The following is a 57671-nucleotide window of genomic DNA, read 5'->3' as shown; positions in this document are numbered from 1 at the left end:
ACCGAGAGGGCCACGTCACCGACTGGAACACGGGCGCGGAGCGCATCCTCGGCTGGAGTGCAGGCGCGATGCGCGGCAAGTCCATCGCGCGCCTGTTCACCGCCGAGGACCGGGCGGCGGGCCGCCCCGAAGCCGAGATGCGCGCGGCCCTGGACCACGGCCGGGCCGAGGATGACGGCTGGCACATGCGCGCCGATGGCAGCCGCCTCTGGGCGTCGGGCGAGATGATGCCGCTGCGCGACGGGGCTGGCGCCTATCTCGGCTACGTGAAGGTCCTGCGCGACCGCACGGACCTGCACGCCACCGGGCTGGCCCTGCGGGCGGCCGAGGGCCGCTTGGTCCGGGCACAGGAGGCCGGCGGGATCGGCCTGTTCTCCGTGGCCGTCGATGACGGAATCGTGGAGCCGACCCCCCATTTCTGCCGCCTCTTCGGCCTGCCGGAGCGCGAGACCTACCCGGCCGCGGCGCTCGAAGCGCTGATCGTCCCGGAGGACCGGCCCCGCGTCGCGACCGCTGGAAGTTTCGAGGACGGCGCGATCCTCCGGGATGTCGAGTACCGCATCCGGCGGCCGGATACCGGGGAGATCCGCTGGATCGCGCGTCGGGGCGACCTTGAGCGCGACGCCGACGGGCGACCCGTCCGGTTCTCCGGCGTGGCGCGCGACATCACCGAGCAGCGGCAGGCCCAAGAGGCCGTCCGGGCCGGCGAGGAGCGCTACCGGACTCTGTTCGAGGCCATCGACGACGGCTTCTGCATCATCGCGTTCTTCGACGGTCCGCACGGCCCGCTGAGCGACTACGTCCACGTCGAGGCCAACCCCGGCTACGAGCGCCACACCGGGATCCCCGACATCGTGGGGCGGACGCTGCGCGACCTCGTCCCGGCGGAGGATGCGGAAGCTTGGCTCACGCTCTACGGCGGCGTGCTCCGCACCGGCACCGCGATCCGGTTCGAGCGCTACTTCGCGCTGGTGGACCGCACCATCGAGGTCTCGGCGGCCCGGATCGAGCCGGCAGGCCGGCGCCAGGTCTCGGTGCTCTTCCGGGACATCACCGCCCGTCGGAAGGCCGAGGACGCGCTGCGCGCCAGCGAGGCCATCGCCCGGACCAACGTCGAACGCGTGCAGCTCGCCCTGGCGGCCGGAGCGATCATCGGCACGTGGCTCTGGGACCTGCCCAGCGACCGCTTCACCGTGGACGAGGCGTTCGCCAAGAGTTTCGGCCTCGACTCCGCCCTCGGGCGCGACGGCCTGACCCTGGCGCAGGTGGTGGAGACCGTCCACCCGGACGACCAGGCGGGGCTCGCCGCGGCGATGCAGGCGGCGATCGCGCGGGGCGGGACCTACGCGCACCAGTACCGGGTCCGCCGCGCCGACGGGCACTATTACTGGCTGGAGGCGAACGGCCGGGTCGACCACGGGCCGGACGGGACACCCCTGAGCTTCCCCGGCGTCCTCATCGACGTGGAGGAGCGCCGCGCCGTCGAGGCCGAGCGGGACCGGGTCACCGCCATGCTGCGCGCGCTCAACGAGACCCTGGAGCAGCGCGTCGCGGAACGGACCGCCGAGTTGATGCGGGCCGAGGAGGCCCTGCGGCAATCGCAGAAGATGGAGGCGGTCGGCCAGCTCACCGGCGGTCTCGCCCACGACTTCAACAACATGCTGGCCGGGGTCGTCGGCTCGCTCGAGCTGATGCAGACCCGGATGCTGCAGGGCCGGGTCGGGGACCTCGACCGCTACATCACCGCGGCGCAGGGCGCGGCCAAGCGCGCCGCCGCCCTCACCCACCGCCTGCTCGCCTTCTCGCGCCGCCAGACCCTCGATCCGAAGCCGACCGACGCGAACCGGCTGGTCGAGGGCATGATGGAACTCGTGCGCCGCACGGTCGGTCCCGCGGTGGCGATCGAGACGGTGGGGGCCGGCGGCCTGTGGCCCACCCTGGTCGACCCGAGCCAGCTGGAGAACGCGCTGCTCAACCTGTGCATCAACGCCCGGGACGCCATGCCGGCGGGCGGGCGCATCGTCATCGAGACGGCCAACCGCTGGCTCGACCATCGCGCCGCGCAGGAGCGCGACCTGGAGCCGGGCCAGTACGTGTCGCTCTGCGTCTCGGACAACGGTACCGGCATGACCCCCGACGTGGTCGCGAAGGCCTTCGACCCTTTCTTCACCACCAAGCCCATCGGCGAGGGCACGGGGCTCGGCCTGTCGATGATCTACGGCTTCGCCAAGCAGTCGGGCGGGCAGGTCCGGATCTACTCGGAATACGGCCACGGCACGATGGTCTGCCTGTACCTGCCGCGTCACCTCGGCGAGGCGGAGGGCGAGGCGGCTCTGCCGGACCTCGCCCACGCGCCGCGGGCCGAGCAGGGCGAGACGGTCCTGGTGGTGGACGACGAGCCGACCGTGCGGATGCTGGTGACCGAGGTTCTGGAAGACCTCGGCTACGCGGCGATCGAGGCGGCGGACGGCGCCTCGGGCCTCAAGGTGCTGCAGTCGGACGTGCGCATCGACATGCTGATCACCGATGTCGGCCTGCCCGGCGGCATGAACGGCCGCCAGATGGCCGATGCCGGGCGCGAACGGCGCCCGGACCTCAAGGTCCTGTTCATCACTGGATACGCCGAGAATGCCGCGCTCAACCACGGCCACCTCGGCCCCGGCATGCAGGTGATGACGAAGCCCTTCGCCCTGGAGGCGCTTGCGACCCGCATTCGGGGCATCATCGCGGGCGAGGGGTGAGGGGGCCTGGACTCAAGCGGACGGGTTGGGAAGCATCGCCCGGTTGACAGGTCTGGTAGTCCAGGCTTTCCCCCGCAGAGAAGGAGTGCCGCAGTGCCCCGCATCCTCCAGGGCCGGCAGCGCGCAGAGGACGAGCCGGGCGGCGCGTGCCATCAGGACGGGCCGCCCTAGATCGAGCGTTCGGACACACCGCGTCGGACCGAAACGGAGGCGACAGAGAACCTGCCGTGGACACGCATACCATCCCGACCGAACTTAAGGCCTATTTCGAGACCTCCCACATCGCGCTGGCGCTGGCCTCCGTCGGCGACGACAACCCCCTGCTGCTGGTCAACGCGCCCTTTCGCACCCTGACCGGGTACGAGGACGCGGATGTCGTCGGCCGCAACTGCCGCCTCCTGCAGCGCGATGCCGAGAACCGCGAGGCGCGCGCCAAGATCCACGCCTTCCTCGAGGGCGACCGGCTGGCTTCGGTGCGCACGCCGATCGTGAATTTCCGCAAGGACGGGCGGCCGTTCGTCAATCTGCTGTACATGTCCAAGCTGAAGACGCTGTCGGGCGAGGTGCGCTTTCTTTTCGCATCCCAATTCGACGTCAGCCGCTCGCAACCCGAGTTGCTTTCCGCGTACGATACCGAACTCAGCCGGACCTTGTCCCGGCTGAGTCCGACGCTTGCTGAGAGTGGTATGGTCATCGAGGGGTCCCTGATGACCATCGCCAACACGGTCGCCACCGTCGCGCAGGCCAAGCTCACGCTCGCGGATCTCGATGCACCAGGATTTCCATAACGAGCCCGGAGGCGCCGCCTCCGAGGTTCTGGGCGGCAGCGGGCAGGTGGTGCCGGCTCCCTTCGCCGGGCCGGTGGTGGGGATCGGCGCCTCGGCGGGGGGGCTCGAAGCCCTGCGCGAGATGCTGGCGCGCGCCCGGCCGCCGACGGGCATGGCCTTCGTCATCGTCCAGCACCTCGACCCGAACCACGAGAGCATGCTGGCCCAGCTCCTCGACCGGCAGACCGAGCTGCACGTGCTCCAGTGCGAGGGCGGCGAGCGCATCGCGGGCGACACGGTCTACATCATCCCGCCCGGGCGCGGCCTCGCCATCCAGAACGGCGTCCTCGAACTCACCCAATTCGTGCAGCCGCGAGGGTTGCGGCGGCCGATCGACGACTTCTTCCTGTCGCTCGCCGTCGACCAGCAGGCGAACGCCGCCTGCGTGATCCTGTCGGGCACGGGGGCGGACGGCACGACGGGCCTGCGCGCCGTGAAGGAGCACGGCGGTGTCTGCGTGGCGCAGCAGCCGGACACGGCGCGCTACGACGGCATGCCGCTCTCGGCCGTGGGGACGGGCCTCGTCGACTACGTGCAGCCGCCCGGCGAGATCGTGGATTGCCTCGCGGCCTTCTTCCGCCGCCGCGGCACCGATACCGGCGGCGGCGAGGAATCCGGTCCGGTCGCCGATCATCTGGACGACCTCTGCCGGGTGCTGCGCACGGCCGTCGGTCACGATTTCGCCGGCTACAAGCGGACCACGCTGGTGCGGCGGGTCGAGCGGCGCATGCACGTGCTGGGCCTCGAATCCGCCCGCGCCTATCTCGCCCGCGTCCGCGCCGACAAGGCCGAGTGCGAGGCGCTGTTCCGCGACCTGCTCATCAACGTCACCCGCTTCTTCCGCGACGCCGAGCTGTTCGAGATCCTCCGCGAGCGGGCGATCGAGCCCCTGCTGCGCACCCGCAACCCGGACGAGGACGTCCGGGTCTGGATCCCCGGCTGCTCCAGCGGCGAGGAGGCCTACAGCATCGCCATGCTATTCGCCGACGCGGCCCGCCGCCTCGACCTGCCGCCGGCGGTCCAGATCTTCGCCACCGACATCGACGAGCGCATGCTCCAGATCGCCCGGGAGGCGAACTACCCGGCCGCAGCGCTCGCCGACATCCCGGCGCATCTGCGCGAGCGCTACATCGTGCCCCACGCCGAGCGATTCACCATCGCGGCCGAGATCCGCGACCTGATCCGCTTCTCCAGCCACAGCCTGGTCAAGGACCCGCCCTTCTCCCGGGTGGACCTGCTCTCCTGCCGCAACCTGCTGATCTATTTCGACGATCGGCTCCAGCAATCGGTGGTGCCGCTGTTCCACTACGCGGTGCGGCCCGGCGGCTACCTGTTCCTCGGCCCCTCGGAGAGCGTCAGCCGCTTCGAGCAGCTCTTTCCCGCCATCGACCAGCACGCCCGCCTGTTCGAGCGGCCGCCGGGCGCGCCGCACTACCCGATCGACCTGCCCGGCAGCGCCCGGCGGAGCGAGCCGAGGCAGGGCGGCCGCGGGGAGCGCCGGGGCGAGCCGTCGATCGCCGACGAGACCGTGGCGGTGCGGCGCGTGGTCGAGCGCTACGCCCCGCCCAGCATGGTGCTGAACGAGGACGGCGGCATCATCGCTGCCTACGGGCGCCTGAGCCGCTACTTCGACTTCCCGGTCACGCGGACCGGTGGCACCAGCGCCATCACGCTGGCGCGGCCGGGCCTGCGCGACGTGATCGGGCCCCTGCTCCGCCAGACCCGGGACGCGCGCAAGCGGGTCGTCGTCCGGGACGTGGAGATCCGCTCGGATTACGGCACCCAGGCGATCGAGCTGGTCTGCGACCCCCTCCCCGACGGGGCGATGCTGCTGATCCTGCGCGAGACCGGCACGTTCCAGCCGTCGGACGACCTCGACCTCATGGAGATGGACGCCGGCGGCGACCACGTGGAGGCCCTGGAGGAGGAGCTGCTGCGCACGCGCTACAAGCTGCGCTCGGCCGTAGAGGAACTGGAGACGACGAACGAGGAGCTGAAGAGCTCGAACGAAGAAATGATGTCGATGAACGAGGAGCTCCAGTCGACGAACGAGGAGCTCTCCACGGTCAACGACGAGCTGAAGACCAAGGTCGAGCAACTAACAGTTGCCAACGCCGACCTGCGCAACTTCTTCGAATCGACCGACCTCGCCGTCATCGTGCTGGACCGCGAGCTGCGGGTGCGCAGCTACACGGCGGCGGCCTTGACGATCTTCCCGCTTCAGCCGGGGGACCGCGGCCGGCCGCTGGCCGACGTGGCGAGCCGGCTCGCCGGCCAGGACTACCTGCACGACGCGCAGGAGGTCTGCGCCGGCGGCTCGACGATCGTCCGGCGCATCACCACCCGGGACGGTGACCGGACGCTGTCGTTGCGGGTCCTGCCCTATCGCCTGCAGAACGGCAGCGTGGACGGCGCCACCCTGGTGCTCACCGACATCACCGAGGCCCTGTCGCTCGAGCGTCAGCTCGCCGCCGAGCGGGAGCGCCTGGAACTGGCCGTCAAGGCCGGGGGGATCGGCGTCTGGGAGTACAGCCCCGACGCCGGGACCATCCTGGTCGACAGCACCGCCGGCGCGATGTTCGGCCTCGCGCCCGACACCGCCCATCCCACCGCGGCCCTGATCGCCTGCGTCACGCCCGAGGACCGCTCCGGCCTGGAGGCGGCCCTCGCCGAGGCCGCGCACGGGCTGGACGAGTTCGAGGCCCGCATCCGGGTCCGCCCGGCGGAGCACGCGCCCCGGCACATCCGCAGCTACGGGCGCCTGACCCGGAGCGGCGACCGCAAGCGGATCGTCGGCGTCTGCATCGACGTCTCGCCCGAATACGCGCTCGCCGAGACCCGCGACCTGATGCTGCGGGAGATGAACCACCGGGTGAAGAACCTGTTCGCGATCATCGGCGGCATGATCTCGGCCGGCGCCCGGACGCACCGGGAGATCGGGGTCTTCGCCTCCGACATGCGCGACCGCATCTCGGCGCTGGGGCGGGCGCATTCCCTGGCCGATCCCACCGACGGCCAGGGCATGAGCGACCTCGCGGGCCTGATCGGCGCGACGCTCCGGCCCTACCGCGACCACGTCCCGACGGTGATCGAGGGGCCGCTCGTCACCATCAACTGGCGGCACGTGTCGTCGCTGGCGATGATCCTGCACGAATGGGCGACGAACTCGGTGAAGTACGGGGCCCTCGGGGCGGAGGACGGATCGCTGTCGGTGACCTGGGAGCGGACGGACGGGCTCGTCCTCGCATGGCGCGAGCGGATGGCCCGCGTCCCGGAGCCGAGGCCCGGACGGGGTTTCGGGACGATGCTGGTGGAGATGTCCCTGCGCCAGCTCGAAGCGACCGTGACGCGCAGCCACGACGCCGCCGAGTACCGGATCACGCTGCATCTGCCGGAGGCGGCACTCCTGCGGAGCTGACGCGCGTTCAGGGTGCGCACGTCGAAGAGAGTCACCCGTCCTTGCGAGCGCAGCGAAGCAATCCAGGGCAGCGCCATGCTGGCGATGACGCGCGACACTGGATCGCTTCGCTGCGCTGCCAAGGACGGGACGGGGCGCCGGGACGAGCCGGCGCCCCACCCCCTCAGTCGATGACCTCGACGATGCGGTGACCGCGATCGACCAGAACCGGCTGGTCGTTGACGATCGTGTAGCGGTAACCCGGCCGCACCCGGTACTCGGTGGGCACGTCGTAATAGGTCACGCTGTCCTCCGGCAGGACGGTGCCGACCCGGACCGGACCGCCCCAGCTGTACGAGCGCACGCCGCGGTCGCGGACGTAGCTGCGGAAGCGCGGGCGGTCGTCGACGCCCAGGATTCCGCCCACCGTACCGGTCGCCGCGCCGACCGCGCCGCCGACGATGCCGCCGACCGGACCGGCTGCGGCCGAACCGGCCTCGGCTCCTTCGGCCGCGCCGCGCAGGGTTCCCTGCGCCTGGGCCGAGATCGGGAGGGCGAGCACGCCGGCGGTGGCCAGCGCGAGAAGGATCTTGTTCGTCATGAGGATAACTCCTGGAACGTCAGAGGAAGCGGCGAGGCGGTGCCTCAGTTGCAGCCTTCCTTGTGGACGGTCTTGGAGTTGCCCATGCCGTCCTCCTTGTGGACGGTCTTCGAGCCGCAATCGACGCTGCCGGTGGTGACCTCGCGCTTCTCGACGACGGTATCGCGGTGGTCGACGACGGCGGGGCCGTCGCGGCGGATCACCGTGGTGTCCTCGGCGCTCGCCGGCACGGTCGCGCCGCAGAGGGCCGCGAACAGGGCACCCGAGAGAAGAACAGTACGCATTGATAGCCTCCTGAATTTAACTGAAGGCAGCAACGGCAAGATTGGAAAAGCGTTCCACGAATCCCTGCCCGTATAATGCGCATGCGTTCCGCACGAACCCGGGTATTGATTGCGGACAATTGAATGGAATCGCCCCGTTCGGCGCCCCCCGACGCGCCGATCGCTTCAGCCGACCAGGGGCGGAACCCGGGACCACCAGTCGTGCGCCCGCTCATACTGGTGGGCGACGCGCAGCATCAGGGGTTCGCCGAAGGGCCGCGCGGCGATCTGCAGGCTGATCGGCAGCCCGCGCCGGTCGAACCCGCAGGGCAGCGCGATCGCCGGCAGGCCGGTGAGATTGAACGGGTAGGTGAGGCGCCAGGAAGCCGCCAGGACGCTCTCCGGCCGGCCGCCGATCGCCACGCTGGTCTCGTCCGTCCGCCACGCGGTGAGCGGGGCGGTCGGGCCGACGATCACGTCGGCTTCCGCCAGGATCGCCGCCATCTCGGCCATGATCAGCGCCCGCACCTGCTCGGCCCGCAGGTAATCCGGCCCGGTCACCAGCCGGCCCATCTCCACGAGGTCGCGGACATCCCCGGCGAAGCCCGCCACGTGGCCCAGCGCGATGCTGCGGTCGTGGTAGGCCGTCGAGGAGGCGAGCTCGATGGCGTAGATGGCCCCGAGCCCGTGGCGGAGGGCGGGCGCCGTCACGTCCCGGACGGTGCAGCCCTGACGGGCGAAGAACCGGATCGCCTCCTCGATGGCGGCGGACACCGCCCCGTCGACCGCGTCGAAGAAGTGATTGCGGATCACCGCGACCCGCAGGCCCCGGATCGGCCGGTCCAGCCCGGCCGCGTAGTCGGGGACCGGGGCCGCGCGCGAAGCGGCCGGGTCGTCCGGGTCGGGGCCGGCGAGCACCTGCAGCATCAGGGCGGCGTCGGCCACCGTTCGGGTCAGCGGCCCGGCATGGTCGAGGGACCAGGAATGCGGCACGATCCCCGACCGGCCGATCCGCCCGTAGGTCGGCTTGAGGCCGACGACGCCGCACAGGGCGGCGGGAATCCGGATCGAGCCGCCGGTATCCGAGCCGAGGGCGGCCGGACAGAGGCGCGCCGCGACCGCGGCGCCGGAGCCGCCGCTGGAGCCGCCGGGCACCCGGTCGAGGTCCCAGGGGTTGCGCGTCGGCGGCGTGACCATGCCCCAGGCGAATTCGTGCATGCGCACCTTGCCGAGGATCACCGCGCCGGCCGCCCGCAGCGTCGCCACCGCGTGGCTGTCCGCCCGCGGGAAGGTCAGGGCCTCCACCGCGGTGCCCGCCCGGGTCGGCAGGTCGGCCGTCGTGTAATTGTCCTTGATGGCGATCGGGACGCCGTGCAGCGGGCCGCGCGGGCCGCCCCGGGCGATCTCGGCATCGGCCGCGCGCGCGGCGTCGAGGGCTGCGGGCGACAGGTGCACGAAGCTCCCCAGATCGCCGTCGAGGCGCCCGATCCGGTCCAGGCAGGCACCGACGAGATCGGCGCTCGACAAGTCCCGCGCCGCGATCCGCTGCGCCAGCTCCGTGATCGGCAGCTGCCAGGGAGCATCACTCATGGGGCATCACTCACGGGGCGTCACTCATGGGGTACCCGGCGGTAGGGCAAGGTCGGATCGAAGACGACGGGCGGATGGATGTCCGCGAGGTCGAGGGTGCGCAGCCGCGCGATCTCGGCGAGGACCGGCGCGAACTGGGCCAGCAGGTACGCGACCCGCTCGGGCTCCTGGCGCAGGCCGACGACGTCGCGCAGGAGGTCGGGGGCTCCGACGGCCTCCGCGCCCGGCCGCTCGGCGGGCGGTTTGAGGAGCATCGCCACGACGTCGTCCGGAAGGGCGCCGGCCGGACCGTCCTTCCGGGGCATGCCGGCCACGAACGGCACGAGCTGGCGGCGGGCGACCAGGAGGACGCGGCGCAGCTCGGCGACGGGCTCCGCGTGCTCGTCGACCCGCAGGTCGAGGAGCGGGTAATCCTCGCCGGCGACGATCCGGAGCGAAGCCGACTGCTTGCCGCGCTTGTCGCCGCCGGCGGCGTCGCCGGCCTCCAGGGCGCGCATCAGCCGCTCGTCGAGGTCGCAGGCGGCGCCCCCCGCGAAGGCCTCCGCCATGGCGTCGATCACGCCGGGTCCGGCGAGCATGTTGCCCTGGACGGCGTAGCCGGGACCGGTGCGGTGGCCGGCCGCCGGCGTGCAGCCGGCGCCGGTCCAGGCCGCGCCGGTCCCGCGCGCGTCGACGAGGCCGAGCTGGCGCAGGTCGGGCCGGTCGTCGGTGGCGAGGGCCGCCGCCAGCGCCGCGTCGGGATCCTGCCCGCCGGCGAGCCCGTCGAGGATGCGGGCGGCGAGATAGGGGTTCACCCAGGACTGTGTGGTGACGGCGCCGATCCCGGCCCTGATGAACGGGCACAGCCCGCCCACCGCCGGGACGGCGCTCGCCACCGCGACGCCGAGCTGGCCGGTCCGCGGGCAGCGGGCGGCGATCGAGAAGGTGTTGAGTTCTCTCATGGGCTCACGGCTTCCCCCTCCCTGCTCCCGATGCGCCGCCGTCTTTGCGAGCGCAGCGAAGCAATCCAGCAGCGCCCCGTCCGGGAGCGTGGCGCGACCCTGGGTCGCTGCGCTCGCGATGACGGTGGCGGATCCGGGCCGGCCTCACACCGCCAGATGGTCGATGACGCGCGCCTGCGCGTCCGGCGCCCGCGCCGACCCGCTGTCGACGATCTCGCCGAGCTTGAGGACGGCGTAGCGGTCGGCGAGCGCCAGGGCGAAGGCGACGTGCTGCTCCACCACCAGCATGGACACGCCCGAGTCCCGCTCGGCCTGGAGCACGCCGCGCAGGCGCTCGACCATGGAGGGCTGCACGCCCTCCGAGATCTCGTCGATCAGCAGGAGGCGCGGGCGCAGCATCAGGGCGCGCCCGAGGATCAGCATCTTCTGCTCGCCCCCCGAGAGCGTGCCGGCCCGCTGGGCCAGCCGGTCCTTGAGGAAGGGGAAATGGCCGAACAGCCGCTCCAGCGCCTCCGGCAGCATCCGGTCGGAGGGCACCGCGAGGCGCAGGTTGTCGCGGATCGACAGGTCCTGGAACAGCGGCTGCTCCTGCGGCGCGTAGCCGACGCCGAGCGCGTTGAGCTTGGCGGGGGTGAGGCCGGCGAGCGCCTGGCCCGCGACGGTGATGCCGCCGCCGCGCAGGGCCACCATGCCCAGGATGGTCTTGAGCAGCGTGGTCTTGCCCATGCCGTTCTTGCCGAGCAGCGCCACGATCTCCCCCGGCCCGACCGAGAGGGACACGTCCTTCACGATCGAGACGGCGCCGTAACCGCTCGACACCCCGTCGAGGGCGAGGGCGGCCTCCGCCGGCCGTGCTGCCTCCCGTACCGCCGGCCGTGCTGCCTCAACCATGGCCGCCTCCCGCATAGATGGTCCGGACCAGCTCCGAGCCGACGACCGCTTCCACGGTGCCGTCGAGGACGAGCCGGCCCTGGTGCAGCACCACGATCCGCGACGAGATCTCGCGCACGAAGTCGAGGTCGTGCTCGACCAGCACGGCGGCGATCCGTCCCCCGGCGGTGAGCGCCTTGAGGACGGTGCCGATGGTGGTGCGCTCGGCCTTGGTCAGGCCGGCGGTGGGCTCGTCGAGCAGGATCAGCCGCGGCTCCAGCGCCACCACCATGGCGAGTTCCAGCGCCTGCTTCTGGCCGTGGGACAGGAGGCGCGTCGGCTGCGTCAGCTGGCGGTCGAGGCCGGTCATGCGCAGCACGTCGAGGGCCGGCTGCGGCAGGCCCAGCGTCTCCGCCTGCCCGACCGGGCTCAGCCCGTCATGGGACGCCCGGGCGAGCCGCAGGCAATCGGCCACCGACAGGCTCTCGAACACGCTCGCCACCTGGAACTTGCGCCCGACGCCGAGGCCGACGATGCGGTTGGGGGTCAAGCCGGTGATCGGCGTGCCGCCGACCGCGATGGCGCCCTTGAACGGCTCGGTGCCGTCGCTGAGGCAGCGCATCAGCGTGGTCTTGCCGGCGCCGTTGGGCCCGACGAGGCTGACGAGCTCGCCCGCGCGGATCTCGAGGTCGATGCCCTCCAGAACCGTCAGGGCGCCGTAGGCCTTGGCGAGGTTCTCGACCTTGAGGATGGGGGTCGCGGCGGCGGCCTGCTCCGCGGCGGCCACCCGCGCGACGAGGCGCGGCGGCGCCGGCTGCCGCCGGCCCACCGGCAGCGCCCGCCAGAGGCGGCCGACGAGGTCGGCGAGGCCGCCCGGCAGCAGGATGATGATGGCCACGAAGGCGGTGCCCAGGAGGAGCTGCCAGAGGAACGGCAGGTCGCCGGACAGGTTCGCCGCGAGGTAGTCGATCGCGATGGTGCCGAGCACCGGACCGAGCAGCGTGCCGCGGCCGCCGAGCGCGACCCAGATGACCAGCTCGGTGCCGAACAGGAAGCCGGCATTCTCGGGCGCGACCACCCCGGAGGCGTTGGCGAACAGGAAGCCCGCGAGTCCGGCAACGGCGGCGAGCGCGGCGGTCAGGCGGATCTGCAGGCGCCGCGGGTTGAGGCCGAGATAGGCGCAGCGCGCCTCGTTGTCCCGGAGCGCCACGAGGGCGCGGCCGGCATCGGCCCGGACCAGGATCCAGGCCGCCAGCGTGACCGCGATCAGGAACAGGGCCGCGAGGCGGAAATAGCCCTCGATCTCGAACGGCAGCACGTCGAAGCCGACGAGGCCGCTGCTGGAGCCGGTCCATTCGCCGCCCGAATAGATGAGCTGCACCACCACGATCGGGACGACCAGCGAGATCACCGAGGCGTAGAGCGGGGTCGAGCGGTGATAGAAGGACAGCCAGCCGACCGCGAGGCCGAGCAGCGCCGGCACCGCGAGCGCCGCCGCGACCGCCGCGGCGATCCCCAGCGGCGTCGCCCCGTAGGCGGCGAGGATCATCGCGGTGGCGTAGGCGCCGATGCCGAAGAAGGCCGCCTGCCCGAAGGTCAGGATCCCCGCGAAGCCCCAGAGCAGGTCCACCGTGACGGCCAGCACCGCGTAGATCATCGAGCGGGTCAGGACGTTGACCGCGAAGGTGTCGAGGAAGAGCGGCGCGATCCAGAGGACCAGGGCCGCCAGGGCCGCGACCACGACGGGCGCCGCTCGGGTCAGGCGTCGCCGGCGGGGTGCCGCAGCGGCGCGCTCGGCGACGGGCAGGGTCTCAAGCACGGGAGAAACCTTTCGGGCTGATCCGCAGCACGAGGGCTGCGAGCACCGCGACCGCGATGCTGCCCAGGATCGGGCTCACGAAGGTGCTGATCAGGACCTGCGCGGCCCCGAAGACCAGGCAGGCCGCCGCGAGCGCCAGGTACGAGGCGTCGGCGACCATCACCAGCATGAAGGCGCCGATCAGCCAGGAGACGCCCATGTTCGGGTCGACGCTGGTGAGCGGCGTCAGGAGGACGCCCGCGAGGCCCGCGAAGCCGGCGCCGAGCATGAACACGACGAGGCGCACGCGCCCCGTGTCGATGCCGAGGCTGCGCGCCAGGGTCTCGTTCATGATCACCGCCCGGGCCGAGAGGCCGAGCCGGGTCCGCTCGATGGTGAGCGCGAACAGCGTGCCGATCGCCAGCGCGATGCCGAGGGCGACGAGGCGGTAGGCGGAGTAGTCGACGCCGAGGATCTCGACGGTGCCGGCGTAGAGGTTCGGGGTGAGCTGGACGTCGCGGCCGAAGGCCAGGGTGATGAGCTGCCCGACCACGATGCCGAGCCCCCAGGTGGCGAGGATCGCGTCCAGCGGCCGCCGGTAGAGCGGGCGGATGATGAAGTGCTCGGCGAGGCCGCCGAGCGCCGCGCCGATGACGAAGGCCAGCGGCAGCGCCAGCCACGGATTGAGCCCGAGCCGGGCGGTCACCACCGCGCAGTAGGCGCCGACCGTCAGCCACGCCCCGTGGGCGAAGTTGATGATCTTGAGCACGCCGAAGATCGCCAGGAGGCCGATCGCGACGATGAACAGGATCGCGGCGGTGGTCAGGATGTCGAGGGTGAGCAGCATCGGGAGTTCCGGGTGCGCGGGAACGGGGACGGCACGGCAGGTGACGCTGCGCCCCCTCCCCCCTCCGCGGGGGAGGGTGGCCCCTGCGTCAGCAGGGGTCGGGAGAGGGGAGCGACGCTTCAGAAAAGGGCGCGACCTTCATGAAGGCCGGCGTTTCATCCTGCCCCGTCGTTCCCCTCTCCCGACCCCCTTCGGGGGCCACCCTCCCCCGCAGGGGGGGAGGGAGAGAAGCGGATCCCCCAGCCCCCCGCCCCTCACTGCAGCTTCGGGCACTGCGCGCCGGGATCGACGTCCTTGAAGGTGCCGGCGACCTTCACGGTGCCGTCCTTCTGGATCTGGCCGAGATACATCGTCAGCGGCGCGTGGTGCTGCTTGCTCATGGTGATCGTGCCCCGCGGCCCGGTGAAGCTCACGGTCGGGAGCGCCTCCAGCACCTTGGCGGTCTCGGTCCCGCCCGCCTTCTCGACGGCGGCCTTGTAGAGGTAGATCGCCTCGTATTCCGGCACCGAGAGGTCGTTCGGCGTGCGCAGCTCCGCGCCGAACTTCTTCTGCATCGCCGCCAGGAAGGCCTTGTTCTCGGCGCTGTCGATCCCGGTGACGTAGGAGGCCGAGAGGTAGACGCCCTCGGCATCCGCGCCCATGCTCTTGGCGGTGCCCTCGTCGAGCGCGAGGTTGGCGAAGGGCAGCGTCACCCCCGCGCCGCGCAATTGCTTGGTCAGCGTGACGTTCGGCGCGCCGCCCGCCGTCGAGGTGATCAGCGCGTCGGGCTTGGCCTCCTTCAGCTTGGAGATGATCGCCGTCCAGTCGCTGCCGTCCATCGGCAGGTATTCCTCGCCTATGACCTTGCCGCCGGTCTTCTCGACGTAGCTCCTGGCGAAGCCCAGCATGCCGCGGCCGAAGGCGTAGTCGCTGCCGATCAGGAAGTAGGTCTTGGCGCCCTGCGCCTTGAAGGCGTCCACCACCGGCGGCACCTGCTGCTCCGGCACCCAGGCGTCCACGAACAGGTTCTTGTTGCAGGAATGGCCCTCGTAGAACGAGGTGTAGATGTAGGGCACCTTCCCCTTGGTGACGGCGGGCAGCCCGGCGTTGCGGGCCGCGCTCGTCTCCATCGAGATCAGCACGTCGACCTTCTTCTGGTAGATCAGGCTGTCGAAGGCCTTCTGGGCGCCGGCCGCCCCGGAGGCGTCGTCGGCCACCTCGAGGACGAGCTTGCGGCCGAGCACGCCGCCCTTGGCGTTGATCTCCTCCACGGCGAGTTCGGCCGCCTGCACCACCGAGGGGGCGACGACGCTGTTGGCGCCCGACAGGCCGACGGGCACGCCGATGACGATCGGCTTGCCGTCGGCGGCTGGCGCGGCCGTGGCCGCGAGGGCGAGCGCCGCGGCGCCGGCGAGGGACCATTTCACCATGAACGAACTCCTGAGGACGGACTGGGGGACGGGCTTGGGTGACGGACCGGGGCGGGGGCGGATCCCGGCTCAGCCGTAGAGGTCGGTGCGGCGGTCGCGCAGGAGCGAGTTGAACGCGTTGAGGTCCTTGCGGCCGGCCTCGTCGAGGTCGACCAAGGCCGAGAGGGTCTCGGTCCCCTCCCGGCTCGCCGGGCCGGCGAGCGGCCAGCCCTTGGGACCGATGATCAGGCTCTGCCCCTCGAAGGGCTGGCCGCGCTCGATCCCGACCCGGTCGGCGCAGGCGATGAAGATGCCGTTCGAGTGGGCGGCGGCCCGGTGCAGGGTGTTGGCCATGGCGGCCTCGCCCTCGGGCTGGTCGGGCATCGGCACCCAGTTGGTCGGGATGCAGACGATCTCCGCGCCCCCGAGCGCCAGCTGGCGGAAGGTCTCGGGGAACCAGCCGTCGTAGCAGATCGCGACGCCGACCTTGCCGAGGGCGGTGTCGAAGACCGGGAAGCCGAGATCGCCCTTGGCGAAGAACACGTTCTCCTGGTCCCAGAGATGGGCCTTGCGGTAGGTGCCGAGATAGCCCTCCGGACCGACGATCACGGCGGCGTTGTAGAGGGTCTCGCCGGCGGCTTCGGCGATCCCCGCCACGATGTGCACGCCGAGTTCGGCGGCCAGCGCCGCCCAGGCCCGGGTGGTCGGGCCGTCCGGCACCGGTTCGGCCAGCGCGGCGGCCTCCGCGGCGGATTCGAACACGTAGCCGGTGCTGGCGAGTTCCGGCAGCACGATCAGCCGGCTGCCCTCCGCGGCGGCGGCGCGGACGAGATCCGACGCGCGCGCCACATTGGCGGCGACCGCGCCGATCTGCGGCTCGAACTGAATGCACGACACCCGTATCGGCGCGCGTGCGGAGGCGTTCGCTCGGATCATGCTGGTTCCAAAACGCAAAAAGCCCCTGGGCGCGAAGTTCATCCGCGAACCAGAGGCTTCAAAGCCGAGATGTGATGCAGCCTGTTTGCTGCGGGGCAGCCTTGCCCGGTCCGGCAACGATACGCCGGGCCGGACGGACCGCAAGATCATAAATGCGGCATGCTGCTGCGATCAGGTCTTTTCCGCCAGCGCGATGCGCAGGCCGAGACCGCTCATCGCCTCGTGGGCCGACACCACGCCCTCGGCGACGCTCGCCATCGGCACCCGGGCGGCCGTGGCCCGCTCCCGGAGCATCCTGTAGGCGGCTTCCTCGTCGATCCGGTTCAGCTCCACGAGCAGCCGGACCGCCTTCTCGACGGTGCGGCGGCCCTTCATGGTCTCCTCCAGCCGGTTGATCTTGCTGGTGAGCCGGCCCTCGTAGCCGCGCCGGTAGCGGGCCAGGGCGAACTGGGTCAGCACGCCCCGGGGATGGAGGGGCTTGTTGAGCACGCCGTGGGCATTCACGTCGGCGATCGCCTTCAGGGAGGTCGGGCTCTCGTAGGCCACGATGGCGATGACCGCCGGCTCGGTCGCCTCGATGGACGGCAGCAGGTGCATCACCTGCGCGTCGTCGAGCTGGATGAACAGCGTGTCGATCTCCGGCGGCAGGGCGGCGGGGGGCGGCCAGGCGAGCGAGACCGCGCAGCCGAGGCGGCGCAGCTGCTCCAGGAGCGCGGCGCCCTCCTCGTCCCGGGGATGGATGACGAGGGCGCGCGCCCGTCTCAGGTCGTCCAGGATCCTGCGGGCGGGGGCGGTCACGCGGCGAGCCCCTCCTCCAGCCAGTTCGTCTCGAAACGCGACCAGGCCAGGTAGGGATCCGGCCGCACTGGCCGGCGCGCCCGCCAGACGACATCGAACTGCCCGTCCGCGCGGGCGACGCCGATGCCGGGGGTGAGCCAGATGTGCCGCGTCTCGCCGTCGAAGGCGAGCTCGCCCTCCGGTGCCGCGAAGCGCTGCCGCAGGGCCGCCGCGCCGAGGCGCTCGGCATCGAGGGTGCCGGCCTCCGCCAGGGCGCGGGCGAAGAGGTGGACCTGGGCGTAGGCGGTCTCCGACCACATGCTGGTCGGGCGCTCGGCCCCGAACCGGGCCTGGAAGGCCGTCACGAAGCGCCGGTTCTCCTCGGACGCCAGGGCGCCGAAATACGGGGCGGCCAGCACGTGGCCGGCGCAGTGCTCGGGGCCGATCGCCCGGATCTGCCCCTCCGCCATGGTGAGGCTGGCGATCGGGCAGCGGGCGCGGTCGATCCCGGCTTCCGCGTAGGCCCGGTAAAGCCGCTCGGCGCCGCGCCCGACCACGGTGGAGAACACCGCGTCCGGCGCGGCCTGCCGGATCTCGGCCACCATGGCGGCGTGGGCCGCGTCATCCGCGTCGAGGGGCGCGTAGCGTTCGCCGACGATGGTCCCGCCCTTCGCCTCGATCAGGTCGCGCATCACCCGGTTCGACTCCCGCGGGTAGATGTAGTCGGACCCGATCACGAAGATCCGGGGACCGTGCTCCTGCAGGAGGTAGTCGGCCAGGGCGAAGACGTTCTGGTTCAGGGTCGCGCCGGTGTAGATGATGTTCTCCGAGTACTCGAAGCCCTCGTAGATCGACGGGTACCAGAGCAGGCCGTTGTGCCGCTCGACGGTCGAGAGCACCGACTTGCGGCTCGCCGAGAGCGAGCACCCGAACACCACCTCGACCCCGTCCTCGGCGAGCATGCGCCGGGCCAGGTTGCGGTAGGCGTCGTTGTCGCCGGCCGGGTCGTAGCAGACCGGTTCGATCGGGCGCCCGAGGATCCCGCCGGCGGTGTTGATCTCCTCGATGGCGAGCGCCGTGCCGAGGAAGTGCTCGGTCTCGGTGACGCCGCTCACGCCGCTGCGGGAGAACAGGACGCCGACCCGCCACGTCGCCTCATCCTTGGCCGCCATGGTCCCTCCAGGCTCGCCGCAGGCGCCCGGACGGCGACCGCGTCACCCACCGTCCTACCCGACGGACCCGCTCCGGCGGAAGCCGCCGGACGCCGCGGCGCGTCAGCGCCCCCACAGGCGGCACAGCGGTCCGGCTCGAAGGCGGACAGGGTCGCTGTCTGGAACGGGCAAGCGCGTCGTCCGGGCGCGGGGTTGTTCTTGTGCCTCCGGACGGGCATCGAGAGCAGACGCAAGGTGCCGCTCCGCACTCCTGCCACCTCTTTGACCCTTGGCAACACGCGATGGACAGGTCGCCACGGTGAGGTCATCGGGCGATCCCACCCAAACCACCTCATCCTGAGGTGCCCGCGTCAGCGGGCCTCGAAGGAGAGCTCCAGGGATCGCGGTGGCTTCTGGAGGGCTCCTTCGAGGCCTCCGCTGCGCTCCGGCACCTCAGGATGAGGAGGGCGGTTGGATAGCCGGACCCGAGGCTTCCAGGTCTCGTGGCGTGTAATGTGACCCCACCATCGCCGGCATCCCGGCCGAGGCAACAACTGCTGAATCGTCCTTCGCGGCGGAATGCGCGGGACATCGGACTGAGCGCCGGGGTTAGAATCCGGGTGCCGCGCCTCGGCCCCGAGGGGGCGCGTGACGACGGGTCGCGGCGCCGTCCCCGCCCTGGAGGCTGCCCCACCGTTGCTCCCCCTGCGGCGAGCCCCGATCTTCAAAGCCAGGATGTGCCGTCCCGGGCGCATCCGCGCCGGCCCCGGGATGAACCAGCGAGCGACGCCACAGCCCCCCGACCGCGGCCAGCCCGTCGAGGCGCTGGCCGGGACGATCGAGCGCGTCACCTTCCACAGCCCCGAGACCGGCTTCTGCGTGCTCAAGGTCCAGGCCCGCGGCAAGCGCGACCTCGTGCCGGTGATCGGGCACGCGCCGGCCATCGGGGCGGGCGAGTGGATCACCGCCACCGGCATCTGGCACACGGACCGCCAGCACGGCCTGCAGTTCAGGGCCGACACCCTCAAGGTCACGCCGCCGACCGGGATCGCCGGCATCGAGAAGTACCTCGCCTCGGGCCACATGCGCGGCATCGGCCCCGCCATGGCCAAGCGGATCGTCGCGGCCTTCGGGGAAGGCACGTTCGAGATCATCGAGGCCGATCCCGGCCGCCTCACCGAGGTCGGGGGGATCGGGCCCAAGCGCGCCGCCCGCATCGTCGCCGGCTGGGCCGAGCAGAAGGCCGTGCGCGAGATCATGCTGTTCCTGCACGCCCACGGCGTCGGGACCGCCCGGGCTGTGCGGATCTTCAAGACCTACGGCCACGAGGCCATCGCGGTCATGACCGAGGATCCCTACCGGCTGGCCAAGGACATCCGGGGCATCGGCTTCAAGACCGCGGACGCCATCGCGATGAAGCTCGGGCTCACCCGGGAGGCGCCGCAGCGCCTGCGGGCCGGGATCTCGTTCGCCCTGCAGACCGCCACCGATGCCGGTCACTGCGCCCTGCCGGTGGCCGAGCTCGTCACCCTGGCGGTCGAGTTGCTGGGCGTGGAGGCGCCCCTGATCCGCGCGGCGCTGCTCGAGGTCCTGGAGACCGGCGAGGTCGTGCAGGATAGCGTGGGCGACAAGGCCTGCATCTTCCTGGCCGGCCTGCACGCCGCCGAGCGGGCCATCGCCGAGCGGCTGCTGCAAAGGGCGCAGGGCGCGCCGCCCTGGCCGGAGATCGACCTCGACCGGGCGCTCCCCTGGGTGGCGGAGAAGACCGGCAAGACGCTCTCGCCCTCGCAGGGCGAGGCGGTCCGGCGCGTGCTCGGCGCCAAGCTCGCCGTGGTGACCGGCGGCCCGGGGGTGGGCAAGACCTCGACCCTCGACACGATCCTGCGGATCCTGCGGGCGAAGGGCGTGCGGGTGCTGCTCGCCGCCCCCACCGGCCGGGCCGCCAAGCGGATGAGCGAGCAGACAGGGCTGGAGGCCAAGACCCTCCACCGCCTGCTGGAGATCGACCCGAAGCACGGCGGCTTCTCGCGCAACGCGGAGAACCCGCTGGCCTGCGACCTGCTCGTCGTCGACGAGACCTCGATGGTCGACGTGCCGCTGATGAACGCCCTGACCAAGGCGATCCCCGACCACGCGGGCCTGCTGCTGGTCGGCGACGTCGACCAGCTGCCCTCGGTCGGGCCGGGGCAGGTGCTGGCCGACATCATCGCCTCCGGCGCCGTGCCGGTGGCGCGGCTCACGGAGGTTTTTCGGCAGGCGGCCGAGAGCCGGATCGTGGTGAACGCCCACCGGATCAATGCCGGACAGATGCCCGAACCGGCCCCGCGCGGCGCGGAGAGCGACTTCCACCTCATCGAGATCGACGAGCCCGAGACGGCCGTCGGGACCCTGGTCGAGGTGGTGACGCGGCGCATCCCGGCCCGGTTCGGCCTCGATCCGGTGCGCGACGTGCAGGTGCTCACCCCGATGCAGCGCGGGGTGCTCGGCGCGCGCAACCTCAACCACGCCCTCCAGGCGGTGCTGAACCCGGACCCGGCGATCTCGGTGGAGCGGTTCGGCTGGCGCTTCTCCCCCGGCGACCGGGTGATGGAGAGCCAGAACGACTACGACCGGGAGGTGTTCAACGGCGACCTCGGCACCGTGGCGCGCATCGACCCGGAGGACGGCGCGGTGATCGTCGAGTTCGAGGGGCGGGAGGTGATCTATCCCTACGGCGAGCTCGACACGCTGGTGCCGGCCTACGCCACGACGATCCACAAGTCGCAAGGGTCGGAATACCCGGCGGTGGTGATCCCGGTGGCGATGCAGCACTGGACCATGCTGGCGCGCAACCTCCTCTACACGGGCGTGACCCGCGGCAAGCGGCTGGTCGTGCTGCTCGGGCAGCGCAAGGCGGTGGCGGTGGCGGTCCGCGGCGGCACGATGAAGCCGCGCTGGACGAAGCTGCGGGACTGGCTGGGCGGGTGAGGAAAATTAGGCGCGGAAGGCGCCGCTTCTCCCCCTCCCCCCTCTGCGGGGGAGGGTGGCCCCTGCGTCAGCAGGGGTCGGGTCGGGACATAGTCCCGCAAGAGGGGACGCGGCTTCCGGAGAAAGCGCGGCCTTCACGCTGGGCAGGGCCTCATTCTGCACCGTCGCTCCCCTCTCCCGACCTCCTTCGGGGGCCACCCTCCCCCGCAGAGGGGGGAGGGAGGGCGCGTGGTGGATTCAGGCCGCCCATCGCCGCAAGCCGCCGGCCCACCGGCAGCCTTGAACGCCGGTCGCCGCGGCCCCAGCTAGGCCGTGCGAGGCCACGTCCTCCCTCTGCATGCGCGGAGCACAAGCCCGGGACGGCCCGGCCCTTTCAGGAGGGCCGCCATGGCCTGGATCTATCTCGTCGCCGCCGGCCTGCTGGAGGTCGCGTGGTCCTACGCGATGAAGCTGTCGGACGGCTTCACCCGCCCCTGGCCGACCGCCATCATGGTCGCCACCATGGTGGGCAGCGTCGGCCTCCTGGCCCTGTCCATGCGCACCCTTCCCCTCGGCACCGCCTACACGATCTGGACCGGCATCGGCGCGGTCGGCGCCTTCGCGGTGGGGGTGGCGGTCCTCGGCGAGCAGGCCAGTCCGGCCCGGCTGGTCGCCGCCGGCCTGATCGTCGCGGGCCTCGTCACCATGAAGCTCGCCGGCGACGCCTGACGCCTCCGAGCTGAACTATGACGCAGGGATACACTGCGTATTTTCGATCTCACCGGTGGCCAGGCGGTGAGATTGGTAATTTTTCTCCTTCTAAGGTACGCAGGTGAAGGATCAGCGATCGAAGCCCGCCGGACAAAGAGGCTTCACGCGCTCTGCGGAGGACCCATGAACGAGATCGTCAAGCCGGACTCCCTGATCGTCGCCGAGGCCGAGAGCCTGACGGAAACCTTCTTCGGGGGCTGCCCGCACGATTGCCCCGACACCTGCTCGATGCTGTTCGACGTCAAGGACGGCCAGCTCCAGGGCGTGCGCGGCAACCCGGACCACCCGATGACCCGGGGCGGCCTCTGCGTGAAGCTGAAGGACTACGAGAAGCGCCACTACCACCCGGACCGGCTGCTCTACCCGATGAAGCGGATCGGCCCGAAGGGCTCCAAGCAGTTCGAGCGGATCACCTGGGACGAGGCGCTGGACACCATCGTGTCGCGCTGGAAGGCGATCATCGACCAGTACGGGCCGCAGGCCATCGCGCCCTACAGCTACCTGGGCAACCAGGGCCTCGTGCACGGGCTGAACGGCGGCGACGCCTTCTTCAACCGCATGGGCGCCACCGTGACCGAGCGGACCTTCTGCGGCGAGGGCTCCTGCACCGCGTGGCTGCTCACCGTCGGCCCGACGGCCGGCCTCGACCCGGACAGCTACATCCACTCCAAGTACATCGTGATCTGGGCCTGCAACTCGGTCAGCACGAACCTGCACCATTGGGCCATCGTGAAGGACGCCCAGAAGAAGGGCGCCAAGGTCGTGGTGATCGACGCCTACGCGTCGCGCACCGCCAAGGCCGCCGACTGGCACATCGCGCCGAAGCCCGGCACCGACGGCGCCCTCGCCATGGCGCTGATCAATTCGATCATCGCACAGGGCCTCGTCGACCAGGACTACGTCGACAACCACACGGTCGGCTACGAGGAGCTGAAGGAGCGCGCCGCGGACCGCACCCCCGAATGGGCCGCGGAGATCACCGGCGTCTCGGCCGAGGACATCCGCAAGCTCGCCTACGAGATGGCGACCGAGCAGCCGGTGGGCATCCGCATCGGCGTGGCGCTGGAGCGCCATTACGGCGGCGGCCAGACCATCCGGGCGGTCGCCTGCATCCCTGCGCTCACCGGCGCGTGGCGCCATGTCGGCGGCGGCATCACCCAGTTCGGCGTCTGGGAGCACCCGTACAAGTTCGACGTGATCTGCCGGCCCGACCTGATCCCGGAGGGCACCCGGGTCGTCTCGAACCTGCAGATCGGCCGCGCGCTGACCGGCGAGATGCAGCTCGACCCGCCGATCATGTCCATGATGTGCTGGAACTCGAACCCGGTCACGCAGGCGCCCGAGACCGACAAGATCGTCGAAGGCCTGATGCGCGAGGACCTGTTCATGGTCTCGGCCGAGCACTTCATCTCGGACACGGCCTCCTACGCCGACATCCTGCTGCCCGCCACGATGGGCGCCGAAATGGAGGACATGATCCTCTCCTGGGGCCACCTCTACCTGACCTACAACACCAAGTGCGCCGAGGCGCCGGGCGAGGCGATCCCCAACAACGAGATCTTCCGCAGGCTCGCCGCGCGGCTCGGTTTCGAGGAGGAGAACTTCAAGTGGAGCGACGCGGAGTGCCTTGAGCACTACGTCGACTGGAACGCCCCGGCCTGCGAGGGCATCGACCTCGCCTACATGCGCGAGCACGGCTTCGCCCGCCTCAAGGTCGGCACGCCGGACGACCGGGCGCCGCATCGGGAGGGGAACTTCCCGACGCCGACCGGCAAGTGCATGCTCAAAGTCGAGGGCGCCACGAACTTCGTCGCCCCGCCGTTTCGGCAGATGTACGAGGGCTTCCAGCCGGGCGAGGCGCTCGACCCGCTGCCGGACTACCTCGGCCCGCGCGAGTCGCACACGAACGATCCCGAGCTCGCCAAGCGCTACCCGCTCAACATCGTCTCGCCCAAGAGCCACTACTTCCTGAACTCCTGCTACGCCAACATGGAGGACAAGCAGAAGGGCCAGGGCGAGCAGTTCGTGCTGATCAACCAGCACGATGCCGATGTCCGCGGCATCCGGGAGGGCGACCGGGTGAAGGTCGGCAACGACCGCGGCGCCTTCAAGGGCGTGGCGCGGATCACCGACGACGTGAAGGCCGGCATCGTGGTGGCGACGCTGGGCTACTGGCGCCAGCTCAACGAAGGGACGGTGAACAGCATCTCGTCCGGTGCCTTCACCGACATGGGCCACGCGCCGTCGTTCTCCGACAACCTCGTCGAGGTCGCCAGGGCGAATTGAGGCCGGTCACGGGCCGACCCGCCGTGCCGGCCGGCTCACGAACCGGGAGCCGGCCAGCAGGAACCGCCAGGGCGTCTCGGCGCCGCGGGTGATCCCGATCCGCCGGTCGGCCACGACCGCGGCCGACCCGGCGCGGGGCTCGAACCGGAACGGCGCCTGCGCCACGGGCGCCCGGTCCAGCGCGTCGGTGACGCCCAGCGCCTGGCAGAGCCGGCCTGGGCCGGCGCAGAGCAGCCGCGGCGCCTCCGTGCCCCGGCGCGCCGCCATGGTGGGAAGCCCCTCCGTCGGCTCGAGGGCCCGGAGCAGCACCGCGCTGCCGGGCTCGCAGACGAGGTTCAGGCACCAGTGCATGCCGTAGGAGCGGTAGACGTAGGCGTGGGCGGGGGGCCCGAACATGCTGGCGTTGCGCCGGGTCGGCCCGGCGAAGCTGTGGGAGGCCGGATCGGTCCGGTCGTAGGCCTCGGTCTCGACGATGATCCCGCCCGCCGCGCCGACGAACAGCCGGGCGCCGATCAGCTCGGCCGCCACCGCGGCGGCGTGGCGGGCGAAGAAGTATTCCAGCATCGGGCCTCCGGTTTCGGGCGGGCTACCAGATTCCGCAATCCTGCGATCCGCACCGTCGTTCCGGGGCGCCGCAGGCGAGCCCGGAACGATGCGAGCGCGGATCGCGGGGACGATTCCGCGGCCGCCGACGCTGCGTCGGCGTCATCCGGGACGGGGCAACCCGGCCCCCTCCCCTCGGGTTGGCCCCACCACACGGACACGCGCGCCGGGGAGGCGTCGGAACCTGAGCATTTCCGGGACGGTCGATGTCGCCATCGTGGGCGCGGGCGCCGCGGGCCTCGCCGCGGGGCGGCGACTGTCCGCGTGCCGGCCTGATCTGCGGATCCAGGTGCTGGAGGCGCAGGACCGCACCGGCGGGCGAGCGCACACGGTCGTGCCCGACGCCGTCGGCGCGCCCCTCGACCTCGGCTGCGGCTGGCTGCACGGCGCCGAGCGCAATCCGTGGCTCGCCATCGCCGGGGACTTCGGCTTCCACGTGGACCGCACCCCCGCTCCCTGGGACGTGCAGTACCGGGACCTCGGCTTCCCGCCCGCGGACCAGCGCGCCTACGAGGCCGCCTCGGAGGCGTTCCACGCCCGGCAGGCGGCGGCCCAGGGCGATCCCGTGGACCGGCCCCTCGGGGCGCTCCTCGAACCGGACGATCCCTGGAACGGGCTGCTCAATGCCGTCAGCACCTACGTGAGCGGCGCCGAACTCGACGACCTCTCGACCCACGACGCCGCCCGCTACCAGGTCCACGGATCGGACTGGCGGGTGACGGAGGGCTACGGCCGCCTCGTGGCGCGCTACGGCGACGGCCTGCCGGTGGCGCTCGGCACGCCGGTATCGCGGGTCGACCACGGGGCGGCCGGCCCGGTCCGGCTGGAGACCCCGCGCGGGACGCTCCGGGCCGGCGCCGTCGTGGTGACGGTCTCGACCAATGTGCTGGCCGAGGGCGCCATCCGCTTCGATCCGCCCCTGCCCGGCAAGCAGGCGGCCGCGCACGCCCTACCCCTCGGGCTCGCCAACAAGGTCTTTCTCCACCTCGTCAGGCCGGAGGAACTGCCGGCGGACGCCCACCTGATCGGCAACCCGCGCAGCGCCCGGACGGGCGCCTACCACCTGCGCCCCTTCGGCCGGCCGGTGATCGAGGGCTATCTCGGCGGCGCGCTGGCCCGGGACCTGGAGCGCGCGGGAAGCGGGGCCGCCGCCGCCTTCGCCCTCGACGAACTGGTGGCGCTGCTCGGCGCGGATTTCCGCCGCCGGGCCACGCTCCTGACCGCCACGCGCTGGGGGCAGGACAGCGCCGTGCGCGGCTCCTACGCGTATGCGAGGCCCGGCGCCGCGGATCGGCGCGCGGTCCTGGCAGCGCCCGTGGGCGAGCGGCTGTTCTTCGCCGGAGAAGCGACGTCCCCGGACGCCTTCACCACCGTGCGCGGCGCCTACGAATCCGGGCGCCGCGCGGCGGACGAGGTTCTGGCCGCGCTCGGGGAGCAGGCGGTGGGTCCGTCCCGCGGGCCGGCGCGTTGACCGGCGTGCCCCACCTCGTCCAGGCCCGCCTCGTCAACGACCCGTTCTCGGATCCCGGCGTCCATCTCGACTTCCGCCACGCGCGCCGTGCCCTGCTGTTCGATCTCGGCGACGTCGCGTCACTCTCGGCCCGCGAGCTGATGCGGGTGAGCGACGTCTTCGTGTCGCACGCCCACATGGACCATTTCGCCGGCTTCGACCGTCTGCTGCGGATCTGCCTGCATCGCCCGCTGCCCCTGCGCCTCGTCGGGCCGGAGGGGTTCATCGCCCGGGTCGCGCACCGCCTCCACGCCTACACGTGGAACCTGCTCGGGCCGCACACGCCGGATTTCCGCATCCGGGTCGAGGAGTTCGACGGCACCCGCCTCGTGCGCGCGGCGGAGTTCCGCGCCCCGGAGCAGTTCGCCGAGCGCGCGGTCGCGCCGACGGATCCCGGGCCCGGCCGGGTGCTGACCGAGGAGGAGTTCCGGATCGACGCGGTGCGACTCGATCACGGCATCCCGTCGCTTGCCTTCGCGCTGGTCGAGCCGGTGCGGGTGAATGTCTGGCAGGGGGCGCTGGAGCGGCTCGGCCTCGTGCCGGGCCCTTGGCTCGGCGCGGCCAAGCGCGCGGCGCGCCGCGGCCTGCCGCCGGAGACCGCCGTGCCGGTGGCCGAGGGCCGGACCCTGCCCCTGGGCGACCTCGTCGCGGACCTCTTCCGGGTCGGCCCGGGCCAGAAGGTCGCGTACGTCACCGACACGGCGGACACGCCGGACAACGTCGACCGGATCCGCGCCCTGGCGACCGGCGCCGACACGCTGTTCATCGAGGCCGTGTTCCGGGAAGCCGACCGGGCGGCGGCCGCGCGCACCCGGCACCTCACCGCCGCCCGCGCCGGGGCGCTGGCCCGGGACGCGGGGGTGCGGCGCGCCGTGCCGTTCCACCATTCGGCCCGCTACGCCCAGGCGCCGGAGGCGCTGACGCGGGAGTTCTGGGCCGCCTTCGCGGGCGGACACCCGAACCTGGCCGACGCGGACCGGCCTCGCGCCGCCGAGGTGAAATAAATCCGACACGGTCGAAGTCTTGCTGGTACGAGAAGCGCCAAACAGGCGGGCAAGCGGCCGATCCCAGCGGACCTCCCAGCATGATGCGGACCCTATCGATCGCGACGCTGCGCTCCGCCGAGCCGGGCGCGCGGGACCGCGCGGCCGCGCCCGCCACCCGGAGCCCCCTGAGCCTGCGGCGCCTCCGGCTGGGCAGCGGCCTGATCCTGTTCGGCTACGTGCTGACCCACTTGGTCAACCACGCCCTGGGCAACGTCTCCCTCGACGCCATGGAGGACGGCCTCGACGTCGTCACGGTTGTCTGGCTCAACCCGCTGGGCCTGACGCTGCTCTACGGCGCGCTTCTGGTCCATCTCGTGCTCGGGCTCCAGGCGCTCTACGCGGCCCGCTTCTTCCGCTGGCGGCCGTCCGAGACCCTGCAGCTGGTCTCAGGCCTGCTGATCCCGCCGCTGCTCATCAGCCACATCGTCGGGACGCGGGTCTCTTTCGCCACCGAGGGGCTCGAGAAGGGCTACGCGCAGGAACTCTACGCCTTCTGGGTGGCCGCGCCGCCGCTGGGCCTGATGCAGGTCGCCGTCCTGATCGTCGCCTGGATCCACGGCTGCATGGGCCTGCACTTCTGGCTGCGCCTGAAGCCGGCCTTCGGGCGCATGGCGCCCTGGCTGCTGGCGCTCGCCGTCCTGGTGCCGGTCCTGGCGCTGCTGGGCTTCGCGCAGGGCGGCCGGATGATCCTGGCCCTGGCGCAGGATCCGGCGTGGCGGGCCGAGGCCCTCCGGCCCGTCCATGTCGGGCTGCCCGATCAGGTGGCGCGGCTCGCCGCCATCCGGGACGGGATGCTGGGGACTTATGCGGGGCTGGTGGCGGCGGTCGTGGCGGCGCGCGGCGTGCGGACGCTGGCGGAGGTCAAGCGCGGCACGATCCGGCTGAGCTACCCCGACGGCCGGATCGTGCGGGTGCCCCGGGGCACCAGCGTGCTGGAGGCGAGCCGGCGCAACCGGATCCCCCATGCCAGCGTCTGCGGCGGCCGCGGCCGGTGCTCCACCTGCCGGATCCGCGTGACCGACGGCAGCGACGGCGCACCCAGCCCCGGCCGCACCGAGCGCTCGGTCCTGGAGCGCATCGGCGCCGGGCCGGGGGTGCGCCTCGCCTGCCAGTTCCGGCCCGAGACCGACATGGCGGTGGTGCCGCTCCTGCCGCCGCAGCCGCGGGCGCGGCAGGCGGACCTCCTCGACCGGGCCCAATCCGGCGAGGAGCGGTTCATCGTGGCGATGTTCGTCGACCTGCGCGGCTCGACCCGGCTCGCCGAGGAGCGCCTGCCCTACGACACGGTGTTCATCATCAACCGCTTCCTCGGCGCCGTGGGCGACGCCGTGCGCGAGGCGGGCGGCTCGACCAACCAGTTCCTCGGCGACGGGCTGCTCGCCCTGTTCGGCCTGGAGAGCGAGCCCGAGGCGGCGGCCCGGGACGCCCTGCGGGCGGTGGAGCGCATCGCCGAGGCGGTCGACACCCTGAACGACCTGCTGGCGGCCGACCTGGAGCACACCCTCCGGTACGGGATCGGCGTCCATGCCGGCCCGGCCATCGTAGGCGCGATGGGCGACGCCACCGACGCCCGCTTCACGGCGCTCGGCGACACCGTCAACGTCGCGTCCCGGCTGCAGGGGCTGACCAAGGCGCTGGGCTGCGTGGCGGTGGTATCGGAGGCGGTCTACCGGGCGGCGCGCGTGGCGCCGGAGGCGATCCGGGACGTCGCGGTGGACGGGCGGTCGGAGGCGGTGCGGGTCAGCGCCCTCGGGAGCGCCTGACGCCTCCGTCCTTGCGAGCGCAGCGAAGCAATCCAGGGTGGCGCCACACTGCCAATAGGTCCCGCTGCCCTGGGTCGCTTCGCTGCGCTCGCGATGACGGGTGATCCGTGCGGAGGGCGCGTGTCACGCCCGGTGCGGGTGCTCCGCCCCCAGCCGCGGCGCCAAGACCAGCATCAGCGGCACCACGGCGAGCGCCGTCCCGGCCGACGCCACCGCGGCCCAGTGCGGGCCGGCCGCGTCGCCGAGCCTTCCGTAGAGCAGCGGCGCGGCGAGGGCGCTGCCGCCGAGCGTCCAGGTGTAGAACACCGCGAAGGCCCGCTCGACGCGGCCCCCGGGGGCGAGTTCCGGCACCGTCCCGTAGAGCACCGAGGAGGTGCCGTTCAGCATCACGCCGAGCACCGGCAGAAGGATCAGCCCGGGGGCGAGCGGCAGCACGATCACCGCCAGGATCGCCAGCGCCGTCCCGGTCTCGGTGAGGATCACGGTCCGCGTCACGCCGAGACGCTCGCCGAGGCGCCCGCACACGGCCTTGCCGAGCGCGCCGCCGACGAAGACCAGCGACAGCGCGAGGCCCACGGTGGTCAGCGCCGCGCCCTTCTCCTGCAGCAGGAACGGCAGGTAGAGCAGGAAGGCCGGCCGGGCGGCGTTGTCGAGCATGCCGATGGCGACGAGGAGCCGGAAGCCCGTGGGGCTCCGCGCGCCGCCGGTGGCCCGATGGGCCACCCGCTTGGACGCTGCCGGGCCCTCGTGTGATGCCGGCTCACGCGGAAGCAACCGCCAGACCGCCAGCGCCACGACGATTCCCGCCCCGGCGATCACCCACAGCGCGTGTCGCCAGCCCGTCAGGGTCAGTAGCAGGCCGACCAGCGGCGGGACCGCCGCCTTCCCGAGATCGCCGGTGAAGTTGTAGGTGCCCAGCGGCCCCCGCGCGCCGGGACCGTAGGCCCGGGCGATCACCGCCGAGGCCAGGGGGTGCTGGGTGCTGCTGCCCGCGCCGCCGAGCAGGAGGCCGATCCCGAGCCCGACGAGGCCGCCCGAGGCCCCCGCGATCGCGTAGCCGGCCGCGCTGAGCAGCGTCCCGAGCACCAGCACGGTCCTGGCGCCCCACGCTTGAGCGAGGCGGCTCGCCGGCATCTGCAGGGCCGCCAGGGCGCCGTTGTAGAGGGAGCGCAGGAACGCCAGGGCCACGTAGTCGAGGCCGAATTCCGCCTGCCAGACCGGCAGCAGCACGTAGATCAGGTCCGTGTAGCCGTCGTGGAGGGCGTGGTTGACCCCCGCGGCCGCCAGGGTGCGCCGGGCCTCCGGCACGGGGGCCCGTTCGGACGAGGCGGTCAGATCGGACGCGACGGACATCCAGCTTCCTTCGTGGTTGCCAAGCAGCATGGCGCCCTGGTCGGTGGCTGACAAACGACTTATGCTGACGCTCGCGTGAGGAAACCTGACCCGTGCACCGCCGCCTGCCGCCGCTCAACGCCCTGAAGGCCTTCGAGGCGGCGGCCCGGCACGGCAGCTTCACCCGAGCGGCGGACGAGCTGCGGGTCACCCACGGCGCGGTGAGCCGGCACGTGCAGATGCTGGAGGCGTGGCTCGGCCTGCCGCTCTTCGCGCGCCACAACCGGCGCGTGGCCCTCACCGAGGCGGGGGCGGCCTACGCCACCGACATCGGCGCCGCCCTCGACCGGATCGCCCTGGCCACCGCCCGGCAGGCCGAGCGCGGGCGGCCGCGCCTGCTCCACGTGAACGCGCTGGCCACCTTCACCCTGCGCTGGCTGATCCCGCGCCTGTCCGGATTCCAGGTGGCCAACCCGGCGATCGAGGTACGGCTGACCACCTCGAACGTGCCCCTGGCACGCTTGGCGGAGCCGTTCGACGTGGCGATCCGGGGCGGTCCGGACAGCCGTCCGGGCCACATCGCGCAGGCCTTCCTGTCCGAGCGGCGCATTCCCGTATGCAGCCCGGCGCTGCTGCAGCGCCTGCCGCTCGCGCGGCCGGAGGATCTTCGCCGGCACACGCTGCTGCACGCCGCGACGCTCCAGCGGGTCTGGCCGGACTGGCTGCGGGAAGCCGGCGTGCCCGACCTGACGCCGCAGGCCTCGGTGACGCTGGAGCACTTCTACCTGACGCTCCAGGCCGCCCTCGACGGGCTCGGCGTCGCCATGGGCCCCGAGCGGCTGATCGCCGACGACGTGGCCGCCGGCCGCCTCACTCTGCCCTTCGCCGGCCCGTCCCTGCCGGCGCGGAGCTACTACACCTACGTCCCCGAGCCGCGTGCGGAGGATCCGGCGGTGCGGGCCTTCTGCGGCTGGCTCGCCGCGGCGGCGCAGCGGCCGTGAGATCCCGTCCTTGCGCGCGCAGCGAAGCAATCCAGGGCAGCGCGACATCTGTCAGCGTGGCGCGACGCTGGGTTGCTTCGCCGCGCTCGCAAGGACGGTTCGGAGTGGCGCCCGGGCGCGGTCCGGCGCATGGATCGGATCCGGAACGCGCCCGACACAGTCCGGGTTGGCGTGAGACGCTTCTGCCGAAGGTGACCGCATGGCGCGCAAGCGTCTCCGCCCGACGATCGAGAGCCTGATCGACTCCCTCGGCCGCCTCGGCCTCGCGCCGGACGCGGTCGACCTCGACCGGCTGCTCGCCCAGCTCGAACTGCCCGATTACGGCGCCGAGGTGGAGGACGACCGCGTCGCCCGGGCGCTCCGCGAGATGCAGGCGGCTCGGGCCTTCGCGGAGACCGGCATCCCGGCGATCCGGAAGGCGATCCCCAATCTCCGGGCCGTGGTCACAAAGGACCACCGCATCACCTGGCTGATCCGCACCGAGATCCCGCTCCTCGACAACGGCCGCCTGGACCTGCGCCTCGACATCGCCCCCGAGCCGGAGGCGGCCGAGATCCTGGCCCGCATGGCCGCCCGGAACGACCCGGCCCACCGCCTGGACGCCTTGCGCGAGGCGGTGGCGCGCACCGCGCTCCAGGCCACCCGCGCCCTGCACAAGCCGGTCGACCGGCTGCGGGCGCAGCTCCTCGTCGACCTGCGCGAGGTCGGGGCGGACGCCGCCGCCTACATCGCCCACATGGACCGGTCGCTCCGGTCCCGGGTCTTCACCTACGGCCCGAAGCTCGCCCGCGGCCTCAACGACACGCTGACCCCCGTGCGCCGCCACGCCAAGGCGGTGGCGCGCGAGGGCTCGCGCCTGCGCCGCCTGCGCGATCAGGTCGGCTTCGGGGCCTATATCGAGCGGTTCACCGCCGCCCGGCGCCTCAACCGGACAATCCTGTTCCACATGGGGCCGACCAATTCCGGCAAGACCTACGCGGCGCTCCAGCACCTGACGGCGGCCGAGACCGGAGCCTACCTCGCGCCGCTCCGGCTGCTGGCGCTGGAGAACTACGAGACCCTGCGCGAGCGGGGCCTGCGCGCCGGCATGATCACCGGCGAGGAGGTGCTGGGCGAGGCGAACCCAACCCACACCGCCCGCACCATCGAGACCGCCGACCTGACCCGGCCGATCGACGTGGCGGTGATCGACGAGATCCAGATGCTGTCGGACCCCGACCGCGGCTGGGCCTGGACCAACGCGCTGTTCGGCGTCGCCGCCAGGACCGTGATCGTCTGCGGCTCCGACGACGCGCTCTCGTATGTCCGCCGCGCCGCCGAGGCCGCCAACGAGTCCCTGGAGGTGATAACCTTCACCCGCAAGTCGCCGCTCCTGCTGCTGGAGGAGCCGGTGCCGCTGGAGAAGGTCGAGGCCGGCGACGCGGTCGTGGCCTTCTCCCGCCGGGCCGTGCACGAGAACCGCGAGATCCTCGTCGCCCGCGGCCACCGGGTGGCGACGATCTACGGCGCCCTGTCGCCGGAGGTCCGCCGGGCCGAGGCCGCGCGCTTCCGCTCCGGCGAGGCCAACGTGCTGGTCACCACCGACGCGATCGGCATGGGGCTGAACCTCGGGCCTCTGAAGCGGATCGTGTTCTCGGCGGTGCGCAAGTGGGACGGCACCGCCGAGCGGGCGCTGACCCATTCCGAGATCCGGCAGATCGCCGGCCGGGCCGGCCGCTACGGCCACCAGGATGTCGGCTACGTGGCGGCGACCGACCCGTACGCCGCCGAGCCGATCCGCACCGCCCTCTCGGGCGCGCCGACGGCGCCGGCGGCCGACACGCGCTTCTTCGTCCGCCCGGATCTCGGGGCGATCCGCTCGGTGGCCGAGGAGATGCGCACGCACAGCCTGCACGAGGTGCTGACCCACTTCGCCCGGGCGACCTTCTACGCCGGCTCGCCGTTCCAGCCCTCGGCCCTGGAGGAGGTGCTCGACGTCGCCCGGATCGTCGACCGGGCGCGGCTGCCGATCGAGGAGAAGTTCGCCTTCTCGGTCTGCCCGATCGACCGACGCGACGAGATCGCCATGGGCCTCCTGGAGCGCTGGTGCCAGGCCAGGGCCACCGGCCTCACGGTCCCGGCGCTGCGGGGCAACCTCGCGGGCGAACTCGACTACCAGGAGCGGACCGTGAAGCTCGCCAGCGCCTATCTGTGGCTGTCGCGGCGCTTCCCCGAGACCTTCGACGACGTCGACGCCATCCGCCACATGCGCGGCCGCGCCAACGACGCCATCGAGCAGCACCTGCGCGAGACCGCGACCCGCAAGGCGGAGCGGCGAAGCCGCCGGACGAGCGGGGCGCGGTGAGACGCAGCATCCGGGCATGAAAAAGCCCGCCGCGCTTCAGGACGCGGCGGGCTTTGTAATGTGATGGCGAGATGATGTTGGTTGCTGGGACCAGCAACACCCGATCTCGGCGTGATCCGACGATTCGTTCCGTGCACAGATCGTTGGCCATGAGGGAATGCCACGCCCTACTCTCGCGCCTGATCGAAGGAGTTATACTGAAGTGAGCGGAGTAGTTGCTCGAGCCGAGACGGGCTCGGCGCCCTTCCAGCCCGGCACCTCATAGCCCGGCACCTCGGTCGCGGTGTCGAACACCCCGGCCATCAGATCAGCACCCCGCCACCGAAGCTGACGAAATTCACGAACAACGTGCTGGAGGCGAAGGCGATCGGCAGGCCGAATACTACTGGATCAGCCGGCGACATAGCCTAACCTGTAGCCGAAGGCCGGCGCGAGGCCGGTCGAGATGTTGACGATGAGTGCGTTGATCTTGGCGAGCGGCCCATTGACAACTGCAACAGCATCAATGCGCTGGAGCGCGAGAACGATGAACTCCGACAAGCCAATGAGATCATGAGGAAAGGATTGAGCTATTGTACCTTGGCGGTATTCGACCGCCGAAATGGCGTAATGTAACCGAGAGAAACTCCGAAAAGCCCGGTGCAGTTCAGAAGACTGTGGAAGCGGTGCGAACCGAGAGAAGCCAAGCGGATCTGGGCGCGGCAATGCCAGCTTGAATAGATTGAACCAAGTTCGAACGTAGATCACAGAATACACTAGCTGGGCGTCTTAGGAACTATTGACGTAGACTATCCAAAATCATCCGTCAGGTTTAACATAGTCGGCAATGAAGCATACCGATATACTGCAGCAGCTGTAAATAAAAACTAAGACAATCCGATGAACATAAGATGTCAATTGAACTTATCCTCTTGATCTGCCCTCTTTATGAACTCGCAAAAGGGAATCAAGAGAACGTTTTTTTCTAATTTTGCCTTATTGCGACTCAACCTAACATATGATTTATGATCAAAAAGCCAGCCCGCACTGTGCCGCAGATAAACATACTGTAGATATATATAAATCAGCACCGATATAGAGAATAGAATAATATATTGTCCGCGAGAATAACATACTCTGCTGCCAAAATTGGGCCGACAACAATTCAAGCAATTTAGAAAATTCTCGCAAAACACTATCGAAGGCCGCAAGAAGCATAACGACAGCCGTAGATGAGCTGATTTTTTGAGGGATGATTGTTACACCTCCACCACTGAAGGAATGACGCGATGAACGAAAGAGAAGGTTCCATTGCTCCGAAAGAACGTATTAATATTCGATATGTTCCGGCGACAATGGGGCAAATATCTGAGGCGGAATTGCCGCTCAAGCTCGTTGTGCTCGGAAATTTCCTCGGGAAAGGGGATACGACTCCCGTCGAAGAGCGAAGAATGGTCAATGTTGATAAAAACACCCTTTCGACAATCATGAGCGAATTTGGAATCGAAAAGGAAATTGCTGTCCGTAACGTACTCGATGAGCAAAATGGCAGCACAGATCTGAGCGTTAATTTGAAATTTGAGTCGTTTAAGGATTTCGAGCCGGATTCCCTGGTTCAACAAGTGCCAGAGCTCATGAAGATGATGCAGTTGCGCGAGGCGCTGGTTGCGCTGAAGGGGCCGCTGGGAAATATGCCGGCATTTCGTAAGCGGATGCAGCAAATCCTTGAAAACGAGGAGAGCCGAAGCCGCCTGATTGCCGAGCTGGAAGCCCTTTATCAGGGTGATTCGAACGCATCCTAAGATGCCGTCCAAGCGAAAGTCCGTCTCTGATCGATATCGGAACAGCGTCGTAGCGTCCCGATATCGATACGGGTGGGCTAAATCTGCCTGAGTAGCGCCGTGCACAATTGCACAATATTCACGTGACCTCCATTTGTCCGATACGATCTCAAGAGGCCATCATGGAAACTCTGGTTTCAGCACCGTCATCCCAGAGGATTCCGAGCGGGTCTGAATCCCTACTGGAGCAGATTATGGAGGAAACTCGGATCCATCCAGGAGAGGAGGGGTACGATGTTGCGCGCATGGGCGTGCAGGTATTTATCGCTGACCTTTTGAAATCGGATGAACATAGTCAGAAGATCAACAAATTTCTTGTTGACCGAATGATCGTTGAAATCGATAGGAAGGTCAGCGCGCAGGTCGACGAAATCCTGCACCACCCGGAATTCCGAGAGTTAGAGGCGGCTTGGCGTAGCCTTAAGATTCTGGTCGATCGGACCGATTTTCGAGAAAATATAAAAATTGAATTGTTGTCGATCTCAAAGCAGGAATTGCTCGACGATTTTGAGAATGCGCCGGAAGTAGTGCAATCCGGTCTATACAAACAAGTATACTCCTCAGAATATGGTCAATTCGGCGGCGAGCCGGTTGGCGCGATAATTGCGAATTTCGATTTTGGGCCGTCCGTCCCGGACCTTAAGCTCCTTCAGTACGCAGCATCCGTAGGGGCTATGGCGCATGCTCCGTTCATTGCGGCAGCCGCTCCGCAGATGTTTGCAATCGATAGCTATCTCGAACTCCCCAATGTCCGCGATCTGGCCTCGGTCTTCGAAGGGCCCCGGTATCGTAAATGGAACGCGTTGCGAGAGAGTGAAGATAGCCGCTATATCGGCCTTACCGGGCCGCGATTTCTTCTCCGCCAGCCTTACCATCCCATCGACAACCCCGTACGTAGCTTTGCATACAACGAAGATGTGACTTCACATCACGAGAACTATTTATGGGGCAATACGGCTTTTCTCTTGGCATCACGTATAACGGACAGTTTCGCGAAATATCGTTGGTGTCCCAATATCGTTGGACCTAAGTCCGGTGGTGCGGTTCATGATCTACCTATTCACGTCTACGAGTCGCTGGGGCAGATTGAGGCCAAGATTCCGACTGAGGTGTTGATTACCGACCGCCGAGAATACGAGTTGGCCGAACTCGGTTTCATTGCGCTGACCATGCGCAAAGGCTCGGACAACGCGGCATTCTTCTCGGCTAACACGATCCAGAAGCCGAAACGGTTTCCCGGGACCAAGGAAGGTAAAGCGGCTGAGACCAATTATAAGCTCGGCACACAGCTTCCTTATCTCTTCATTGTCAACCGGCTCGCTCATTACATCAAGGTTTTGCAGCGCGAGCAGATTGGCTCGTGGAAAGAGCGGGCGGACCTTGAGCGTGAACTCAATATCTGGTTGCGCCAGTATATTGCCGATCAGGAAAACCCGCCTTCCGAGGTTCGGTCGCTCCGTCCCCTGAGGGATGCGACCGTCCAAGTCAGCGATGTTGAAGGTGATCCGGGTTGGTATCAGGTGATGCTGAAGGTTCGGCCGCATTTCAAATACATGGGTGCGAATTTTGAATTGTCGCTCGTTGGCAAGCTTGACAAATCTGATGCCACGACGACGGCTTGATAAGCAGCCGCATTGTGTCCGGGTTTAACTCCGTCTCCCCTCCCGCATCGGCCCACCGGTTGACTATGATCTCACGCAAACCTGTGGCGGCATCGGCATCACGCCTGCGTAACTTGAACGGAAGCCTCTTCGATCGCCTTGTGGCGGACGAGGAGGATATTGGGCACCTCTCCGGACTGGACGTCGATGGGGCGCAGATCGCTTCGATCAAAAGCAATCTCGGCCGCGTGCTCAACCTTCGCGCGGGCGGCGCAGCTGCCAACCCCGGGTTGGGCATCATCGATATGAACGACGGGGCGGTCCGCTCCAACGACATGATCCGGCAGATCGCCGAGTCGATCCGCGGTTGCATCGCGATGGGCGAGCCGCGGATCGCTGATGTACGGGTCGGCTACATCGCCGCAACCGACGAGCCCTTAAGCCTGCGCTTCCGCATCACAGCGCGCATCGGCAAAGCTGAAGCCGAATCCTCCGCTGAATTCGATCTGTGCTTGAACAACAACCGTCGCTTTATCTTGAGTTGAGTGTCAGATCGATGCCAAGCCTGTTTCACGATGAGCTTAATTACTTGCGAGAGTCCGGAAAGGAATTCTCGCGCCTGAACCCGAAACTTTCGAGATATCTTTCTGAGAGCAGCACGGATCCGGACGTGGAGCGGCTGCTGGAGGGATTTGCGTTCCTGACCTCACGCGTCAGGGAAAAGATCGAAGACGATCTGCCCGAACTCACACATTCGCTCGTGCAGCTGCTGTGGCCCAACTTCCTCCGGCCCTTCCCTCCGACCTGCCTCATGCAATTCCGGCCGATCCGCGGCACGATCACCGAAGCCCATGTCATTCCGCGGGGGATGGCGATGCGCGCCCGGCCGATTGAGGGTAGATCGTGCGACTTTCGCACGACGGCGGACTGCCTTGTCTACCCGGTCGAACTGACCGACGTGACACATACCCGTACGCAAGATCGATCTCAGCTTGCCTTGAGCTTCGCGATGCTGAGCGAACGCACGGTAGGCAGCGTCAACTTTTCAGATTTGCGCCTTTGGTTCACGGGTGACGCGATCGTCGCGCAGACGCTATATCTCTGGTGCCTACGCTATCTCCTGGCCTTGCACGTCACGACACCGGACGGGCGGCGGGTGAGGTTGCCGAATACCAGCGTACGGGCCGGTGGCTTCGCCGTCGACGAAACGTTGTTACCCAGCGCATCGACGGCATTCGATGCCTATCGGCTGCTCCAGGAGTTCTTCGTCTTTCCCGACAAGTTCCACTGTGTCGATATCGACGGGCTCGCGGCGGCCACGGCGGGCAGCGAGGCTGAGGAGTTCGGGCTGGACTTGGAGTTCGAGCGGCCACTGCCGGCCCATGTGAAATTACGCGCCGACAATGTACGGTTGTTCTGTTCGCCTGCCGTCAACCTGTTCGAGATCGACGCTGAGCCAATCGCTGTCGATCATCGCAAAGTACAATACCGGGTCAGGCCGTCCGGAAATGACCACGCAGCCTGTGAAATCTTTTCCATCGACAATGTCGTCGGCTTTCGTGCTTCAGAGAAGGATAGGCGTTTCCAGATCGAGCGCGCCTACCCTGCTTTCGAATCGTTCCATCACGAAGTCGAAATGGCCTCTCGGCGAGAGCAGGTCTACTACCGTCAACGCCTCACGGCGGCGGCAAACGAGGCCGGATTCGAGCACGCGATCACCTTCATACTGCATGATGGCGAACAGGCGGTGCCTGCTGAAGAGGCGATGAGCATCCGGCTAACCTGCTTCAACCGAACGAGGGCGGTCGAACTGGCCATCGGCGACATCGACCTCGCGACCGATTCGAGTCCATCCTTTATCGAATTCTCAAACATTACCCGGCCGACGGCACCAGTCTATCCGCCGATCGATGGAGCGCTGAACTGGAACCTTATCTCCAATCTGTCGCTCAATTATATGTCGCTGCTGGATAAGAACGCTCTCGGTGTGATCCTGCAGATCTACGACTACCGAACGCTGACCGATCGGCAGGCAGAGCGGGCGGCGCGTCTGCGTCTCGGCGGCATCCGTAACCTGAGCACCCGGCCGGTGGACGTGTTGTTCAAAGGGCGCCCAATTCGCGGAATCCGCTCAATCCTCACGCTCGACGAGACATGCTTCCAGTCAGAGGGGGAGATGTACCTCTTCGGTAGCATCCTCAAGGAATTCATCGCCATCAGCACGACCACCAACTCGTTTCACGAATTGGAATTGCGCGGCGAGAACAACGGCGAGATTTATAGATGGCCAGCGACAATCGGCCGTCAGCCGTTGATCTGATCCGCGCCGAGGCCGAGGCACGGGCTCCAGCCTACGCCTTCTATCGCCTTGTGCAGATGATCCAGGACGCCCTCGACGACGGACGCGAGGTCGGCACGCATCTCCGGCCAGCCGAGGAAAGGATCATCTTTGAAGTCGATCATAGCCTGGGTTTTCCACTTTCGGACGTGGCCAGCATGCGGCTGCTCAACCCGGCCTGCGACGGTGCGCGGGCGGATTCGCCGCCGTGCTTTGTGATCACTGTCACCTTCCTCGGGCTTCACGGTTCGGGATCGCCGCTGCCCTCCTATTATGTCGAGCAGATCGCCGGTTACGATCCGAAGGGATCGGTGCTGACAGATTTCTTCAACTTCTTTCACAATCGTCTGATCGGCCTTCTCCATCGCGGTTGGCGCAAGTATCGGTATTACATGCGCTACCGTCCCGGCGGGGAGGATGACTTCTCTCGGGGAATCTACTCTCTCTTCGGCCTCTATGATGCACGGTTGAGGTCCGACTCAGGCATTTATTGGCCACGGCTGTTGTGCTTTGCCGGGGTCTTGGCGAGTCGGAACCGCTCGCCTGCCGTGCTTTCCACCATCATCCAACACACGTTTAGGCTCGAAAGAGTCTCGATCGAGGAATGGGTGCGACGCCGGGTGCCGATCCCAGAGCACCAGAAATGGGGCCTCGGCGCCGCCAATTCCCGCCTGGGCGAGGGAACCATCTCCGGCGATCGCGCCCCCGATGATCAGGGCAAGATCCGGGTGGTCATTCACGATCTCGACGACGGGCGCTTCCGGGATTTCCTGCCTCGCGGACAGGAGCATCGGCCGCTCCGCAACCTCGTGGAATTCATGCTCCGCGATCAGTTCGCTTACGATTTCAAGCTGTGCCTGCGTCCCCGTGCCACCCAGCCTATCACGTTGACGCGCGACGATCCTGGCCGGCTCGGCTGGTCGAGCTTTCTGGGCGACGGACGGCGTGACGAGGAACGGGTCGTCGTGATCACGGCGAGGGCATGAGGATGACGACCTTCCTCACTCTTGTCGTGGACAACACGGCGCTGCTCGAAGGTGGCACCCGGTCATCGATGGTCTTCCCGGCGGACGGGGGACTGATCGGCTCTGCGGCGGATTGTACCTGGACGCTGATCGACCGGCAGCAGACCGTCGACGGACACCACGCCCGGGTCTTCCAGGCGGATGGTCAATTCTGCGTCGAGTCGCTGAGCACGCGCGGTGTCCGGGTGAACCATTCGGTCCGAGCACTCGGCCCAGGCGAGCCCTTCCGGATCTCCGATGCGGACAGGCTCTCGATCGGCCGGTTCGACATGACGGCCTTCCTCATTCAGCAGGTCGACGAGGCGAGCAGGGCTGCCAAGTCCGAGGATTGGGCACGGAAGTTCATTTCCGTCGAGTCGATCGTGGATCCCCGCCGGGAGGAGGAGGAGCACCGCAACCTTCTGGATGAGACCCTCGTGGCGCAGCATGGGCTCGATCCATTCAGCGCGCGATTGAAGCAGAGCGAGGAAGACAAGGATCCTCTCTCCTTCCTCTCGGACCGGACGGTCCGTCGGGGCGATCCTGTCACCTCCGACCCAGTTGCGGCTCTGAACCGGGAAAGTCCTCCGGAAGGGGACACCAGCGCGGCCGGACTCGAGATGTACGTCCGCGGCCGCCCCATCGAGGGGCCACGGCCGGAAAGCCCTGACGATCTGCTGCCGACCTCGGCGTATTTCGCACCGCAACGGGTGAAGGATACTTCCATGAAAGCTGCCGAGCACGGTCGGCTGGACTTCCCGCTGGCCGGGATCCGCGATGAATTGGACAGCTATCTCGGCGAACTCGAGAATAACATGCGGGATCGCAAGGCCCACGCTGCGCGCGGTCCGGACGAGGTATCTGCCCGCGACGCTTGGCTCGGCGAAGTCCCGCTCGCGGAGGAGCGTGAGGTCGCACGGGACGATCTGGTCGATCATGTGGTCCTGCGGCCCCTCTGTGCGGCCCTCGGCCTTCCGGTCACATCCCTGACAGGTCCCGAAAGTGACCGTCTGGCCGCCGATATCGGCGAGGCCTTACGGACGGCGATCGACGGGCTGCGGAGGTTGAGCCAGGACCGGAGCGCGGCGGGTGTGCTGGCCAGTGACACCCATCTCCACGCCATCGAGGACAACCCGCTCCGCTTGGCCGGGGATGCGGACGAGGCCGTGCGGGACCTGTTTCTGGTTCACAGCCCGGTACACCTCTCAGCGAAGACGGCAATCGGCGAGAGCATCGTCAGCATCGAACACCATCAAGCTGCCGCCGCGGCCGCGACCGAGGCGGCATTGAAAGCTGTTTTTGCAGCCCTGTCTCCGGTCACTCTGGCCAGACGCTTTCTCAAATACAAAGGTCACGTTCCGCGAACCGGCGACCTCGATGCGTGGCATTGGGGAATGTACCAACATTACTATCGGGAAATCGCGTCCGACCGGCAGGGCGGCCTCGCGCGGCTGTTCTGGGAAGTCTTCCGACAGGTCCACGACCGTGAGATGCGCGCGCTCTCGGCAGGAGAATGAACCATGAGACGGGTGACGCCGCCTCGCGCCCTCCTGCTTTCCGTCGTCGTCGGCTGCCTAGCCGCCTGCACGCCGCTGCAGACGATCCAGGGCGCGACCAAGATCGGGCAGATCATGTTGAACCCCGACATGCCCATCGGGCCGCCGAAAGATCAGCCCTCGAAGGCGACGATCGCCATCTATGTCGAGGAAGATGCCAACAAGAACGCGTTCGGGCAGGCGGCGCCGGTCGATGTCTGGCTGTTCCAGCTCTCCGACGACACGCGTCTCAGGACTCTGGATTTCGCCACCCTTTCGGCATCACCCAAGGATGCGCTCGGGACTTCTTATGTCACCCATAAGGAAATACAAGTCGAACCTGGAAATTCCAAAGTCATAGAGGATTGGGAAATTGAAGAGGAGACGTCGAATTTCGGCGTCGCGGTCGGCTACAAAGATATCGACCACATCAACTGGCGTAGTCTGGATGCGATCAAGCCCAAAGGTGAGACTTACAAAATCGTCGTCGCGATCAGGGGCCGAAACGTCGCGATCCAAACGCATCGCTGAGCGGCAGGATATGCGCCAGCTTCCATCGAGGAAATAATGTCTCTTCGTAATGCCGTGATGTGGTCGGACGGCCTGTTCATCAAGCCGCAGCATCTGCAGCAGCAGCAGCGCTACCACGAATACGTGGCCCGGCGGCGCGGCGACGCACTCAGCGCCTACCAAGTGGGCTTCGAGCAGATCGAACTGAATACGGAAACTCTGCTTCACGGCAAGATCGACATCGTGCGCGCGAGCGGAATCCTTCCGGATCGGACGGTGTTCGAGATCCCGGGCGAGACACCGGCGCCTGGCGCCCTCGATCTTTCCGCGGTGACGGTCGTCAACGAGATCGTCTACTTGGCCGCGCCCCTTGTGGTGAGCGGTTTGCCCGAGATTCCGACCGGTGAGACCACCGCGAGGGGGGCCCGGTACCGGATCGCCGGCCAGGATGCCAACGACGTATCGAGCGACGACGCCGAGCCCTATTCGATCGAAGTCACGCAGCTCAACATGCGCCTGATGCTCGGGCGGGAGGACCGCTCGTCCTTCGCCTATCTCCCGGTGTGCCGGGTGCAGGAGAAGCAGTCGGACGGGTCGATCCGCCTCGACCCATCCTTCATGCCGACGAGCTACGGCCTTGAGGCGATCCCGCAGCTGACCCGTGTCCTCGACGATTTTACCGGCCTGCTTCACCAGCGCGCTTTGCAGATCGCGGGCCGGCTCGGCTCGTTGAGCCAGAATGGCGTTGCGGAGATCGCCGAATTCTTGCTTCTCCAGACAATCAACCGGTGGCAACCGATATTCAGGCATCTGTCAACTATCAAGCGCGTTCATCCTGAACGACTTTACGAAGTCTTCGCCTCTTGTGCCGGCGAGTTGGCCACTTTCACCCATGAGCAACGACTGCCCGAGGCTTGGCCGCCGTACAACCACGAGATGCCGGAACATTGCTTCGACCCCTTGGTCCGGTCGTTGCGGCGCTCGCTCACCACGATGTTGGAGCCCAATGCGATCGTCCTCGACCTGCACAGGCACAAATTCGGGGTCTTGACTGCGCCTCTGGCGGATCCGGACATGATCCGCACCTGCGCCTTCGTGCTGGCTGTGCGCGCCGCCATTCCCCTCGACCGGCTCGCCAAGACGTTTCCCTCGCAGGTCAAAGTCTCGTCGATCGAAAAGATCCGGGAACTGGTTCAGTCACATCTTCCAGGTGTCGTCCTGCAACCGATGCCGACCGCACCGAGACAGCTCCCGTATCACGCAGGATATACTTATTTTATACTTGACAATAATTCAGTTGGCTGGAAAGATCTGCTCAAATCCAGCGGCTTCGCCTTTCATATCGCCGGCGATTTCCCCGACCTCGAGATGCAGTTCTGGGCGATCCGTGGTCGAACGGACGGGAGGCTGTCATGACCGATCGCGCCCTCGCCCGCGCGTCGGAATTCGACGCGCGGGCGCTCTTCGATACCGATCCGAACGCCCTCGCGGCGCGGTCTCAGGATCTCACCGCAGTGCCACAGGTTGAGCCGCAGCGGCCGATCCCGTTCGAGATCCGCGGCAGCAGCCTCAACCGCGTGACCGACGCCAGTGCCGGCCTGATCGCCCTGATGCTGCGCATCGCCACGCTCGGCCATCTGGATGACGTCGACACGCTGCATCGCCGCTCCACCATCGAGATCGAGTCGATCGAGCTTGAGTTGCACCGGCTCGGCTATGACCGCGTGAGCGTGCTCGCCCTCCGCTACTGCCTCTGCTCGGCCTTCGACGAGGCCGTGATGAACAGTCCCTGGGGGCTTGAGACCAACTGGTCGGAGCGCAGCCTGCTCGCGACGTTTCACAATGAGACTTGGGGCGGCGAGAAGTTCTTCGTCATCCTCGCGCGGCTGATGACCGAGCCGAACCGGTACATCGACCTCTTAGAGTTCCTCTATCTCTGCCTCAATCTCGGTTACGAGGGCCGCTACCGAGCCATGCACAATGGCCGCGTTCAGCTTGAGGCGGTCATCAAGGAACTGCACGACGTCATCCGCACGGAGCGCGGCCCCACCGAGCCGCTGTCGCTCTTCAAGTCCGAGGGCATTGTTCAGAAGGCACACCGAGTCGCGTGGCAGACACCCATCAGCCTGGTGGTGATCGCGGCCTTCGCGACGGCGGTGCTCTTGTACCTGACGTTCTTCCTGCTGACGCGCTCTGAAGCCACGCGCTCCCTCGAACAGCTCAACCAGATCGTCGGCCGGTGAGAGACGTCATGCGCGACATCGAGTTGATGCCGGGGCTCATCGAGCGCCTCAACCCTGTCTGCCACGAGGCGTTGCAGGCGGCAGCCGTCGCCTGCGTGTCTCACGGCCACCGGGAAGTCGCGGTCGAACACCTCCTCGTGCCGCTACTGACGAAGCCCGGAGCGGATTGCCGGCTGATCGCCCACCATTGCGACGCCGATCCCGACCGGATCAAGAACGCGGTCGAGGGTGCGTTCGCACGATTTCGCACGGGAGACGGCGCATCCCCACGCTACTCGACGCTCGTCTGTGAGTTGTTGCAGGACGCGTGGATGGTGGCCTCCGTGCTCCTCGGGGAAGGGCAGATCCGCTCAGGCGCAATCCTGCTGGCTCTCCTGTCCGATCTCGGGCGCTACGCCCGTTTCGATTACGGCCTGCGTCTGGAGCAACTACCTCTCTCCCTTATCCGCGGGCAGTTCGACGCGATCGTGAAGGGTTCGGTGGAAACGCCGGCGATCACCATGGCGCCCGCCGCGCCCCAAGGGCCTGGGCACGCGCAAGATGCTGGCACCGCACTCGGACGCTACGGCCACGACTTCACCGAGGCGGCTCGCCAAGGGCGGATCGACCCGGTCTTCTGCCGAGACGATGAGATCCGCCAGATCATCGAGATCCTGGCCCGGAGGCGCAAGAACAATCCGCTCTGCGTCGGAGAGGCAGGTGTCGGTAAGACGGCTGTCGTGGAGGGGTTGGCTCTGCGGATCGTTCAGGGCGACGTGCCTGACTTCCTCGTCGGAGCGTCCCTCTACGGCCTCGATCTCGGTGCGCTCCAAGCGGGCGCCTCGGTCAAGGGGGAGTTCGAGCGACGGTTGAAGGCGGTGCTCGATGAAGTGAAGGCCGCCGACCGGCCGATGATCGTGTTCATCGACGAGGCTCACACGCTCATCGGCGCAGGTGGCCCGCAGGGCGGCTCGGACGGAGCCAACCTTCTGAAGCCCGCTTTGGCGCGGGGCGAGATCCGCGCCATCGCGGCGACCACGTGGTCCGAATACAAGAAATACTTCGAGAAGGACCCCGCCCTCGTCCGCCGATTCCAGCTCGTACAGCTCGCCGAGCCCGGAATCGAGCAGGCGCGCCTCATCCTCGGCGGCCTCGTTCCCGCCTACGAGAAGGCGCATGGCGTCTTCATATCCAGCGCCGGCGTGGCCGCGGCGGCCGCGCTCGCAGCGCGCTATATCAGCGGGCGCCAGCTTCCCGACAAAGCGATCGATCTGCTTGATACCGCCTGCGCGCGAGTCAAGGCGAGTGCCTCCGGCGCGCCCCATCGCATCGACGTGCTGCGCCGCGAGGAGTTGATGCTCACACACGAGGCGGAGGCGCTGAACCGTGACATCGATGCCGGCCACCCATCCGGCAAGTTCGGTGAGCGGCTGAGCCAGATCGAGGAGCGCCGCACCGCGATCACGGCACAGATCGACCGCCTCTCCGGAGAGCATGACCTCCAGAGGCGGCTGGCCGGAGAACTCGTCGCGCTTCGTTCCGCGCCGACGACGGCGGAGACACGGACCGCGATGGAGCGGCTGCGGGCGGAATTCGCGCGCGTGCGCGAGACCGAGCCCCTGGTTGCGCTGGAAGTGGGAGTCGATGAAGTCGCTTCGGTCGTCTCCGATTGGACCGGCATCCCCGTCGCGGCCATGACCCAGGACGAGGCCCTCCGACTGACGACGCTCGGACGGCGCATCAAGGACGCGATCCGCGGGCAGGATCACGCGATCGACCTGATCGTGGAACAGCTGCAGACCGCACGGCTCGACCTCCACAAGGCTGGGCGCCCGATTGGGGTGTTCCTGCTGGTCGGTCCATCGGGCGTGGGCAAGACCGAGACGGCTGTGCAGGCGACGCGGCTGCTGTTCGGTTCCGAGCGCTTCCTGACCACGATCAACATGACCGAGTATCAGGAGCGTCACACGCTCTCGCGCTTGATCGGCTCGCCGCCCGGTTATGTCGGGTACGGTGAGGGCGGCGTGCTGACCGAGGCGATCCACAAGACGCCGTATTCCGTCGTGCTTCTCGATGAGGTCGAAAAGGCAGACATCAACGTCCTCAACCTATTCTATCAAGCATTCGATAAAGGGGAACTGAACGACGGCGAAGGTCGAGCGATCGATTGCCGTAACGTCGTCTTCTTCCTAACATCGAACCTCGCGGCGGAAGAGATCAGCCAGCTCGCTGAGCAGACGGGACAGGGCGTGCGCGTCCCTGAAATCCTTGAACGAATCCGCCCACGATTGGCCGAGCATTTCAAGCCGGCGCTTCTCGCGCGCATGCAGCCCCTCGTCTACCTGCCGCTGTCCGAGGAGGCGATGGGCGAGATCGTTTCGGCCAAGCTTGCCGAGCTCGGCGAGATCCTGTGGGCGCGCCAGGGTGTCGTGCTGCATGTCGGTGCGGAAGCCGAGGCCCACATGCGTCGGCAATGTCTGGTGGCGACGAGCGGTGCCCGCCTCGTCGATCAGGTGATCCAACGCCGGCTGCTGCCGGAAATCTCCCGAGCCATCCTCCAGGCCGGACTGGATCACGTCGTTCTCGTCTCCGCCACGGTCGACATCGGTGAGGGCGACGGATTCCGTTTCGCCTTCGAGACGGTCGTTGCGCCATGAGGACCAGCCGATGGAACTGACCGGCCGTCTCCTCGACCTCTGCCGCGAGGTCGCCGCCGCGGACAATCTGGATGCGATGCGTAAAGCCGTTCTGCGCGGCCTCGCTATCATCGCCGACGTGGAGAGCGGGCACCTCTACGGCCCGAACCAGATCGGCAATGCCTTTGTGTGCTTGGCGAGCGTGCCGGACCTGCTCGATGGACCGGCGTTTCCGCTCGGACCGCTGCCTGGCGAGGCATGCGCGATCTCCGGGCTGATACAGGTCACTCAGGCGGCGATACTGGGTCCGGGGGGAGGCGCCGACGCATTGCGGGAGACGCTGTTCGGCGTCGCGGCGGGGCAGATGCTCGCCATCCCCGGGCGGATCGGAACCGGAGCCTGGTCCGTCACCGCCTTGCTTCTGCTGCAGGAGGAGCGGGTCGTGCCACCGGCGAGCTTGGTGCTGCTCGACCGCTTCATGGCCTTTGCCGGAGCGGGGATGGAGCGCACTCTCCGCCTCGACGGCCTGGATGCCGCGTCGCGCCGCCTCAAGGCCGAGCCCGATCGGGACACCGCAGGGCATGCGAGGGGCACTATGGAGAGGCGGCTGATCGGCGTCTCTCCATCGATGCAACGGTTGCGCGAGCAGATCGCGCGCGTCGCGAGTCGAGATATTTCCGTGCTGATACTCGGCGAGACCGGCACCGGAAAGGAACTCATCGCGCAGGAATTGCACGAACTCTCAAACCGTAAGGACCATCCTTTCGTCGCCCTGAACATGGCCTCCCTACCGGAAAATCTCGTCGAGGACGAGTTGTTCGGCCACGTCAAGGGTGCCTTCACGGGAGCCCAGGCGGCTCGCACGGGACTGATCGCTGCTGCGCGGGGAGGCACGCTGTTCCTCGACGAGATCGGCGACATGGCGCCGGCACTCCAGGCCAAGCTCCTGCGTGTGCTTCAGGAGCGGCGGTATCGGCCGGTTGGGGCCGACCGGGAGGAGAGCGCCGACATCCGCCTCGTGGCCGCGACCCATGCAGACCTGCCTCACATGGCCGCCGACGGGCGATTTCGCAGTGATCTGTTCTTCCGGATCGCGCAAATCCGCATCGTCAGCCCGCCGCTGCGAGAGCGGAACGGCGACATCATGCTGCTCGCCTATCATTTCCTGGCAACCAGCAGCGCCCGGTTCGGGGGCGCGAAGGTCTTCGCGCCGACCGCCGAGGCCCTGCTCGCTGGCTACGCTTATCCAGGCAACGTCCGGGAACTTCAGGCCATCGTGGAGCGCGCGGTGCTTCTGTCCGGCGAGTGCGCGATGATCGAAGCCGAGGATCTCGCTCTGGTGGCTCCGGCGAAGTCGCCGGAGTTCGCGGTATCCGGCTTTGCGCTGCCGAAAGCGTGCGACCGATTCGAAGCCTCATTGATCACGCGCGCGCTCGAACAGCGCCGAGGATCGCGCCGTCTCGCCGCCGAGGATCTCGGCATCCCGCTGCGCACCCTATCCAACAAGATGCGGAAGCTCGGCCTCGATGGGCCTGCAGCGGGAGAGCGCGCATGAAAACCGCTGGACGCATGATCGCCCTGCTGGTCGTCGCCATCGCGCCCGCCTGGGCCGGGACGCCCGCGCCGCCGGACATCGACGCCTGTCGGGCTACCCGCGACAGGGTGGGACGTCTCCTCTGCTTCGATGCGTTGTTCAAGACTCCCGTCGAAGATAGCGCCGCGGAAGCGCCGCCGCCCGAGAAGGCCAAGGTCATCCGTAAGCCGAGCCCGCTTCGAGAACTCGGCCTCGACCAGGAGCGAGGCCGACCCGATGGAGTAGCCGGCGCCCTGGTTCGTATCCGGCCCTGGCGCAGCGCCGCCTTCATAGAGCCGGCGACCTTCGAGGGCCTCCTGACCGGTCGGGCGGGCCAGTCGGCAGACCTCCCCGCTGACCAGCGCGCCTGGACGGCCGAGACAGCGGATGTCTTCCTGACGCTCCGCGAGATAGACGGCGTGTCTCCGCTCGGACGGGGCACGCTCGACCAGCGTTCGGTGATCATGCTCGCCTGCGAGGACGACATCACCGCCTTCTATATCCTGCTCCCCAAGCCGGTCGGCCACGCCCGCACCAAGGTCGCACTTACGACCGACCGGGGTGTGACCCTCAATCTCCACTGGCGGGATTACGAGAACGGCGATGTCATCCTCGCCGGCAGAGGTCTCGAGAGCATCGATCTCATCAAGTCCTTGATCAATTCTCGACGCCTCGCGATCCAGATCGACTACCCGGACGGCCCGCAGACCTACCTGTTCGATGCGGGACAGCTTACCGAAGCGCTGCGTCCACTTCGCCGCGCCTGCCACTGGTAGTTTCGGCTTCAACCAGAGCCCCGCCATGCATTCTTCCGGATATGCACCTGCCCAGATCGTGGCCAACACGGCCGCATTCCTGTGGAAGTGGGTCGCGTCGGCTTTCGGCGCCTCCGCCCTGATCGCCCTCGCCGTCATGGCCGCCATCTGGTTCGGCGGCCAGGGTCTCGACATCAACGGCTACAAGCCGTTCGCGACGACCTCCCACCGGGTCATCGCGTTGCTCATCGTCTTCATCTGCTGGCTGATCGGCGTCGTGTTCGTGCGCTGGCGGACCCGGGGACTGAAGCCGCCGAGCCCCGAGAAGCCGGTGGTGCAAGATCCCGTGGAGCTTGAAATCGAAGCGATGCGGCAGAGCTTCCGCAACGCCGTGAAGACCATCCGCACCAAGTGGACCGGCGAAGAACGCGGCCGGCAGACGCTCTATACATTGCCCTGGTACGTGGTGATGGGCCCCCCCGCGGTCGGCAAGACGTCGCTGCTGGCCGCATCGGACATGAAGTTCCCGCTTGCCCACTTGCTCGGGCTCGAAAGCTTCAAGAGCATCAAGCTCACGGTAGAGCCGCAATACTGGGTCACGAACGACAGCGTCCTGTTCGACCTGCCTGGAGCATGGCTGCGGCCAGCCTCTCAGAAGGCGGGAGCCGAGACGGGCATGACCCGCGAGTCCCGCCTCTGGAACGCCTTCTCGGCCTTGTTGACGGAGCACCGGCCGCGCCGCCCCATCAACGGCGTCATACTGGTGCTCGACATCTGTGAGCTCATGCGCACCACGGAGGAGGAGCGGGGTAACCTTGCCGCCTCGATCCATGGTCGTCTCGTCGAGATGTCGGAAGCACTGGGGACCCGCTTCACGATCCACATAATTGTCAACAAGATCGATCACCTGCTGGGCTTTCGCGATTACTTCCAGCAGTTCAGCAAGCTCGACCGGCTCGCGCCGTTCGGCTTTTCGTTCGACGTCTATGACGAACTGCACGCCGACGCTTGGCGGGCGACCTTTGCCACGGATTTCGCGGCCTTCATGGAGCGGGTGAACAACGACCTGATCGACCGGCTCTACGCGCAGCGCGATCTCACGGCACGGAAGAACATCTACATGTTCACCCGGCAATTGTCGGCGGCAGGGGTAGTGCTGCAGCATTTCCTGGTCGATTGCCTCCAAGCCGACCGTTTTTCGACTCCGCCTTTGGTGAGGGGTCTCTACTTCACCACGACAAAGCAGGAAGGCGTGCCGTTCAACGCGCTGCTCGCCCGCATCTCGCGAGACTACGCCCTGCCGGCCCCGGTGATGCCAGCCTACTCGGGCTTGTCGCAGCCGTATTTCCTCGGCCGGCTGTTTGCCGACGCCATCTTCACGGAGGCCGGGCTCGCCGGCGATAACAAGATCGTCGAGCGGCGCAAGATGATCGCCGTCAACTCGACCGGCATGGCCGCCGCCGTGGCGCTGATAACGTTCGGCTTCTACCTGTTCGAAGCCTACCGCGACAATGCCGCGCGCGCGGCGTCGGTCGTGGCCAGGACACGGGACTTCGTGGCCCTGCCGCAGGGCGTCGATGCGTCTGGCGAAGTGGCACTGCTGCGGCCGGCGATGGACGCCATCCGCGACGCCACAACGGTCTTTCCCGACTGGCGCATCAAACATCACTTGCTGGACTACGTCGCGCTCTACCAAGGGCACCGGATCGGACCGGCGGTCGAGAAAGTCTACGCGACGCTACTGGCGGAGCGATTCCTGCCGGCCCTTGCGGTGCAAGTGAAGGACCGAATTATCGCCCTCGGCCGAGACGATGCCACCCGGGACGAGGACGAACGCCTGAACCTGCTTCGGGTCTACTTGCTGATGGGAGACAAGGGCAAACGCGATGCCCTCGACGCGCGCCCGGATGCCAAGGGCGCGCCGTCAAAACTCGGGACACGGGCCATCGAAACCTGGTTTTCCGAGCGGTGGCAGGGCGCCTATCAGGGCCAGGGACAAGTGCAGGATTCCTTGAACGGACACCTCGCCCACGCCCTCGAAGTGTCGGACGTCACGGTGGCCCTGCATCAACCCGTGATTGATGCCGCCCGCGCGGATTTTGCCAAGGTCGATCGCACCCAACGCATCCTGCGCCGCCTGGAGCGTATCGCGGAGATGCAGCACCCCGTCCCGGTCTCCTTTCGCAAGGAGATCGGACCGGCCTTCGACCTGATCTTCGATCAAGGAATCCGCACTCCGCTTCAGGGTAGGGATATACAGATCCCGTTTCTATATACCAAAAAAGGTTTTCACGAGTTCTTCGTGCCGCAAAACGAGCAGATCTCGGCGATCGTCGTGGAAGATGCCTGGGTCATCGGCGAGCGCGACACGATCGCGTACTCGCCCGAAGACCTCGCCGCCTTCCGGGATGGCGTGCTGAAACGGTACGTCTCGACCTATATCGCCGTCTGGGACCAAGCGGTGAATGTCCTCGACATCACGGCGATGCGCAACCTCGACCACGCCATCGCAGTGCTCGAAAACGTCACCGGTCCGGCCAACGGGATCGGCCGGCTGCTGATGCTGATCAAAGCCAACAGCGTCGTCTACGAGCCGAAGACGACGGAACTGCGCAAGGACCAGCCCATCAAGGCCCTCGATAATACGATCACGCCCTTCAACCCGAATGAGGCAGAGGGTCTACGCATCGTCCGGCGGTTCGATCCCCTCGCTCGGATCGTCACGGCCACCGGCAACGGCAAGCCCTACATGGAGGAGATCGTTGCCAAGGTCGGCGCAGTCGAGACCTACCTACGAGAAGTCCGCTCGGGCGAGGCTTCCTCCAAACCACTCGCTCTGGAGCGGGCGCGCGAGAGGGCAACCCTCCAGGGCACCACTGACCCGATCAGTGACCTCGAAAAGGTGGGCGTGAACCAGCCGCCGCCGCTCAACAGGATCATGGAGAAGCTTGCCGCTCAATCGTGGAAGGTCGTGTTGGAGGCGGCACGGCTCGATCTTCAGGCGGTCTGGCAGGGGGAGGTCTACCGCAACTTCAGCGTATCGCTGGCCAGCAAATACCCCTTCCGCAAAAACGCCCAGGAGGAGGTCACGCTCGACGAATTTCAGGCATTCTTTGGACCACAAGGCACTTTCGACCGATTTTTTACCAATTATCTCGCGACTTTTGTCGATATCGATACGCGCAAGTCCAAGATAATCGACCGACAATCCATCGAAATCCGACCAGAATTTCTGTCGGAATTGGATAAATTACGCCAGATTCGCACCATTTATTTCGATGCGAAGGGGGCGCCTTCCCTGCGCTATCAGATCGAGCCGCTCAGCCTGTCGAGCACCGCCGGGGCGGCGATCCTGAATATCGAGGGACAGCTTGTGCCCTATCGGCACGGGCCGGCTCAGACCTACACGATCCTGTGGCCCAATGCCTCGACGACGCGCAACAACGGCTCGTCACTGACGGTCAGCGGACGATCGAATGGTGTGATTTCCCATAGCGGTGTCTGGTCAAGCTTCCGGCTGATCGATGCCGCTCGCGTTACGGACATTCGTGGTCCGGCCGACCCGGTGGAGATGGTGTTCAGCGTCAACGGCGTGAACGCCCTCTACGCGATCCGGGCGCTCGCTCCCGTCAACCCCTTCCGCGAGCAACCGCTCACGCATCTGCGGTTGCCGGAGACCTTATGAACCCGCGTCAGGCGGTCGCCGAGTCGGGGTTCGTCTCGGGCGAGGAGCGGATCGATCGTCACCGCTGGGTGGAGGCCGTCCTTGCTCCCCTCCCGGGCCCCGACGCCTATGGCATGCCGGCAGACGAGCATGAGAGCTGGGACGAGATCGAAACCGATCTGATGAAGCGCGGCACCCTCGTGCAGGCAAGTATCCGCTGGTCCGCGATCGCGGAGATCGCGGCGGCTTTGCTGCGCACCAGCTCGAAGGACCTGCGGCTGCTCCAAGTTCTGGTTCATGCCGCGCCGCATCTCCTCGGCAACGAGGCTTTGCCCGTTTGTATGGTCGCGGCCGCACAATTCCACATCGGCTATGGGCGCGCGCCCCATCCCCGCAACCGGCCGCGCGAGAAACTCGCAGAGCTCCTCGTGAAGGGCCTTACAGATCTGATGCCATCGCCCGGCCGAGGCCATCTCGATCCGGTCGACGCCATCGTCGTGGTGAAGGCGTGCGATGCGCTCGCGGCGAGGCTCGCCGAAATCTCGCCCGATCTCGGGCTTGACCTTGGCCTTATCGGCAGCCGCGCAGCCGAGATAGTCCGAGCCAACGAGGAGGCGCATCCGCTGCCGGCCCTCGCGCCCGCTGCTTCCGCGACCGAGTCGAGGCCGGATCTTCTGGATGCGGCCGCCCCGCGGTCCGATCAGCTCCGCCTCGACCCGTCGAATGAGCGGGCGTTAAAGCAAAGTCTGGCGACGGTTGCAGAGTTTCTTCTCGAGCTCAATCCAGCCCATCCCCTTGCCTACCGATTGAGGCGGTACTCCACGTGGTACGGCATCTCCTCCCCCCCGCCCCTGGGCCGCTCGGCGCAACGCAGCGTTCTGCATCCTGTAAGCGAGGACATTGCTGACAACTATCGTCAGGCAAGCGAACGCGGAGGCGCCGACACCGCCCTCGTGATGCGACTTGAGCGCAGCTGCAGCCAGCAGCCGTTCTGGTTTGAGGGGCAGTATCTCCAGCACCAAATTGCCCTGAATCTCGGTCGGGAGGAAGTCGCCCAGGCGATCCGCGAGGAAGCGTCGCGCTTCCTCCGCACGGTCTCGGGCGTCGAGGCGCTCCAGTTCTCAGATGGCACGCCCATGATCCCGGAGGCCGTCCAAGCATGGCTCGAAGCCACCCACCGTTCCGTGGCGCTCGGGGAGACCATGTCTCGGCAGGAGGGCAGCGAGGGCTTCCTCGTCGTGGATCGGGCATTCCAGGCGGTGGCGAGCCAAGTGCAAAGCAGTATCGAGGCCGGTCACATCGACGAAGCCCTCGCCCTGCTCGATGAGACGCGCGGCGGTACGCGGGGTGTGCGCAATCAGACGATCTGGGACCTCTTCATCCTCGAGAACTTGCGCAACCTGGGTTTGCGCAGCCATGCGGCGCGGCAGGCGGACCGTCTCCTCGCCTCCATCGCGAAGATCGGCCTTGCCGACTGGGAGCCGGACTTGCTCAAGCGTATCGAGAGACTCAAGGGATGAGACGGAAGTCCCAGACATTCGCCGTGCTGTGCCTGTGCGTCGCCGGGCTTAGCGGAATCGGCACGGCCTCGGCCGAGGAAGGGCCGGAAGAGCCAAGCTTCGACCTGCGGAAGATCTGGCCATTCACGCTTCTGGCCGGATCTTCGTCCGCGGTGGAACGCGAGGCCAAGACGCAGGCCAAAGCGCAGTGGCTCGACACACACCGGCTCACGAGCGAGCTGGTTCGGCAGGAGGATTGGCCCTCCGCTGCCGAGACTTGTGAGGCGAAGAACTTGCGTATGACGGAGCGCCCGCAGCTTACGCTTCCCGAGACGGTGGCCGAAGCGTTCCGCCGGAAGGAGCAGCGGCCGTGGTCGTTCATCCGATATGATGTAGAGGCGAAGGGTGTCGCAAGTGGTGTCGCGGCAATCGATTCAAGCGGTGACCCCGATTTCGATGCAGCGGCTGCGGCTGCGATGACTTCCGCACGCTTTGAGCTCTTGAACGGGACCGATCTCGCCAAGGGCTGTATCGCCTATTTTGCCGGCACCGACTATGTTGGCACAGCGCCCGTACAGCCCGGCAAGAAGCGGGAAGCTGCGGCCGTTCCACGGCCGCTCACCCCGCGTCGGCGGCCGAAGGCTATCCCGCCTTCCGGCATACCGGAAACTTCACCGTTGCAGGGTGCAAGCACCGAAGATAATTCGAGTCCAACCAAGCGCTGGTGGTATCAGGATGCTCGCGACCAGTCAGGTTCCGCCTCTCGGACCGCACCAATTGAGGGTCTTACCTGTGCAACCTTGGCGGATAGGCTGGCGCGCCCCGTGCAGTGCGAGCGCTAGGTTTGGTGCCAGGATTTGGTGGTGCGGGTTCTGAGTGAACCTAGAGGGCTCGTCCGCCCAGGCTTTGCAGATAGCCTCGTAAGGCCTGAGGCCGCCAGCGCCCTCAGGCTCGCTTGACTATGCTGTATCGCTCGGCGGACGGCCGCTGTCGTCGTGGCGCTTCCGTGCTGAACTGGGCCCAGAGCGCGTCCTTCCACGCGCGTGAGAAAACTGCACCATCAAACCCTGGGATCAAGCATCTGGGTGAGTGAGTTTTCCGAACGTGTCTTTGTTATTCATCTACAGCTCGTCACAGTGTCTCACCACTCCCTTGTCTTTCCAGCTGTGCCGCACCACCGAAACGAGCTCGGGCGAGCCGAACGTGGGCGGCCCGGTCGGCAGAAGTTGCAGGCCCGATAATCTTATTGCGAGCCAATCCGTCTGACATCTTTCATCCGACCGAGTGGTGCACCCGGTGCTGGATCAGTGATTTCGATAAGGATTAACGGCTCTATTTGGGCCAGAAAATTCAGATGTTCCATCGCTTTGAAGCGCTGCAGATTTTCTGGAAATGGATCTCCACCAAGTTGCAGAGCCGGTACGAACCCGAAAACTTCATCAAGGTTTGGCTTTCCAATACGCTCAATACCCTCTGGATAATAATCTTGCATCCCGCGGTTAGAAGCTCTAGCATGTATCTTGCATCCAATGAGAAAATCTTGATTGTAATTTTTCCCGGTCGACGGATTTACGATTTTACTTTGTGAATTTACGCGCGAGTTGGCCAGATTAATATAAATCCCGTAGCCCTTCCGACTCCAGATATCTATCTCGCACAACGCTGTGAACATGATAACCGTTAGATCTTCATGATTGAATTCGGGATCATTCATGAACATAGACTTGACAAGAGGTCGAAAAGGCCGCGGATCGCAGATGCGGCAGTATCCAGATCTATACTCGCCCCATCCATATCTTTCCCAGAAGCCGATCATCGACGGGGGAAGATAGTCCTTGTACGACTCGATCACGTCCGGTGGGACCCTTCTGGCATTCTCCGGCGGTCCGAAATCGCTGATCACGCGTGCGAAGGCATCGATCTCTTCCATGTCGTCTCGTCCTCGTCGTGAAAGGATTATCCGATCATCGTCATCAGGGGCGATCTCGCGGACGTCCAGTGTCACTGACATCCGGCAGCCCTTCTCACACATTTCACTCACATAGCGTATCAATTTGCCTTTGCGGCGGTCCGCCGGCCACCATCATCGATGGATTTGTTGATTCTATCACTACCGATATCTGCGAAATATTTTCCATACCCGTCCGCGACCATGTCGATCCAACGCAATGCGTTCATTATTCAGGCCGATTATCCCGCTACGACCATATCACATCTCGAAGCGCTGCTATGAATTCTGCTTATCGAATATGTTTATTGCGCACCGATCCGCCTGACATCTTTCATCCGCCCGAGCGGTGCACCGGGTTCTGGCTCGGTGATTTCGACAAGGATTAACGGCTCTATCTGGGCCAGAAAACCAAGATGCTCCATCGCCTTGAAGCGCTGCAGATTTTCTGGAAATGGATCTCCACCAAGTTGCAGAGCCGGCACGAACCCGAAAACTTCATCAGTATTTAGATTTCCACAACGCTCAATACCCTCTGGATAATAATATTGCATCCCGAAGTCAGAAGCTCTAGCATGTATACTGGTTCCGATGAGAAAATTGTTATTATATTTTCTCCCGGTCGACGGATTTACGATTTTATCTTGTGAATTTACGCGCGAGTCGGTCAGATTAATATATATTCCGTACCCCTTCCGACTCCAGATATCTATCTCGCACAACGCTGTGAACATTATAACCGTCAGGTCTTCATGATTGAATTCGGGATCATTCATGAACATAGACTTGACAAGAGGTCGAAAAGGCCGCGGATCGCAGATGCGGCAGTATCCAGAT

42 protein-coding genes (1 of these 42 running past the window's edge) are annotated in these 57671 nt (G+C 67.4%); 26 read left to right on the top strand and 16 right to left on the bottom strand.

Going from position 1 to position 57671, the window contains the following annotated elements; all coding sequences use genetic code 11:
- From ACLBX9_RS10075 to ACLBX9_RS10065, 3 genes are all read left to right on the top strand, one after another.
- Positions 1-2741: the 3' portion of a PAS domain S-box protein gene (locus tag ACLBX9_RS10075; RefSeq protein WP_447718835.1), read on the top strand. Its footprint begins 136 nt before the window's first position; 2741 of the gene's 2877 nt are visible here — the last part of the coding sequence; the start codon falls outside the window, past its left edge; its stop codon occupies positions 2739-2741.
- 227 nt (positions 2742-2968) lie between these two features.
- Positions 2969-3529, top strand: a complete 561-nt coding sequence (locus tag ACLBX9_RS10070; RefSeq protein WP_010687353.1) for a PAS domain-containing protein — start codon at positions 2969-2971, stop codon at positions 3527-3529.
- Positions 3510-6986 (top strand): chemotaxis protein CheB, encoded by a 3477-nt coding sequence (locus ACLBX9_RS10065; protein ID WP_447718834.1) that lies wholly within the window; start codon positions 3510-3512, stop codon positions 6984-6986. Before ACLBX9_RS10070 ends, ACLBX9_RS10065 begins: the two co-directional genes overlap by 20 nt.
- Positions 6987-7149: 163 nt before the next feature.
- Here the strand turns inward: ACLBX9_RS10065 and ACLBX9_RS10060 are convergent, their stop codons facing one another.
- From ACLBX9_RS10060 to ACLBX9_RS10010, 11 genes are all read right to left on the bottom strand, one after another.
- A complete protein-coding gene (locus tag ACLBX9_RS10060; RefSeq protein ID WP_010687355.1) occupies positions 7150-7566 on the bottom strand; it encodes a DUF1236 domain-containing protein in 417 nt (138 codons plus the stop codon).
- Positions 7567-7610: 44 nt separating this feature from the next.
- Positions 7611-7850: a hypothetical protein gene (locus ACLBX9_RS10055; protein WP_010687356.1), complete on the bottom strand. Its 240-nt coding sequence runs from the start codon at positions 7848-7850 to the stop codon at positions 7611-7613.
- Positions 7851-8015: 165 nt separating this feature from the next.
- Positions 8016-9419 (bottom strand): amidase, encoded by a 1404-nt coding sequence (locus ACLBX9_RS10050; RefSeq protein WP_447718833.1) that lies wholly within the window; start codon positions 9417-9419, stop codon positions 8016-8018.
- Between the two features lie 20 nt (positions 9420-9439).
- Positions 9440-10360, bottom strand: a complete 921-nt coding sequence (locus ACLBX9_RS10045) for a DUF1028 domain-containing protein (RefSeq protein WP_447718832.1) — start codon at positions 10358-10360, stop codon at positions 9440-9442.
- 144 nt (positions 10361-10504) lie between these two features.
- A complete protein-coding gene (locus ACLBX9_RS10040; RefSeq protein ID WP_447718831.1) occupies positions 10505-11251 on the bottom strand; it encodes an ABC transporter ATP-binding protein in 747 nt (248 codons plus the stop codon).
- Complete coding sequence (locus ACLBX9_RS10035) at positions 11244-13049, bottom strand: branched-chain amino acid ABC transporter ATP-binding protein/permease (protein WP_447718830.1); 1806 nt, start codon at positions 13047-13049, stop codon at positions 11244-11246. The genes ACLBX9_RS10040 and ACLBX9_RS10035 overlap by 8 nt, the downstream gene beginning before the upstream one ends.
- Positions 13042-13875: a branched-chain amino acid ABC transporter permease gene (locus ACLBX9_RS10030; RefSeq protein ID WP_010687361.1), complete on the bottom strand. Its 834-nt coding sequence runs from the start codon at positions 13873-13875 to the stop codon at positions 13042-13044. The genes ACLBX9_RS10035 and ACLBX9_RS10030 overlap by 8 nt, the downstream gene beginning before the upstream one ends.
- A 254-nt stretch (positions 13876-14129) precedes the next feature.
- On the bottom strand, positions 14130-15284 hold the full coding sequence (locus ACLBX9_RS10025) for a substrate-binding protein (RefSeq protein ID WP_447718829.1): 1155 nt from the start codon (positions 15282-15284) through the stop codon (positions 14130-14132).
- Between the two features lie 69 nt (positions 15285-15353).
- Positions 15354-16199, bottom strand: coding sequence for a nitrilase family protein (locus ACLBX9_RS10020; RefSeq protein ID WP_447718828.1), 846 nt, complete (start codon positions 16197-16199; stop codon positions 15354-15356).
- Positions 16200-16370: 171 nt separating this feature from the next.
- Positions 16371-16997: an ANTAR domain-containing response regulator gene (locus ACLBX9_RS10015; RefSeq protein WP_010686554.1), complete on the bottom strand. Its 627-nt coding sequence runs from the start codon at positions 16995-16997 to the stop codon at positions 16371-16373.
- The gene (locus tag ACLBX9_RS10010; RefSeq protein WP_010686553.1) at positions 16994-18148 is read right to left on the bottom strand and encodes a transporter substrate-binding domain-containing protein; all 1155 of its coding nucleotides are present in this window, start codon (positions 18146-18148) and stop codon (positions 16994-16996) included. Before ACLBX9_RS10010 ends, ACLBX9_RS10015 begins: the two co-directional genes overlap by 4 nt.
- 750 nt (positions 18149-18898) lie before the next feature.
- Between ACLBX9_RS10010 and recD2 the strand changes: the two genes are divergently transcribed.
- From recD2 to ACLBX9_RS09995, 3 genes are all read left to right on the top strand, one after another.
- Positions 18899-21094, top strand: a complete 2196-nt coding sequence (gene recD2, locus ACLBX9_RS10005) for an SF1B family DNA helicase RecD2 (protein ID WP_447718838.1) — start codon at positions 18899-18901, stop codon at positions 21092-21094.
- A gap of 387 nt (positions 21095-21481) precedes the next feature.
- Positions 21482-21802, top strand: a complete 321-nt coding sequence (locus ACLBX9_RS10000) for a DMT family transporter (protein ID WP_447718827.1) — start codon at positions 21482-21484, stop codon at positions 21800-21802.
- A gap of 165 nt (positions 21803-21967) precedes the next feature.
- Positions 21968-24130, top strand: a complete 2163-nt coding sequence (locus ACLBX9_RS09995; RefSeq protein ID WP_447718826.1) for a molybdopterin-containing oxidoreductase family protein — start codon at positions 21968-21970, stop codon at positions 24128-24130.
- A 6-nt stretch (positions 24131-24136) separates the two neighbouring features.
- On the opposite strand, the gene ACLBX9_RS09990 is transcribed toward ACLBX9_RS09995, so the two are convergent.
- On the bottom strand, positions 24137-24694 hold the full coding sequence (locus ACLBX9_RS09990; protein ID WP_447718825.1) for a DNA-3-methyladenine glycosylase: 558 nt from the start codon (positions 24692-24694) through the stop codon (positions 24137-24139).
- A 256-nt stretch (positions 24695-24950) separates the two neighbouring features.
- Here ACLBX9_RS09990 and ACLBX9_RS09985 point away from each other — a divergent pair, with 256 nt between their 5' ends.
- The 3 genes from ACLBX9_RS09985 (at position 24951) to ACLBX9_RS09975 (ending at position 29052) form a co-directional block, all read left to right on the top strand.
- Positions 24951-26204: a flavin monoamine oxidase family protein gene (locus tag ACLBX9_RS09985; protein ID WP_447718824.1), complete on the top strand. Its 1254-nt coding sequence runs from the start codon at positions 24951-24953 to the stop codon at positions 26202-26204.
- A gap of 5 nt (positions 26205-26209) precedes the next feature.
- Positions 26210-27247, top strand: coding sequence for a ribonuclease Z (locus ACLBX9_RS09980; protein ID WP_447718823.1), 1038 nt, complete (start codon positions 26210-26212; stop codon positions 27245-27247).
- An 80-nt stretch (positions 27248-27327) separates the two neighbouring features.
- Positions 27328-29052 carry an adenylate/guanylate cyclase domain-containing protein gene (locus ACLBX9_RS09975; protein ID WP_158169041.1) on the top strand — a complete coding sequence of 575 codons (1725 nt, stop codon included), beginning with the start codon at positions 27328-27330 and terminating at the stop codon, positions 29050-29052.
- 123 nt (positions 29053-29175) lie between these two features.
- Here ACLBX9_RS09975 and ACLBX9_RS09970 read toward each other — a convergent pair whose 3' ends face one another.
- Positions 29176-30405, bottom strand: a complete 1230-nt coding sequence (locus ACLBX9_RS09970) for an MFS transporter (protein WP_447718822.1) — start codon at positions 30403-30405, stop codon at positions 29176-29178.
- Positions 30406-30497: 92 nt separating this feature from the next.
- On the opposite strand from ACLBX9_RS09970, the gene gcvA reads away from it, so the two are divergent.
- A complete protein-coding gene (gene gcvA / locus ACLBX9_RS09965) occupies positions 30498-31385 on the top strand; it encodes a transcriptional regulator GcvA (RefSeq protein WP_447718821.1) in 888 nt (295 codons plus the stop codon).
- A gap of 199 nt (positions 31386-31584) precedes the next feature.
- Positions 31585-33729, top strand: coding sequence for a helicase-related protein (locus ACLBX9_RS09960; protein ID WP_447718820.1), 2145 nt, complete (start codon positions 31585-31587; stop codon positions 33727-33729).
- 390 nt (positions 33730-34119) lie between these two features.
- Here the strand turns inward: ACLBX9_RS09960 and ACLBX9_RS09955 are convergent, their stop codons facing one another.
- The gene (locus ACLBX9_RS09955) at positions 34120-34269 is read right to left on the bottom strand and encodes a hypothetical protein (RefSeq protein WP_447718819.1); all 150 of its coding nucleotides are present in this window, start codon (positions 34267-34269) and stop codon (positions 34120-34122) included.
- Positions 34270-34997: 728 nt separating this feature from the next.
- On the opposite strand from ACLBX9_RS09955, the gene tssB reads away from it, so the two are divergent.
- The 15 genes from tssB to ACLBX9_RS09880 all read left to right on the top strand — a co-directional run bounded on the left by tssB (position 34998) and on the right by ACLBX9_RS09880 (position 55728).
- Positions 34998-35510, top strand: a complete 513-nt coding sequence (gene tssB / locus ACLBX9_RS09950; RefSeq protein ID WP_447718818.1) for a type VI secretion system contractile sheath small subunit — start codon at positions 34998-35000, stop codon at positions 35508-35510.
- 161 nt (positions 35511-35671) lie between these two features.
- Positions 35672-37171, top strand: a complete 1500-nt coding sequence (tssC, locus tag ACLBX9_RS09945) for a type VI secretion system contractile sheath large subunit (protein ID WP_447718817.1) — start codon at positions 35672-35674, stop codon at positions 37169-37171.
- 65 nt (positions 37172-37236) lie between these two features.
- On the top strand, positions 37237-37695 hold the full coding sequence (tssE, locus tag ACLBX9_RS09940) for a type VI secretion system baseplate subunit TssE (protein ID WP_447718816.1): 459 nt from the start codon (positions 37237-37239) through the stop codon (positions 37693-37695).
- An 11-nt stretch (positions 37696-37706) separates the two neighbouring features.
- On the top strand, positions 37707-39470 hold the full coding sequence (gene tssF / locus ACLBX9_RS09935) for a type VI secretion system baseplate subunit TssF (protein ID WP_447718815.1): 1764 nt from the start codon (positions 37707-37709) through the stop codon (positions 39468-39470).
- A complete protein-coding gene (gene tssG / locus ACLBX9_RS09930) occupies positions 39434-40474 on the top strand; it encodes a type VI secretion system baseplate subunit TssG (protein ID WP_447718814.1) in 1041 nt (346 codons plus the stop codon). Before tssF ends, tssG begins: the two co-directional genes overlap by 37 nt.
- Positions 40475-40476: 2 nt before the next feature.
- Positions 40477-42009 (top strand): type VI secretion system-associated FHA domain protein TagH, encoded by a 1533-nt coding sequence (gene tagH, locus ACLBX9_RS09925; RefSeq protein WP_447718813.1) that lies wholly within the window; start codon positions 40477-40479, stop codon positions 42007-42009.
- 3 nt (positions 42010-42012) lie between these two features.
- Positions 42013-42558 (top strand): type VI secretion system lipoprotein TssJ, encoded by a 546-nt coding sequence (gene tssJ, locus ACLBX9_RS09920; protein ID WP_447718812.1) that lies wholly within the window; start codon positions 42013-42015, stop codon positions 42556-42558.
- A 36-nt stretch (positions 42559-42594) separates the two neighbouring features.
- The gene (gene tssK, locus ACLBX9_RS09915; RefSeq protein WP_447718811.1) at positions 42595-43953 is read left to right on the top strand and encodes a type VI secretion system baseplate subunit TssK; all 1359 of its coding nucleotides are present in this window, start codon (positions 42595-42597) and stop codon (positions 43951-43953) included.
- Positions 43950-44780: a type IVB secretion system protein IcmH/DotU gene (gene icmH / locus ACLBX9_RS09910; RefSeq protein ID WP_447718810.1), complete on the top strand. Its 831-nt coding sequence runs from the start codon at positions 43950-43952 to the stop codon at positions 44778-44780. Before tssK ends, icmH begins: the two co-directional genes overlap by 4 nt.
- A gap of 8 nt (positions 44781-44788) precedes the next feature.
- Positions 44789-47416, top strand: a complete 2628-nt coding sequence (tssH, locus tag ACLBX9_RS09905; RefSeq protein WP_447718809.1) for a type VI secretion system ATPase TssH — start codon at positions 44789-44791, stop codon at positions 47414-47416.
- Between the two features lie 10 nt (positions 47417-47426).
- Positions 47427-48950 (top strand): sigma-54 interaction domain-containing protein, encoded by a 1524-nt coding sequence (locus ACLBX9_RS09900; RefSeq protein WP_447718808.1) that lies wholly within the window; start codon positions 47427-47429, stop codon positions 48948-48950.
- Positions 48951-48964: 14 nt separating this feature from the next.
- Complete coding sequence (locus tag ACLBX9_RS09895; protein ID WP_447718807.1) at positions 48965-49744, top strand: type VI secretion system-associated protein TagO; 780 nt, start codon at positions 48965-48967, stop codon at positions 49742-49744.
- 25 nt (positions 49745-49769) lie between these two features.
- Positions 49770-53408, top strand: coding sequence for a type VI secretion system membrane subunit TssM (gene tssM / locus ACLBX9_RS09890; RefSeq protein WP_447718806.1), 3639 nt, complete (start codon positions 49770-49772; stop codon positions 53406-53408).
- Positions 53405-54907, top strand: a complete 1503-nt coding sequence (gene tssA / locus ACLBX9_RS09885) for a type VI secretion system protein TssA (RefSeq protein ID WP_447718805.1) — start codon at positions 53405-53407, stop codon at positions 54905-54907. The genes tssM and tssA overlap by 4 nt, the downstream gene beginning before the upstream one ends.
- Complete coding sequence (locus ACLBX9_RS09880; RefSeq protein WP_447718804.1) at positions 54904-55728, top strand: hypothetical protein; 825 nt, start codon at positions 54904-54906, stop codon at positions 55726-55728. The genes tssA and ACLBX9_RS09880 overlap by 4 nt, the downstream gene beginning before the upstream one ends.
- A 401-nt stretch (positions 55729-56129) precedes the next feature.
- On the opposite strand, the gene ACLBX9_RS09875 is transcribed toward ACLBX9_RS09880, so the two are convergent.
- Together ACLBX9_RS09875 and ACLBX9_RS09870 are read right to left on the bottom strand one after the other, a co-directional pair.
- Positions 56130-56816: a GAD-like domain-containing protein gene (locus tag ACLBX9_RS09875; protein WP_447718803.1), complete on the bottom strand. Its 687-nt coding sequence runs from the start codon at positions 56814-56816 to the stop codon at positions 56130-56132.
- 323 nt (positions 56817-57139) lie between these two features.
- A partial coding sequence (locus ACLBX9_RS09870) for a T6SS immunity protein Tdi1 domain-containing protein (protein WP_447718802.1) occupies positions 57140-57671 on the bottom strand: 532 nt, incomplete at its 5' end.

The organism is Methylobacterium sp. A49B (assembly GCF_053346215.1).
This window is presented reverse-complemented; position numbering and strand designations above follow the sequence as displayed.

Coding starts and splice junctions, on each gene's coding strand:
- tssK (WP_447718811.1), top strand. CDS start 42,595: ATGTCTCTTCGTAATGCCGTGATGTGGTCGGACGGCCTGTTCATCAAG.
- ACLBX9_RS09975 (WP_158169041.1), top strand. CDS start 27,328: ATGATGCGGACCCTATCGATCGCGACGCTGCGCTCCGCCGAGCCGGGC.
- ACLBX9_RS09995 (WP_447718826.1), top strand. CDS start 21,968: ATGAACGAGATCGTCAAGCCGGACTCCCTGATCGTCGCCGAGGCCGAG.
- ACLBX9_RS10050 (WP_447718833.1), bottom strand. CDS start 9,419: ATGAGTGATGCTCCCTGGCAGCTGCCGATCACGGAGCTGGCGCAGCGG.
- tssG (WP_447718814.1), top strand. CDS start 39,434: ATGGCCAGCGACAATCGGCCGTCAGCCGTTGATCTGATCCGCGCCGAG.
- tssM (WP_447718806.1), top strand. CDS start 49,770: ATGCATTCTTCCGGATATGCACCTGCCCAGATCGTGGCCAACACGGCC.
- ACLBX9_RS10030 (WP_010687361.1), bottom strand. CDS start 13,875: ATGCTGCTCACCCTCGACATCCTGACCACCGCCGCGATCCTGTTCATC.
- ACLBX9_RS10060 (WP_010687355.1), bottom strand. CDS start 7,566: ATGACGAACAAGATCCTTCTCGCGCTGGCCACCGCCGGCGTGCTCGCC.
- ACLBX9_RS09990 (WP_447718825.1), bottom strand. CDS start 24,694: ATGCTGGAATACTTCTTCGCCCGCCACGCCGCCGCGGTGGCGGCCGAG.
- ACLBX9_RS10065 (WP_447718834.1), top strand. CDS start 3,510: ATGCACCAGGATTTCCATAACGAGCCCGGAGGCGCCGCCTCCGAGGTT.
- recD2 (WP_447718838.1), top strand. CDS start 18,899: ATGAACCAGCGAGCGACGCCACAGCCCCCCGACCGCGGCCAGCCCGTC.
- ACLBX9_RS09875 (WP_447718803.1), bottom strand. CDS start 56,816: ATGGAAGAGATCGATGCCTTCGCACGCGTGATCAGCGATTTCGGACCG.
- ACLBX9_RS09970 (WP_447718822.1), bottom strand. CDS start 30,405: ATGTCCGTCGCGTCCGATCTGACCGCCTCGTCCGAACGGGCCCCCGTG.
- icmH (WP_447718810.1), top strand. CDS start 43,950: ATGACCGATCGCGCCCTCGCCCGCGCGTCGGAATTCGACGCGCGGGCG.
- tssE (WP_447718816.1), top strand. CDS start 37,237: ATGATCTCACGCAAACCTGTGGCGGCATCGGCATCACGCCTGCGTAAC.
- ACLBX9_RS10045 (WP_447718832.1), bottom strand. CDS start 10,360: ATGAGAGAACTCAACACCTTCTCGATCGCCGCCCGCTGCCCGCGGACC.
- ACLBX9_RS09960 (WP_447718820.1), top strand. CDS start 31,585: ATGGCGCGCAAGCGTCTCCGCCCGACGATCGAGAGCCTGATCGACTCC.
- ACLBX9_RS09880 (WP_447718804.1), top strand. CDS start 54,904: ATGAGACGGAAGTCCCAGACATTCGCCGTGCTGTGCCTGTGCGTCGCC.
- ACLBX9_RS09900 (WP_447718808.1), top strand. CDS start 47,427: ATGGAACTGACCGGCCGTCTCCTCGACCTCTGCCGCGAGGTCGCCGCC.
- ACLBX9_RS10020 (WP_447718828.1), bottom strand. CDS start 16,199: ATGATCCGAGCGAACGCCTCCGCACGCGCGCCGATACGGGTGTCGTGC.
- ACLBX9_RS10055 (WP_010687356.1), bottom strand. CDS start 7,850: ATGCGTACTGTTCTTCTCTCGGGTGCCCTGTTCGCGGCCCTCTGCGGC.
- ACLBX9_RS10025 (WP_447718829.1), bottom strand. CDS start 15,284: ATGGTGAAATGGTCCCTCGCCGGCGCCGCGGCGCTCGCCCTCGCGGCC.
- tssH (WP_447718809.1), top strand. CDS start 44,789: ATGCGCGACATCGAGTTGATGCCGGGGCTCATCGAGCGCCTCAACCCT.
- ACLBX9_RS10040 (WP_447718831.1), bottom strand. CDS start 11,251: ATGGTTGAGGCAGCACGGCCGGCGGTACGGGAGGCAGCACGGCCGGCG.
- ACLBX9_RS10000 (WP_447718827.1), top strand. CDS start 21,482: ATGGCCTGGATCTATCTCGTCGCCGCCGGCCTGCTGGAGGTCGCGTGG.
- ACLBX9_RS10010 (WP_010686553.1), bottom strand. CDS start 18,148: ATGGCGGCCAAGGATGAGGCGACGTGGCGGGTCGGCGTCCTGTTCTCC.
- ACLBX9_RS09895 (WP_447718807.1), top strand. CDS start 48,965: ATGATCGCCCTGCTGGTCGTCGCCATCGCGCCCGCCTGGGCCGGGACG.
- tssA (WP_447718805.1), top strand. CDS start 53,405: ATGAACCCGCGTCAGGCGGTCGCCGAGTCGGGGTTCGTCTCGGGCGAG.
- tagH (WP_447718813.1), top strand. CDS start 40,477: ATGACGACCTTCCTCACTCTTGTCGTGGACAACACGGCGCTGCTCGAA.
- tssB (WP_447718818.1), top strand. CDS start 34,998: ATGAACGAAAGAGAAGGTTCCATTGCTCCGAAAGAACGTATTAATATT.
- tssJ (WP_447718812.1), top strand. CDS start 42,013: ATGAGACGGGTGACGCCGCCTCGCGCCCTCCTGCTTTCCGTCGTCGTC.
- tssF (WP_447718815.1), top strand. CDS start 37,707: ATGCCAAGCCTGTTTCACGATGAGCTTAATTACTTGCGAGAGTCCGGA.
- tssC (WP_447718817.1), top strand. CDS start 35,672: ATGGAAACTCTGGTTTCAGCACCGTCATCCCAGAGGATTCCGAGCGGG.